Here is a 57075-nt window from a genome sequence, read left to right on the forward strand (position 1 = left end):
GCCCCTTTGCCAACCTGACTTCCGCTCACCTGACAGATAGGGGCAACGAGCCAGATCGTGCCCCCTGGGTCTGCGCACGGCCCCTTCGCGGCTTCTCGCCAGGCCCTGGTGAATAATCCGGGCTAGGAGCGCGAGGGCCGCACGGCGGCTCCCAGGGACACCGGCTCGGCGGCCTTCGCCTCCTCCAGGTCCCGGCTCGCCTCCTCCAGCTCGCCATTCAGGCGGCGCATCAGGCTCAGCAGCCAGGCACTGGTCCCCGCCGCCACGGTGAGCATGATGGCCAGCGCCTGGCCGCGCTGCCACACGTGGGCCCGCTCCAGCACCGCCCGGCGCCTGGCGAACGTCTCGAGCTGCTGGGTGGCCAGGGAGTCGTTGAAACTCTGGGCGAACTCGCTCGCCTGCGCCTTGCTTCGCTCCAGCAGCCAGTCCGCCTCCGAGCGCAGCTGCTCCGCGCGGTACCAGCACCCCGCCGCGCAAGCCGCCGTCAGCAGGGAGACGCACACCGCCGTCGTCACGCTGAACAGTCGCATGGCCCCTCCGGTCCGCCGTTTCACGGGTCCACGACACCCGTCACTGCTCCGGCTTCCCGAAGACAGTAGCCGATGGTAGGGAGCCCATCCGCCATGGGCAAGCCCTACCGTCCGAAAGACCACTATTTCAAGAAAGCCAAGCAAGAAGGGTTGAGGGCCCGTTCCGCCTTCAAGGTGGATGAGATCCTCAAGCGCTACCCCTTCCTGAAGAAGGGCGCCACGGTGTTGGACCTGGGAGCCGCGCCGGGCGGCTTCCTGCAGATATTGGCGGACGCGGTGGGCCCCAACGGCCGGGTCATCGGGGTGGACATCGTCGCCATCCGTCCCTTCTCGCAGCAGTACGTGAAGACGGCGGTGCTGGACGTGCTGGCCGAGGACTTCGACGCGAAGCTGAGCGCGCTCTACGACGGGCCCTTCGACGCGGTCATCTCGGACATGGCGCCCAAGACGAGCGGCATCCGCACCACGGACGAGGCCCGGAGCCTGCGGCTGGCGCGCAAGGCGCTGGAGCTGGCGCTCACCCGGGGCCGTCCGGGCTCGGCCTTCGTGGCCAAGCTCTTCATGGGCGGCGAGTTCGAGGAGTTCCGCGACGAGGTGCGCGCCGGCTTCGAGGAGGTGAAGCTGGTGCGTCCCGAGGCCACCCGTGGCGCCAGCATGGAGGTGTACGTGGTGGGCCTGCGCCGGAAGGCGCCGCCCGCCCCGGCCCCCGTGGCGCCGTGACGGGGCTCGTCCTACACTGGCGCGCGGTGCACCCCTAGGAGCCAGGCCCATGTCCGACCAGAAGCCCACACGCGGAAATGCCTCGCGCAAGGCGCTCAACGCGCTCGGCGGCGACGACGAGTTCAGTGTCTTCTCCGTGGAGCCGGAGGCGCACAAGCCCCCGGTGGCGCTGGAGGAGGACACCCGGGGCCGGCCGAATGACACGGCCGTGTCGTTCTCGGTGGTGCGCTTCTTCCGGAAGATCTTCGGCGACTAGCGGGCGTCAGACGAGGAGCGTGGACTGGCTGGCCACGCGCTCGATACAGGCGGCCACGTCGTTCGCCGGTGAGTTCACCACGCGCGCCACCTCCCAGGCCTCGAGGGGCTCGTCCTCGTTGGGGACGAGCAGGGGCTGGAGCGCCGAGGCCTCCTGGGGCTCCGGACGCAACCACAGCGCCTGGGCCTCGGGCGAGAGGATGACGGGCATGCGGTCATGGATGGGGGCCATGAGGTGGTTGGGGCCGGTGGTGATGACGGTGCAGGTGCGGAGGAGCTCGCCGGTGTCGGGGGCGGTCCATTCTTCCCAGAGGCCGGCGAAGGCGATGGGGCGGCCGTCCTCGCGGCGGAAGAGGAAGGGCGTCTTGGGTTGGGTGCTCTGCTTCCACTCGAACCAGCCGTCCACGAGCACGAGGCAGCGGCGGCGCTTGAGGGCGGAGCGGAAGCTGGGCTTCTCGGCGACGGTCTCGCCGCGGGCGTTGATGAGCTTGTTGCCGATGGAGGCTTCCTTGGCCCAGGAGGGGATGAGGCCCCAGCGGTAGGCGTCGAGCATGCGCTCGCCGTCGTTGATGACGACGGGCATGAGCTGGGTGGGGGCGAGGTTGTAGCGGGGGCGCTCGAGGGCGGTGCGGATGCCGGTGAGGGAGAACTCACGGGCGATCGCCAGGGCGGGGGTCTGGATGGTGACGCGGCCACACATGGGCCGCAGTATGCCCCGGGAGGGCGGGGGCGGCGAGCCTCAGTCCAGGAAGCGGCGCTCCCACCGTTGGAGGGCGCCCTGGGAGAAGCGGTCCAGGTGGATCCAGGGCTCCAGAACGTGCGCCAGCTCACGGTAGGCCGGCAGGGTGTGGCCCTGCTCCATGTCTCCGGCCTCCGGCCATTCCCCCAGCGTCACCACGGCCCGCTCTTCGTCGAGTGCTTGCACGGTGGTTCCAGGAGAACGCAGGCGCGCGGACAGGCTTGCCGCGCCCCCCAGTTCCCCAAGTACGGGCGGGCCCAGGAAGTTGAGCCAGTGCACCCCGTCTACCCGCGTGCCGATCTCCAGTGAGGTGAAGTGCACTCCCGGAATGTCCAGGCCGGGGTAGCGGAAGGAGAGGTCCCGGATGGCGTCGAGGACGCCGAGAAAGCTCTCCGGGAAATTGAAGCAGAGCCCGGCATGACCGGAGTTGAAGGGCAACTCCTTCGCCAATTCCAGCGCCAACGCGCGTACCCGGTCCGGTCCATGCTCCTCCAGGTATTCCGTGGGGAGCATGAAGGACACCGTGCTTGCCGCGTCTGTTTCGCACACCTCGAGCAGATGGCTTTGATAGAGGAATTCATACCCCGTGGTGGCATTGGGCAGCTCTCGAAGCCAGATGGAGGTGGCGGGTTGTTCGAGCATCTCGCGTTGGATGTATGCCCAACCCTTGTCACCGAGCTCATCCCAATCGCCGCTATACGGGTCGGCGTACCAGCCGAGAGCTTGGGGTCCTACCGCACGGCGGTAGACCTGCAGGGCGCGCATGACGTCCCGCACGATCTCTTGATGGGAGCGCTTCATGTAGAAGGTGATGCTCACACTCTCCCGGATGAGCAGAGAGCTTTTCTTTTTGTAGCTTGCATCGATCCGGATGCGTGGGTAGTGAGTACCCATCATTTGATTCCCTTGGGAGTGGAGAAGGATACATCCTTTTTCTCCAGGCGAAGTGCATCCCGGTACATCTGTTCCTGGGTTTTCGGATGGTGGGGTTGTCCGGGAGCGTATCTTCCCCAAGAAGGATCGTTTTCAGGAGGGCAGGGAAACTTGAGATCGTAGAGGCGTTGGGCCTGATTTGGATTTCCCGGTGCATGAACGACGACATCGGGAACCAGCGCTCCCCACAGTTTGCTCTTCAGCCCGAGCTGCAGCCATTCCTCTACCTGCTTGGGATCGATCCACCGCCACTGTCCCGTATGGGGATCCTTTTGGTAGGTTGGCTCCACGCTGATGTGTTTCGCCAGGCGTTCCGTGACTGCTGCCCGTATACAATCGAGTGCCAGTTCGTGCTTCCTGGTGCCGAGCTCCATGGCTCGTGTTACCTCTCGATTTGCTTCACGGCGGACTACTTTCTTGCACTGCTCCCGGGTGGGCTCCTGTCCTTGAAGCTCATCATCTTCCTTGTTGACCTTCTCATCTGCTTGCCGGGCGCACCGGGTCAGAAGGCCCTCGATGATTTTGACATCCGCGTCTTCGAGCATCATCGACACGGTGGAGGCGGTGCGGGCCGCGCTCGCGGTGTGATTCAGCCATGGGATGATGGCTTCTTCTCCTGGCGGGGGCTTGTAGCAGGCGGGATTGCGCAGGCAGCCATTCGTCGCGGAGTCCATGGTCTGCGCATATTGGCTCGGTGTGGCGCGGCGAGCCGTGCCGATGGAGCCCAGCCCCTGGCCCAGTGCGCCCAGCGGGAAGCCTCCTGCCAGGAGCACGAGAACGAACAGCCCCGGCAGGCCTGGCCCGGGTGATGGTTGCCTCTGCTCTTGGCCCGGCGGGCCTGAAGGACGGGTGGACATGGTGGCGACAGCTTCCCGAAGAAGCTCGACAACATCCAGGGCGCCACCCACCCAGGCCACCCAGGTCCCCACTCACGAACCCACCCCGCTCCCCTCGGGAGAGGGACGGGGTGAGGGTATCGGGGTTCCCGGGTTGTGCCCCGGTCGTTGCGGGGGGCGGTGTCACTCGCCGCAGGTGGGCCGTTCGTCGGTGGGGTAGAGCGTGGCGATGCCGTAGGTGCCATTGCGTGTTCCGCACCAGATGCGCCACGGCTTGCCACCGAGGTCCGGTGCCGAGTACACGCCGCCCTCCTTCTTGGCTCCATCGCGAGCGCAGCAGCGGGCGAAGGCGCGGGTGCCGATGGCCACCATGGCCACCGGGTCCTCCGCCTGCGCGAAGCCGCCGAGCTTCTTCTCGGCGCAGGACCAGGGGGCCACGCCGCGGAAGCGGATGAGGTACTGCGAGCCCTGGAGCGCCTTGCCTCCGCGGGCCGGGCCGTCGAAGCACAGCTTCCCCTCGGACTCGAGCTGGGCGTAGCGCGGCAGGTAGTGCAGCCCGCCGATGTTCTTCTCCAGCCACTCATCGCCGCAGAAGACGTGGGTGAAGGCGTTGCGCGGCCCGGTGCTGACCCACAGGCCCGTGAGCCACTCGATGTTCGCCTGGCGCGAGCCCGTGCGGCCCGCGGCGGACAGGGCCCGCTGGATGCGCGGATCATCGAGGTGCGCGGACATGAAGCGCTGCACGTCGCCGCGGCTCACCGAGGCGTCCGGCCGCGCCGGGCACATGCCGAGCACCTCGCGGTCCACCGGCTTGAGCGCGGGGAGTTGGCGGAACAGGGGCGGGTTGTTGCAGCGGGTGGCGCAGCCCGTGGCCTGGGGGATGTTGGCCGGCATGGGCGCGGCTTCCGGGGCGCGGTCCTTCGAGGCCAGGAACTCACCGCTCATCCGCGGCTGCTCCGGCAGCTCCGCCGTGCCGTCGCACTTCACCCAGCCCTCGGCCGTGGCGCCCTTCAGCTTGCACCACGCGCGTTCGGGGCCTCCCTTCTTGAGGACGGGATAGGCCTTGCCCGGCTCGACGGTGAAGACGACCTGGGTGGATCCGGGTTCCGTCACCGCCTCCAGCCGGGTGCTGGAGACGAAGGCGCCCGAGGCGTGGGCTCGGAAGGGGAGGGTACAGAGGGCAATCAGCAGCAGGGTGAGGGTCCGCATGGGTCCGCGGAGGATACCCTCACCCCGGCCCTCTCCCAGAGGGCGAGGGGGCTCACGCCAGCTTGAGGCGCGCGGACTTGTGCTTGCCTACCTGCACCAGGTACTCGCCCGCGTCCAGCTCGTGCTTCGGGTCCGTGGCCTTCTCCCCGTTCACGCGCACGCCGCCCTGGCCCATCAGCTTGCGCGCCTCCGTGACGGACGCCACCAGCTTCGCCTCGGCCAGCGCCTTGGCCAGCGGCAGCTTCGGCGCACCACCCATCGCCACCTCCACCAGCGGCTGGTCCTCGGCGACGATCTTCTTCTGCGAGTAGCGCTCCTCCCAGGCCTGCATCGCCTTCTGCGCCGACTCCGCGTCGTGGAAGCGCGCCGCCATCTCCTGCGCGAAGCCCGACTTGGCCGCCTTCGGGTGCAGCTCCCCGCTCGTCACCTTCTGCTTCAGCTCGCCCAGCTCCTTGAGCGTCCGCGACGACAGCAGCTCGTAGTACCGCCACATCAGGTCGTCCGTGATGCTCATCAGCTTGCCGTAGATCTGATCCGGCGCCTCGCTGATGCCCACGTAGTTGTCCAGGCTCTTGGACATCTTCTCGCCGACGATCTTCCCGTCGACCATCTTCGCGTCCAGGCCCTCGAGGATGGGCCCGGTCATGATGACCTGGGGCTCCATGCCCTCTTCCTTCATGAGCTGCCGGCCCACCAGCAGGTTGAAGAGCTGATCCGTCGCGCCCAGCTCCACGTCCGCCTTCAGCGCCACGGAGTCGTAGCCCTGCAGCAGCGGGTAGAGGAACTCGTGGATGGCGATGGAGCGGTTCTCCCGGAATCGCTTCTTGAAGTCGTCGCGCTCCAGCATGCGCTGCACCGAGTAGCGCGCCGCCAGGCGGATCATCCCCTCGGTGCCCAGCTTGTCCAACCACTCGGAGTTGAAGCGCACCTGCGTCTTGGCCTGATCCAGCACCTTGAAGACCTGGTCCTGGTACGTCTTCGCGTTGACCTTCACCTCCTCGCGGGTGAGGGCGGGGCGCGTGGCGTTCTTGCCCGTGGGATCTCCAATGAGCGCGGTGAAGTCACCGATGAGGAACACCACCTGGTGGCCGAAGTCCTGGAAGCGCCGCATGCGCGTGAGCAGCAGCGAGTGGCCCAGGTGCAGGTCCGGCCGGCTCGGATCGAAGCCCGCCTTGATGATGAGCGGCTTGCCCGTCTCGTACGAGCGCTCGAGCTTCTTCTTGAGCTCCTCGGGCACCTGGATGTCCACGGTGCCGCGGGTCACTTCCTCGAACTGCTCCTGGGGGGTCGCCTTGCGCAGCGGATTTTCGGACATGACGCGGCGCAACCTACCCGAAAACGCGGGCAGGTGGACAAAGGACGTCACGCCCGCGCTCAGGTTCCCGGCAGGTGCTCGCGCACGCGCTCGATGCCGCGCGCCTTGCCCGTCTTGTCGTCCATGTCGATGATCACGCCCTGCAGGTAGACCAGGTTCTTGGCCAGCTCGTAGGGGACGTGGCGCAGGGTGATGAAGCGCTCGATGGAGGACTCCTTCTTCATCCCGATGACGGAGTCCAGCGGGCCACACATGCCCACGTCGGTGATGTAGGCCGTGCCGCCGGGGAGGATGCGCTCGTCGGCCGTCTGCACGTGGGTGTGGGTGCCCACCACGGCGGACACCTTGCCGTCCAGGTGGGCCCCCATGGCGTTCTTCTCGCTGGTGGCCTCGCAGTGCATGTCCACCAGGATGCAGGGCGTCTGCTTGCGCAGCTCCGCCACCAGGTCCGGCGCCACCGTGAACGGGTTGTCCAGGGGCTTCATGTTGACGCGGCCCTCGAGGTTGAGCACCCCGAGCTTGCGCCCATCCGGCGTCTGGATGACGGTGTGCCCCCGGCCCGGCGCCCCCTTGGGGTAGTTGGCCGGGCGCAGGAGCAGGTGCGGATTCTCCTCCACCCAGGGGAGGATCTGCTTCTTGGTCCAGAAATGGTTGCCGCTCGTCAGGAGGTTGACCTCACTGGCGAGCAGCGCTTCCGCGGACTCCGGAGAGATCCCGGCGCCGCCCTCGCTGTTCTCAGCGTTGGCGACGACCAGGTCCAGGGAGTGCCGCGCGATCAGCTTGGGGAGAAGGGTGCGCACAGCCGTCACGCCCGGCTTGCCCACCACATCGCCCATGAAGAGTACTTTCACGTGTCCAGGAAGTCCCAGTCGCGGTAGAGCCCGCGCAGTGTCTCCGACTCGGTGACGACGAGGTCCATGTCCACGTCGTCATTCGTTGTCGGCATGGTGTCGACGACCTGGTCGCCGAAGGCCAGGCCCACGCGGCGGCTGCGCGCGGAGGCCGCCTTCAGGGTGGCGTCGTAATAGCCGCCGCCCCGGCCCAGCCGCTTGCCGTCCCGTGTGAAGCCCAGCCCGGGCACCACGAACAGGTCGATCTGGTCCACCGGGATGAGCTCGGCGGAGTTGGTGGGCTCGCGTACTCCGAGCCTGCCCGGCTCCAGCTCCGCCTCGGACTTGATGGCCCGGAAGGACAGGATGCGTCCATGGACGTGGGACAGCGGGTAGCAGACGATCTTCTCGTCCTGCAGTGCCGCGATGAGGATGTCCCGTGTGGGCACTTCACCCCGAATGGGGGCGTAGAGCGCCACCGTCCTCGCCTTTTGGTAATAGGGCGTCGCCAGGAATCTGGCCTGCACCTTCAGCCCGCGCTCGTCGATGATGTCCGGCGTCATCGCCTTGCGCCGCGCCGTGAGCTCCTCGCGCAGCGACACCTTCCGAGCCGCTCCCTCTTGTGCCACCGTCTCGCTCGCCACCTGCCCCGCTCCCGCCAAGAGTGAAGAAAAAAGTCCCCCGCCGAATGGCCGTGTGCCTAGCGTCCATTGAACCCTAAAAAGCCAGGTGGGGTTCGAAGTCGTGGCTCCGTAGGCTTCCCTCATCCCGCGAGGGGAGGGCTTGCTCATGGAGCTCGAAACGGACCCCGTGATGGACGTATCGGTTCGAATTTCTGCTGGGCATCACGCGCCCCGCAGGGGACAGCCCTTCTACCAAACCTTTCCTGACTGCAAATGCTCGAAACTCCTGGGGAAACCCAGGAATGCCTGAAGGAATGATAAGAACGCGGGGCGGATGGGTCAAGCCATTGCCGCGCGTTTACAAGGCAGGCGGCCACCTCCTATGATGGAGGGGCTCCCACTTCACTCATGGCGTCCGTTTCCAGAACAATCGGCCTCGCGGCCCTCATCGCCGCAGCCCCCGGAGCCGCCGCCAGGGCACAAGCCGTGCCCCAGGGAAGCTACCAGGCGGACGTGCTGGGCCGGGTGGAGTGGGGCATCGAGCACGAGCGCCTGGTCGCCCATGCCGTCGACGGGGGCCCCTGCCGCTTCAAGCCCCAGAGCCCGGTGTTGGAGGGGCAACTGCTGGGGAACGTGTTGGTGGGGCAGCTCACCCTGTGCCTGGAGGGCGCGTCCTGTCCCGCCGTGGGCACCCTGCCCATCCTCGCCGTCTACAGCACCGAGGACAGGACCCTGACGGCCTATGTCCGGCCACAGGCGGGCTGCCAGGCGCCGGGGCTGGGCAAGAATGGACTGCTGGTGCTGCAGCCGGCGCAGGCGGTGCCCGTGCAGGCGCCGGGGCGGAGTGGTCCGCCCGCCATGGCGCGTCTGCGCACGGAGAAGCGCAACCCCGAGGCCGCCAAGGAGGCGCTGGAGCGGGGCAACCGGCTCCTGGGCGCGAAGGATTGGAGCGGCTCGGCGGCCGAGTTCGAGCGGAGCATCACCCATGATGACCGCAACTGGGTGGCCTTCTTCGGCCTGGGCACGGCCTGGTTGATGCGGGGCCAGGCCCACGACGCCATCGACGCCCTGAACCGGGCGCGGACGCTCAACCCGCGTGAGTCGAGCATCCATTACAACCTGGCCTGCGCCTACAGCCGGCTGGGGGACAAGAAGCAGGCGCTGGCCAGCCTGGGGCAGGCGGTGAAGCTCGGTTTCGCCATCCCCGAGGGCACCCAGGACGCGGAGCTGGATCGGCTCCTGGGCACGGACGCGGCCTTCTTCAACAGATACCTGGGGCTGATCCAGCAGGCAGTCGCGAACAACAAGGCCTCTGCCGGAAGGCGGCAACAGACGGGACCCTGAGCGCGTGAGCACCTCTCCCACGCCGCGGATCCCCCGGATCCTCGGCAACTACGAAATCCAGTCGCAGCTCGGCAAGGGAGGCATGGCCGAGGTCTTCCGCGCCCGCGTGCGCTCCGGCCCGCGCCAGGGCTGGACGGTGGCCCTCAAGCGGCTGTTGCCCGCCCTCACCAAGGATCCGGCCTCCGTCGCGCTCTTCGCCTCCGAGGCCCGTCTCACCAAGCAGCTGGACCATCCCAACATCGTCCAGGTGCTCGACGTGGGCGTGGCCGAGGGCCAGTACTTCATCGTCATGGACCTGGTGGACGGCCGGGACCTGGGACAGATTCTGCGCCGCTGCAAGCACCGCGGCATCCACCTGCCCCTGGACTTCTCCGTCTATCTGGCGCGCACGCTGCTCGAGGCCCTGGGCTACGCCCACTCCGCCACCGGCCCCCAGGGCGAGCCCCTGGGCATCGTCCACTGCGACATCTCGCCCTCCAACCTGTTCATCTCGCGGTTGGGGGACATCAAGCTCGGCGACTTCGGTGTGGCCCGGCTGCGCGTGGACGGCGTGCTCCAGGGCGGCGAGGTGCTCGGCAAGCCCTACTACCTGTCGCCCGAGGCGCTGCAGGGCGCGATCGCGCCCTCGGTGGACCTGTGGGCCGCCACCGTCGTGCTGTACGAGTTGCTGACGCTCCAGCGCCCCTTCACCGGCAGCACCCCGGAAGAGGTCTTCACGAAGATCGTCTACCGGGACTACCTGCCGCCGAGCCTCATCCGCCCGGAGATCCCCGAGGCGCTGGATGAGATCATCCATCGGGGCTTCGCGGTGAACCCCGAGGACCGGTTCGTCACGGCCGAGGCCTTCGCCGAGGCGCTGGCGCCGCACTACGACGAGCGCGTGGGCACGCCGCTGGCCATCGCCGCCGTGGTGCGAGGGCTGTTCGGAATCACCGACGCGAAGTAGCTCCCCGTGCATCCCCTCCCTCGCCCTCCGGGAGAGGGTCGGGGTGAGGGTATCGGGCGCCCCGGGTTGGATCCGTGTGTGCTCCCTCTCCCTCTGGGAGAGGGCTGGGGTGAGGGTCTCCGCTCCCCTGTCCGCCTGGTCCCTGGATGCCAGTCCTCTGTCCGATGCCGATCTTCCCCTGCACGAAGTCAGCGCCAGCGCGCGAGGGAGGATTCGAGATGGCGACCCAGAAGGAGCAGAAGCCGCAGGAGACCCGCGAGGCGGACACGGAGCGCAAGGTCGAGCGCAAGCCGGACAAGATCCAGGAGTCCCACGAGGGCTCTCCGGGTTACGGCCAGCCCCCCGAGGACGTTCGCGAGAAGCAGTTGCCCGACCAGAAGTGGTAGCCGGGGGCACGGTAGGGGAGGGGAAGACCCTCACCCCAGCCCTCTCCCAGAGGGAGAGGGAGCATGACACGGGCTCAACCTGGGACCCGTGGCACCCTCACCCCGTCCCTCTCCCGGAGGGCGAGGGGATATTGGGCTCGGTGGGGATTGGAGCGGTTACTCCAGGTTCAGCGCCCGGGCCCTCGGGACGTGCGTGGTCAGGGCCTCCACCACCCGGGCCACTTCCTCTTCCGTCGCCTTCGGGCCCAGTGAGAAGCGCAGCGCTCCGTGGGCCTGCGCCGGCGTGAGTCCCATCGCCAGCAGCACGTGCGAGGGCGTCAGCGTTCCCGAGGCGCACGCCGCTCCCGACGAGACGCAGATGCCCTCCAGGTCCAGCGCGATCAGCAGCGCTTCACCGTCCGCGCCGTGGAAGCACAGGTTGCTCGTGTTCGGCACCCGCGGTGCTCCCTCTCCGTTCACCGTCACGTCCGGGATGCGCGAGCGCACCTCCCGCTCGAACGTGTCCCGGAGCGTCCGCACCCGTTCCGCGTGCACCGGCTGTTCCTCGTGCGCCAGCTCCAGCGCCAGGGCGAGCGCCTCCGCGTAGGGCACGTTCTGCGTCCCTCCGCGCAGTCCCGCCTCCTGGTGGCCCGGCGTCAGCGCCTGCAGCTCCACGCCCTTGCGCACCACCAGCACTCCGGCTCCCGCGGGCCCTCCGAACTTGTGCGCCGAGAGCGCCAGCAGATCCGCGTCCACCTCGTGCAGGTGCGCCGGCAGCTTTCCCACCGCCTGCACCGCGTCCGTGTGGAACAGGATGCCCCGCTGACGGCACGCCCGCGACAGCTCCGCCGCCGGCTGCACCACGCCCGTCTCGTTGTTCGCCCACATCAACGAGCACAGCACCGTCTCCGGCGTCAGCGCCTCCAGCATCGCCTCCAGGGGCACCTGGCCGTCCCGTCCCGGACGCACCCGCACCACCTCCGCGCCCAGCGCCTCCAGCTGCTTCAACGCCGCCAGCACCGCCGGGTGCTCGATCGCCGAGCTCACCACGCGCCGCCGCCGCGTCTCCTTCCGCGCGAGCCACACGCCCTTCAACGCCAGCGCGTCCGCCTCCGAGCCCGAGCCGGTGAAGCACACCTCCTTCGGCTCACAGCCCAGCACGCGTGCCACCCGGGCCCGCGCCGCGTCCAACCGGCCCCGCGCCTCACGCCCGCTCCGGTGCACGCTGGAGGCGTTGCCCCAACCTCCCTCGGCGAAGGCCTTCGTCAGCAGCGCCGCCACCTCCGGCCTCACCGGCGCCGCCGCGTTGTGGTCCCAGTAGATCACGGCGAGGGCGCGGACAGCAGCCCCACCGGACGCTCATCCGCGACTCCAAAGGCCTCGAGGAACTTGCGCACCAGCTCGCGCTTCACCGCCTTGCGCTGCGTCGCCCTCCCCGACAGCGGAATCCTCGCGCCCGCCATGCTGCCGTGGCCTCCCGACGAGCCGCCGTAGTCCTCGCAGATCTCCCGGATCAACCGCCCCGCGTTCATCCGCCGATCCTTCACCCGCAGCGACAGGAAGAGCTGGTTGCGGTACGTCGCGTACGCCAGCGACCACTTCATCCCCTCGAGGAACATCAGCCGCTCGGCCACCTCGGCCACCATGTCCGGCGAGTAGACCTCCTCCAGGTCCGTCACGATCGCCGTGTCCCCGTACACCTTCGCCCGCTCGAAGGCCGTGTGGTACAGCTGGAAGTAGCGCGCCGGCAGCTCCGGGTGCTCGATCTGCCCCAGCAGGTGCTTCTGCATCCGCGGGAACAGCCACAGGTACGTGTCGATGTCCGTCTGGGTCGTCTCGCGTCCCAGGTCGCGCGTGTCCGCCTTCAGCCCATAGAAGAGCGCGGTGGCCACCTCGGTGGACGGCTCCATCCCCGCGGCGCGCAGGTACTCCACCAGCATCGTCGACGTCGAGCCGAAGTCTCCTCCCACGTCCGCGAAGGGCGACTCGAGGCTCTCGTTGCGCAGCGGGTGGTGGTCGATGACGATGTCCACCTCCCCGCGCAGGCGCGGCGGAATGGCGTGGTTGCCCGTGGGCGGCTGCGTGTCCACGAGCGCCAGCAGGTCATACTCGTCCAGGTCCAGCTGAGCGATGGGCACCACGGGCAGCCGGAGCACCTTCACGAAGGCGATGTTCTCCGCCCGGCCGATGATGCCGCCGTAGCCCACCCGGGCCTCCTCCACGCCCGCATGCTTCTCGAGCAGCTGGGCGAGGGCCACCGCCGCGGCGATGGAGTCGGGATCCGGATTGTCATGGGTGAGCACGAGGGCCTTCTTGTGACCCTTGGCCACCCGGAGCAGCCGCTCCAGCTTGGCGCGTGCCGGCAGGTTCGCGAGCCGTGGCGGCGCGGGCTCCGAGCCCTCTCCGCTTCCGGGCGTCCTGCGGCTGTTGGCTGTCGGTGTAGCAGGCATGGGTGCTGTGTTTACTTCCTCCGGCCCAGCGATTCGAGACGCTTGATGGCTTCTGCGTAACGCTCGGGGTACGGGGTCTCCAGGATTCCAATGGTGTTGACGAAGCGCGCGTCCTTCATCAGGCAGCGGAAGGGCGTGAGCCCGAGCGCTCCCTTGCCCACTTCTTCATGCCGATCCACCCGGCACCCCAACGGTTTCTTGCTGTCGACTCCTCCATCACCCCATGGTAACCGGCCTCCGTCGAGAGATCGTACCCCGCGGCGAACAGATGGCAGGTGTCCAGACAGATGCCCAGGCGCCCCGCGTCCTTCGTCTGGGACAGCACCTCCGCCAGGTGCTCGAAGCGCCAGCCCAGGCAGTGGCCCTGGCCCGCCGTCACCTCCAGGCAGATGCGTGACTGGAAGCGCGGCGTGCGCGCGTGCACCTCGTCCAGCGCCCGCGAAATCAGCGCCAGCCCACGCCGCTCGTCCGGGTGTCCGCCGGGGTGGAGGATGAGGAAGGGGATGCCGAGCCGCTCACACCGGGTGAGCTCCTCGACGACGCAGTCCAGCGACTTCTCGCGCTGCGCCGGCTCCTCGGTGCCGAGGTTCACCAGGTAGCTGCCGTGCGCCACCACCGGCAGCCCCGTGCGCCGCACCTCCTCGCGGAAGGCGCGGCACTCCTCCTCGGTGAGGGGCGGGGCCTTCCAGCCCCGGGCGTTCTTCGTGAAGACCTGCAGGCTGCGCGCGCCATGTTCCTCGGCCCGCGCGAGCGCCCGGCTCACGCCTCCCGCGATGGACTCGTGAGCCCCGACACGCACGGCCTAGTTGATGGCCTTGTACCGCCGGCTCATGTCCTTGAAGTACTTCACGCCGTTGTCCAGCGAGTTCTCGATGGCGTCCATCAGCAGCGCCCGGAACACGCCCTCGGCCCCGCGCAGCGACTCGTAGTACCGCTGCCGATCGATCGAGTGGATGATCGCCGGCATGTACCCGTTGCGCAGCAGCACCAGGTTGGTGAGCATCCGCCCCACCTTCCCGCTGTTCTCCGTGAACGGGAAGATCTGCATGAACTTGTGCTGCACCACCGCCGCCTGCTTGATGGGGTGGAACTCGCGGTACTCGGCGCTGCCCGTGTAGTCCACCAGCTTCTCCAGCGCCGGCTGGATCTTCGCCGGCTGGGCGATCTCGTGGAAGTACGTGCGGTGCAGGGGCATGTCCTTGCGGTAGCCGCTGCGCTCCCGCTCCTTGGCCAGCTCCTTCTCCGTGCGCTCGCGCCGCTCGATGTTGGCGCGCGCCTGCTGCGCCTCCGGCGTGTTGCCGCACAGCAGATCATGGATCCGCTTGATGGTGGTCAGCGTGATCTGCGTCTGCTTCTTGCCCGTGGTGGCCGCTTCCTCGCGCAGGAAGTCGCACGCCGCCTTGTGGTTGCGCACCTCCAGCACCACGGGGATCATCGCCGGATCCATGCTGGCCCGCTCCGGGAAGAGCGCGGACACCAGCTCCTGCTGGGTGTACACCGTCCCCTCGAGCGCCGCGTCGTGGTAGATCCACGACATCTCGAACTTCTCCAGGAAGTCGCGGCTCTTGTCCTTGAAAATGCCAAGGTAGTCGCGCAGCGTTTCGTTCTTCTCGTCGATCTCTTGGTAGCGTTCCTTCACGGACGTGACGCTCCTTCACACCGGCTGCCAGCGGGACCGGCGGGTCGGGACGGTAAACCCGGCCAGCGGGAACAACGGTTTCCTGATTGTAGAAATTCCAGCAGCTTAGGACAATTAAAACGCTACTTGTCTCATAGACTGACCAGGAAGACCTCGCACGCCTGGTCGAGCAGATCCTTGGAGAGCGCCGGGGGAATCTGCCGGTAGCGGGCCGCGTCCTTGATGAGCTGGACCAGGTCGCGCGGGTGGCAGGCGCGCAGCTGCATGTTGTTCGGCTTGTAGTAGTGCTCGAAGAGGTAGGTGACGGCCTGGTCCACGTAGGGGATGCCGGCGGCCTCGCACACCCGGGCGAAGATCTCCCGGTAGATCTCCTCGTCGGGGTTGTTGACCTCGATCTTGTACTTGATGCGCCGCAGGAAGGCCTCGTCCACCAGCTCCTTGGGGTCCAGGTTGGTGGAGAAGACGAGCAGCTGATCGAAGGGGATCTCGAACTTCTTGCCCGTGTGCAGGGTGAGGAAGTCCACCCGCTTCTCCAGGGGGACGATCCACCGGTTGAGGAGATCCGTGGGGTGGACCTTCTGGCGGCCGAAGTCGTCGATGAGGAGCATCCCGCCGTTGGCCTTCACCTGGAAGGGCGCCTCGTAGAAGCGCGCGGTGGGCGAGTAGATGAGATCCAACGTCTCGAGCGTCAGCTCGCCGCCCACGACGACGGCGGGGCGCCGGCACAGCTGCCAGCGGTGATCCATCTCGAAGGTCGCGCGCCGGCCCTGGGCATCGCGCTCGGACTCGAGCGTGATGGGGATGTGGTTGAGGGCGTCGAAGACCTTGATGATCTGGTTGTCGATCTCCAGGCAGTGGGGGATGAAGACCTCGCCGCCGAACATGCGGCTGATGGCCTCGGCGAGGCTCGTCTTGCCGTTGCCCGGGGGTCCGTAGAGGAAGAGCGAGCGGCCCGAGTTCACCGCCGGCCCCAGCTTGTCCATCAGGTCCGCGTTGACGGTGAGGTGGGCGAGGCCCTGCACCAGATCCTCACGGCTGATGACGGGGCTCTCCTCCGTCTGGGCGGTGATGAGGGCGTTGTACTGCTCGATGGGGATGGGGGCGGGGCCCACGTAGGTGCTGCGCTCGATGGCGCCGCGGGTGTACTCGCGGCCCTTCTCGGTGAGGATGAAGTCCACCGAGGCGCGGCCGAAGCCCTTGCCGCCCCGGAGATCCACCAGCTTCTCGGCGGTGAGGAAGTCCACCACGCGCTCGATGACGCCGGGCCAGGGCAGGCGCAGCTCCTGGGCGATGTCCATGCCCGTGGCGGTGCCCTGGTAGTACAGGTAGCGCAGCGCGATGTCCGAGAGCAGGCCGATCTTCAGGCCCGTCTCCTCCAACGACTTGGGCTCCGGCGGAGCGATGTCGAGGATGGACGGGTTCTCGAGATTGAACGGATTGGGGGGGGCGTTGTACTCGGGGCGCATCGGCCCGTACTTCTAGCCCATCCGCCCCCCTTCCGGCACGTCCAGAGTCCCCTGGCCGCTGGGGAGCCCGTCAGACGTAGGTGAGCCACTCGGCGTAACGCGGCTCCTGGCCCCGGACGGTGCGGAAGTAGGTCTCCTGCACATACTGGGTGATGAGCCCGGGCTTGCCGGAGCCCACGGTGCGGTTGTCCACCTCGCGCACGGGGGTGATCTCCGCGGCGGTGCCGGTGAAGAAGACCTCGTTGGCGATGTAGAGGGCGTCGCGGGTGACGGTGACCTCCTCCACCGTGCGGCCCGAGTCGCGGAGAATCTTGAGCACCGTGTCGCGGGTGATGCCGTCGAGGATGGGGGAGGAGAGGGGCGGGGTCTTGATGACGCCCTTCTTGTTGACGAGGAAGATGTTCTCCCCGGAGGCCTCGGCGACGAAGCCGCTGATGTCCAGGAGGATGGCCTCGTCATAGCCGGCGAGCACGGCCTCGCGCTTGGCGAGGATGGAGTTGACGTACTGGCCGGAGATCTTCCCGCGCACCATGTTCACGTTGACGTGCATGCGGGTGTAGGAGCTCACCTTGGCGCGGATGCCGTCGCGGATGCCCTTGTCGCCGAGGTAGGCGCCCCAGTCCCAGGCGGTGACGGCCACGCGGGTGGGGTTGATGGCGCCCAGGCCCATGGCGCCGTCGCCCATGAAGGCGATGGGACGCAGGTAGGCCCCGTTGGCGAACTGGTCCTTCTGCTTGCGCAGCAGCTCCAGGCACGCCTCCATGAGCTGCTCCACCGTGTAGGGCAGCTTCATCATGCAGATGTGGGCCGAGTCGAACAGCCGCTCGATGTGCTCGCGCAGGCGGAACACCGCGAGCCGGCCATCGTGGGTGCGATAGGCCCGGATGCCCTCGAAGACCCCCAGCCCGTAGTGCAGGGCGTGGGTCATCACGGGCACCTGGCCCTCGTCCCATTTGACCAGCCTGCCATCGAGCCAGATCTGGTCGGAGCGCACGACGTTGCCGGAGGTCGAGCTCATGAAAGGGTCCTCTTCAAGTGGGGAAGGAGTGAGGACCCCATTCTTCCAGGAGTTCGTTTGAATTCAAAGCAACTCGTCACCCCAGGTGGGGAAGAGGCGACAACATGCGGGAGAGGAAGGGCATGTCCGCGCCGAGCTGCTTGCGGCCGTAGTGCATGGCCTTGGTCGCCAACTGGACGGAAGGCACCAGCTCGAGGGGGGAGAGGGTGGTGCCGAAGCGTTTGACGAGGTGGGCGTAGGGGAGGTTGGGCGCCACCGTCATGGCCGCGAGCCGTTGCAGGGGCAGCCAGAAGGGGGTGGTGAGCTTGGGGGCGAAGCCGTCGAGCGCGAGGAAGAAGGCGTTGCGCGTGCCGATGTTGCCGTGGTGCACCGCCTTCCAGGCCGCCTTCACGGGGAGGTTGTCCACCAGCCCGCCGTCCAGCAGCCGGAAGATGCCCTTGTCCTCCATCATCCCGTCCAGCAGGCCGCGCATGTGCACGTCATCGCGCAGCATGTCGTAGTGGATGACGCCGGGCAGCGAGGAGGAGAAGCCCGCCGCGTCGATGGCGTCGAAGCCCGCCGTCGTCTCGTCCGCGCCGAGGTGGAGCTTCACCATGATCTCCGGCCGGGTGAAGAACTCGGCCAGGGTGCCCATCACCGCCTGGATGCGGCGCGCCACGCCCGTGGGGCTGAGCAGGCTCACCGGGCTCGTACCCAGCAGGCGCTCGTAGTACTCGAGGGGCCGGGGCAGCATGCCGCGCCGGATGCCGCCCACCGCGACGATCATGGGCACGGGCAGGTCCTTCAGCCGGATGCCCGACTCGGGCATCCCCGGCCCCGTGTTGAAGTAGCGGCCCAGGCCCGAGCGCAGGAACAGCCGCAGCGCCGCCGGCAGCCCGTAGCGGTTCTCCGTGGAGATGAAGCGGAAGAGCTTCCGCCAGGAGAGGCTGCGGATGATGCTCACCAGCTCGCCCTGGTCGAAGCGCGCCATGCGCGAGCGCATCAGCATCAGGATGGCGCCCATGGAGGTGCCCGCGAGCAGTGACGGCTTGAGGCCGTGCTCGTCCAGCAGGCTCATGACGCCCAGGTACACGTAGGCCACGCCGCCGCCGCCGCCGGCCACCACCACCAGCGACTTGTGCCGCAGCTCGCGGTGGAGCACGTCCTCGGGGACACGCCCGTGCAGGTGGTGGACGAGCTCGTCGCGCAGCTTGAGCACCGGAGCGCGCAGGTCGCGCACGTGGGGCACCAGTTGGTCCCGGGTGATGCGGCGCCCGCCGAGCAGCACCGGGCCGAGCCTCCGCGTCACGTCCTCGCGCAGGGGCGCGGTCCACGTTTCCACGGAGTGGTCATGGCCCTCGTGGCGCAGCTTGTAGAGGCGCGCCAGGGACAGGGCGGTACGCAGCACGGCCTCCTCGCGCGAGTCCAACAGCGAGGGCGAGTCCACCGCCGCGCGGACCAGGGCCACTTCCATCTCTTCGAGGGGCCGGAGGATTTGAAAGCGTTGCTTCAGCAGCACGGGCAGTGACTCAGACGGAGCGCGGGGCGCGAAGGACGCGAGCATACACGTCCCGCACGCGGGCGGCGCTGGCTCTGTATTGGGCGAGGAACGTTTCTCCCGGCTCGGTGCCGAGGACGCCCAGCCGGCGCGCGAGCTGCGCCAGGGGCCGGCCACCGGTGGGCATGTGGGCCAGGGAGCTGGCGTGCACGAGCCGCAGCCGGTTCTCCACCCGGCGCAGGAAGAGGTAGCCCTGGCGCAGCGCCTCGGCGTCCTCGGGGGGCAGGAGGCCCTCGGCCTGGAGTCCCTCCAGCGCCGCCAGCGTGTTGGTGCTTCGCACCCTCGGGTGCTCCCGGCCGTGCACCAGTTGCAGGTACTGGACGGTGAACTCCACGTCCACCAGCCCGCCCTGGCCCAGCTTCGGGTTGAGCTGTTGGGCGTTCTCGTGGGCCAGCTCGCGCTCCATGCGCGTGCGCAGCCGGTCGATCTCCGCCGCCGCGTCCGGGGGCAGGGGACGCTCGTAGACGAGCGGGGCGAGCACCTCGTCCTGCAAGGGGCGGAAGCGCGCCGCGTCTCCCGCGGCCGGCCGGGCCTTGATGAGCGCCTGGCGCTCCCAGAGCTGGGCCCGCTTCTGGTGGTGCTCGCGCAGGGCGTCCTGGCTCACCACCAGCGCGCCCTGGTTCCCCGAGGGCCTCAGCCGTGCGTCGATCTTGTAGAGGTGCCCCTCGCGCAGCTGCACCTGGAGCAGCGTCAGGAGCCGCTGCACGGCCTTGGCGAAGTACTCGTGGTGGGTGATGGCGCCGCGGCTGCCTCCGCTCGTGTCCGCCTGGCCGTTGCCGCTGTAGACGAAGATGAGGTCCAGGTCCGAGTGGTAGCCCAGCTCGTACCCGCCCAGCTTGCCCATGGCGATGACCACCAGCCCCTCGCGCTTCCCGCTCGCGTCGAGCGGCATGCCGTAGCGCTCGCGCTGTTCCTCCAGCGCCAGGAAGAGGCACTCGTCGAGGATGGCGTCCGCCACCGCCGTGAGCTGCCGCGCCACCTCCGGCACCGTGAGGTCTCCCCCGATGTCGTTGAGGCCGATGCGCAGCAGTTCCTCGTTCTTGAAGCGCGGCATCGCTCCGTGCTTCGCCTCCGCGTCCGGGTGCCGCGCCAGCCGCGCGCCCAGCTCCTGGCGGATGCGCTCGGTGGACTTGTGCGCCTCGTCCAGCTGCGCCTGCACCAGGGCATCCAGCAGCTCCGGGTGCCGCAGGAAGATGCGCGAGAGGTAGTCGCTCTGCCCGAAGAGGTTGAAGAGGCGGCGGCTCGCCCGAGGCATGCCCGTGAGCAGCCGCAGGTAGCCCTCGGGCTGGTGCAGCCGAGCGAGGAAGTCCGAGAAGTGCAGCAGCGCCTGGTCCGGGTCCGGCGTCTGCGCCAGCTCCGACAGCAGCCGCACCGCCTTCACCCCCGAGCCCCCATCCGTGAAGGGTGAGTGGGGCACCCGCGTCAGCCGCTCCAGCTCGGCCAGCGCCCGCTCGGGGTCCTCGAAGCCCCGTTGCGCCAGCGCCGCCTGGCGTTGCTCCGGCGGCAGGTCCGCGTCCAGCGCGAGCGTTAGGAGGGGCTCGTCGGGGAGTTCGTCTCGCGCCGTCTGTCCCAGCAGTGTGTTGAAGGCCTCCAGCACGAAGCGCCGGTGCCGCTCCAGCTCGGCCCGGAAGGTCTCCCAGTCCGCGTGGCCCAGCGACGTGGCCAGCCGGCGCCGCTCCCGCTCGCCCGTGGGCAACGCCTGCGTCTGCCGCTCCTCCAGCATCTGCAGCCGGTTCTCCACCCGCCGCAGGAAGACGTACGCCTCCTCCAGTGCATCCGCGTCCGGCCCCGAGACGAAGCCCGCTCGCTCCAGCTTGCGCAGCGCCCTCATCGTCCTCGGCTCGCGCAGGTTCGGATCCTTGCCTCCCTGCAACAGTTGCAGCGCGTTGACGAAGAACTCCACCTCGCGGATTCCCCCAGGGCCCAGCTTCACGTCATCCGCGCTCGCCTTGCCGCGCATGTCGATCTGCGCCTTCAGATCTCTCAGCCCGTCCACCGCCGACAGGTCCAGGCTCCTCCGCCAGATGAACGGCCCCAGCTCGCCCAGCAGTTCCTCCGCGAGCGTCGCGTCTCCCGCTACCGCTCGCGCCTTCGTGAGTGCCGCGCGCTCCCACATGCGCCCGAACGTCTCGTAGTACGCCAGCGACGCCGGCAGCGAGATGACCATCGCCCCCGCTCGTCCCTGCGGGCGCAGGTTCAGATCCACCCGGTAGCAGAAGCCCTCCGCCGTCACCTTCGTCAGCGCCTGCGTCACCGCCTCGCCCAGCCGCGTGTAGTACTGCACCGTGGGCAGTGCGCCCGCTGTGCCCCCCGTCGTGTGCCCGTCCGCCCGGTACAGGTAGATGAGGTCCACGTCCGAGCTGAAGTTGAGATCCTCTCCTCCCAGCTTCCCCATCCCCAGGATGCAGAAGCCCGGTGTGTCCGGTGTACCGTACTTCGCCTGGAGGGCTCGCTCCGCCCACGACAGCGCCGCTCCGATGAGCGCCTCGGACAGGGACGTCTGCTCCCGGCCCAGTTCCGACATCGGCGCTCGCAGGGCCGCGTCGCGCACCATGAGGCGCAGCAGTTCGCGGTACTTGTAGCGGCGCAGGCGGCGGTACAGCCCCTCCGCGTCCGCCGGGGCGATGCGGCGCGTGGCCGACTGCGCCTCGCAGCGGTAGTGCTCCCGGGGTTTTTCTCGCGCCAGTGTTCGCGAGCCCGCCAGCCAACGCAGCAGCCCGGGTCTCGTGGTCAGCAGTCGCGGCGCGAAGGTGCTCGCGTGGAAGACCGCGGGCAGCCAGTCCAACAGGCGCGTGAGGGTGACTTCTGGGAGGCCTCGCAGGCCCTCGCGGATCCGGTCGAACGCCGCGATGATCTCGTCCGGCTCCGAGGTTCGCTTCGCGGCCTCGTGGATTCGTTCCGCTGCTTCGGGTCCGAGCTCCGCCGAGAGGACCGAGAGTTCCTTGGCTGCCCGCTTCGCGTTCTCGAAGCCCTCTTCCCTCAGTGGTTCCTCGGTCCAGGTCATCTCGACCCTCACCCCAACCCTCTCCCAGAGGGAGAGGGGGCATACACGGGTTCAACCTGGGATCCTGGCACCCTCACCCCGTCCCTCTCCCGGGGGGAGAGGGGTGTTTGTTGGGCGTTGGGTGTTTGGTGTGCGTGGGGGTCTGGCTCAGGCCTGGGCGATCTGCGCCAGGTTGCTCTTCGCCTTCTGGATGTCTCCCTCGTGCTTCAGCACCAGGTTCAACGTCGCCGCCACCATGTCCGCCGTCAGCGACTCCGCGTTCAGCAGCGCCAGGCTCTGCACCCAGTCCAGCGTCTCGCTGATCGACGGCGCCTTCTTCAGGTCCAGCTTCCGGATCGCCGCCACCGCCTCCACCACCTGCTCCGCCAGTGTCCTCGACACCTCTGGCAGCCGCTTGCGGATGATCCTCAGCTCCCGCTCCCGATCCGGGAAGTCGATGTGAAGGTGCAGGCACCGTCTCTTCAGCGCGTCCGACAGCTCCCGCGCGTTGTTCGACGTCAGCACCACCCGCGGCACGTGCTTCGCCTTGAACGTCCCCAGCTCCGGAATCGTCACCGCGTTGTCCGACAGCACCTCCAGCAGGAAGGCCTCGAACTCCGGATCCGCCTTGTCGATCTCATCCACCAGCAGCAGCGCCGGCGTGTCCGACAGCAGGGCCTTCAGCACCGGTCTCGGCAGCAGGAAGCGCTCGGAGAAGAACACCGCGTCGCTCGACGCCAGCCGGTCCGCCGCCTCGCTCAGCGTCCCCGTGCCCTGCACCATCTCCCCGATCTTGTCCTTCAGGAGCTGGGTGTAGAGCAGCTGCTTGGCGTACTCCCACTCGTAGAGCGCCTTCGCCTCGTCCAGGCCCTCGTAGCACTGCAGGCGGATGAACTCGCGCCCCAGCGCCTGTCCCAGCGCCCGGGCCAGCTCCGTCTTGCCCACTCCCGCCGGACCCTCCACCAGGATGGGCTTCTGCAGCCGATCCGCCAGGAAGCTCGCGGTCGCGATCTCCGCAGAGGCCAGATATCCCACCTGCTCGAGGCGCGTCTCCGCGTCCTCCACGCTGCTCAGGAGGTGTGCTTGGGTCGAAGGGGAGGGGGTGTTCACGCCCCTCAACTTAACCGAAGGGTTTTCAGGCCACTGCGGCAAAAATGCCAGACCTCCGGCCTTCTCCACGCCCCCGTGCCGGTTGCTCGCTGTGCAAGTGGCCGGAACGACTTGGGAAATGAATTCCCCACAATGGGCACGCGACGTGCAATAGAGCCGCGCATTCGTAGCGGGGAGGCGGCGGTCATGTCCTGGTTGTTGCGCATGGTGCTCGTGGTGGCGGTGGCCCTGATTCCGGGAGCCTTCGTGCTGCTGCTGGCCTACGTCGCCACCCGGACCATGCGGGCTCGCTGGCAGCAGGCCCGTCTGCAGGCCCCCCAGGGCACCCGCGTGTCCTTCCGCGAGGTGGTCGCCACCGTCGAGCTCAAGGAGCTCGTGCGCCAGGCGCGCGCCGCGCTCTGAGTCACCCGGCGTAGGCACTTCCGAGACACCTCCCGGCCGCGTTCGTCCCCAACTGGTCCGACAATCGGACCAGTTGCTCGAGCTCGGCCCCGGAAGGGTCCTCCTGCGATCGAACTTCGGCCGCGCGCGGCAGGGGAGCCACGCGCGGCCGGTGAACCACACTACTTGTCCAGCTCGTCCACGAGCGAGGTCCAGTCGGCCTCGTCCGAGGCGCCCGGGCCCGTGGGGATCTGCATGACCACGGTGCGGTCAGTAGGTCCCTGCTCGTCCTCCTCGACGGGGGGAGGCGCCGCGGCGGCGGGCTTCCTGGCCACGGTGTTCTTGGCGGCGGGACGAGCGGCCTTGACCGGAGCGGCGGGGACGATGGTGTTCATCTGCGTGGTGAGCACGCTGTCGTCCTCGTCCGCCACGGGCCTGGCCGCGGCGGTGGACTTCGCGGCCGGAGTGCCCGGCGACTTCGTCTTGAAGCGGGCCAGCTCCAGCTCGGCGACCTTGAGGGCCTTGCTCTTCTCCTGCACCGACTGCTGCAGGCGGGCGATCTCCTGGGCCTTCAGGGCGTCGCGGCGCTCCAACTCGGCCTTCTGCCGGTTGGCCAGCTCCTCGAGCTCCTTGGCCTGACGGGCCTCCAGCTCCTTGCGCTCCTTGGCGGCGGCGGCGAGCTTCGTGGCGGCGTCGGCGACCTTGGCGTCGGCGGCGGCCACCTTCGCGTTGAGGTCCTTCTCCACGCGGGCCTTGGCGCCGGCCGCGTTCTCCACGGCGAGCTCCAGCTCCTGGATCTTCTTCGCCCGGGCGGTGAGCTGCGTCTGGGCCTCCTTGACCTTGGCATCGGCCTCGGCGGCGCGGGTCTGCACCTCCTGGGTGAGCTGGGTGGCGCGGGCCTCGGCGCGGGACAGCTTCGCGGCCAGCTCGTCCGAGGCGCGCTTGGCCTCGGTGCGCTCCTGGGCCTGGGCCTGCTGGAGCGCCTGGAGCTGCGCCTGGGCCTCGGCGAGCTGGTGGGCCAGCCCGTCGCGATCCGACAGCAGCTTCGTCTGGTTGTTGCCCGCGACCTTGAGCTGCTCCTCACGCGCGGCGAGCTGCTTGCGCGTGTTCTCCAGCTCGGTGTTGAGGGCGGTGGCCTGCCGGGTGAGCTCGTCGGTGTTGCGCTTCGCCTGCTCCGCGTCCTGCTGGCGGCGGGCGTCGAGCTGCTTGAGCTGCTCGGTCTTGGCGGCCACCTCGCGGCTGAGGGCCTCGCGCTGACGCTCCTTCTCCTGCGTCACGCCGGTGAGCTTCTGGAGCGTGTCCGACAGCTCCTGGCCCTTGGCGGCGACGTCCTTCTCCAGGAAGTCGATGCGGCGCTGGGACTCGGCGGTGAGCGCGTTGAGGCGCTCCTCGACGCGGTGGCGCTCGTCCTCGGACTCGGCGAGCTGCGAGCCGAGCTGGGTGACCTCGGCGACGCGGCTGCCCAGCTCCTGCTTGGTGAGGAAGAGTTGCTCCTCCAGCTCCTGGTTCTGGTCTCGCGTCTGGGCGAGCGTGGCCTCCAGCTCCGCCTGGGTGGCGGCGGCCTGCTGCTGGCTCTGGGCGTGGGCGGCCTGCTCGCCCGCGAGCGCCTCGCGGGTGGCGGCGAGGGCGCCCTGCGTCTCGGCCAGCTCGTTGCGCACCTGGCCGAGCTGCTCGGACAGCTCCTCCTCCATGGCCTGCTTGAGGGCCTCGGTCTCCTGGAGGACGCCGCTGACGCGGGTGATCTCCGAGTTGGCGGCCTGCAGCTCCGTCTCGCGGTCCGTGCGCTCCTGCACGGTGCGGGCGAGCTCGTCGCGGGTCTGCTCCAGCTGGCCCTGCGTGTCGGTCAGCGTGGCCTGGGTGTCGGCGAGCGACTGGGCGGTGGCCTCCAGCTCGCCGCGCGTGGTGGCCAGCGTCTCCTCGGTGGCGGAGAGGCGGCCCTGGGTGTCAGCCAGCGTGGCCTGCGTGTCGGCGAGCGACTGCGCGGTGGCGTCCAGCTCACCGCGGGTGGAGGACAGGGCCTCCTCGGTGGCGGAGAGGCGGCCCTGCGTGTCGGCCAGGGTGGCCTGCGTCTCGGTGAGCGTCTGGGAGGTGGCCTCCAGCTCGCCCTGCGTGGTGGACAGGGTCTCTTCCGTCGCGGAGAGACGGCCCTGCGTATCGGACAGGGTGGCCTGCGTCTCGGCGAGCGTCTGGGCGGTGGCGTCCAGCTCGCCGCGGGTGCTGGCGAGGGTCTCCTCGGTGGCGGAGAGACGGCCCTGCGTGTCGGAGAGGGTGGCCTGCGTCTCGGCGAGCGTGTTCTGCGTCTCGGCGAGCGACTGGGCGGTGGCCTCCAGCTCGCCGCGCGTGGTGGCCAGCGTCTCCTCGGTCTGGGAGAGCGTGGCCTGCGTCTGCGCGAGCGTCTGCGAGGTGGCGTCCAGCTCGCCCTGCGTGGTGGAGAGCTGCGTGTCGCGGTCGGCGACGGTCTCCTGGAGCGCCTGGATCTGCCCGTTGAGCTCGGCCTCCAGGGCGTTCTTGGACGCCTCCAGCTCGTTGCGGGCCTGGGTGAGGGCCTCCAGCTCGGCGGTGAGCTCGGCCTCGCGGTCGGCCAGGTGGGCCTTGACGGCCTCGACCTCGCCCTCCAGCTCGCCGATGCGCTCCATCTGCTGCTGGATGTTGGCGTTGAGCTCCGCCTCGTGGTGCTCGTTGCGGGCGATGGTCTCCTGCAGCTCGCGCTCGAGCGTGGCGACCTTCGCGTCGCGCTCCTCCAGCCGCTGCGTGAGATCGCTCTCCAGCGCGTCCTTGTCCTGCTGGAGCTGGTCGCGCTCGCCCGTCATGCGCGACAGGTCCGACTCCAGGGCGGCGATCTGCTCGTTGAGCCGCGCCTCGAGCGCGTTGCGCTCCTCGGCGAGCCGCTGGATCTCCGCGTCCGCCCGGGCGCCGTGGTCCTCGGCCGCGAGGGCACGCGACTCCAGGGTGCGCACGGTGGTGTCGCGCTCCTGCTCCGTCTGGGCCAGCCGCTCCTGCAGCGCCTGGATCTCCCCGCTCAGCTCGGCCTGGCGCTGGTCGCGCTCGCTGACGGTGCGGGCCAGCTCGCCCTCCACGGAGTCGATGCGCTGCTGGCGGCGGGCCAGCTCGGCCTCGTGGGCCTGCACCGTCTCGGTGAGCTTCTGCTCCTTGACCTCGAACTCGAGGGTGACGATGCCCAGGTGCTTCTCGAGCTTGTCGTACTCCTCGCGGGCGGTCTCCAGCTCGCCGGCGCGGCGCGACAGCTCGTCATCGCGGCTGGACACCTCGCGGCGAAGGACGTTGATGTCCTTCTCCTTGGAGGCCACCACCTCGATGAGATCCTTCTCGGCGGAGAACTTCTGCAGGAGCAGGTCGTCGACGGTGGCGCCGTGCTCGCGCTCCTTCTGGAGCATGCCCTGCTGCGCCTCGTTGAAGCGCCGCAGCAGGTCATCCACCTGCATCTTCAGGCCCTGCAACTCCACGTCCTTCTCGTGGAGGCGGTCCTCCACGGAGAGCAGCTCGCGCTCGCGGACGTTCCAGATCTCCGAGATGCGGGCGATCTGCGCCTCGCGCACCTTGAGCTCGTCGCGCAGCAGCTGGACCTTGCCCTCGGGCGTGCCCATCAGGTCGCGCCGCGGGGGCGGACGCTTGAGCTGGCGGGACTCGGCGAGCAGCTCGGCCTTGCGGTCCGCGATGGACTGGAAGGAGCGCTCGAGGAAGCCGCGATCCTCCTCGGTGATGGCGCTGCGGCGCTCACGCTTGGGCAGCCGGGGCGGACCTCCCGCGGGGGAGGGTGCGCCCTTGAGCGGCGGCGGCATGGGCGGAGGACCGTCACCCGAGTGGCCCGCGGGGGCCTGCTCCTCCTCGGGAGGCACGATGCCCACGCTCATGGAGGCGAGCTCTCCCATCTCGAAGGGGATGATGAGGTAGCCGTCCGCGGCCCCCGGCGTCTGGCGGTGCTGGTTCAGCCCCTCCACGCCGGTGTCCGAGGACAGCAGCAGCACGCGGAGGTTCTGCCCCCACTTGCCCTTCTTGATCTGCCCGCACAGGGTGAAGCCGGACTGATCCGGCAGCTCGGCCCGGACCACGACGAGGTCCGGCCGGCGCTTCTCCATCTCACGCTGTGCGTCGGCGGCGGTTGCCGCCATGGCCGTTTGATAGCCCGCGCTCTTGAGCACGGTGGCCATGCTGAGGGCGAAGTCGTTCTGGCTTTCGACGATGAGGACGCGGCGCTCCATGCAGCCCTTTTACCCACGAAAAGTGCAATGAAAACCGGCACATCCTAGCCACGCGCGAAAGGGCTTGGAAAGTTTCCGTGTCGGGCTCGGTCGGTTGCCTCCCCTGGAGGACACGGCTCTCGGATTATGAGGGTTTGCCACGTGACACTCCCTGCGCCTTCGGCGCGGGAGGTGGGGCGGGGTCCTCGTCCCGGCCGGGCATGGTCGTGGGCGGGGTGTGCCGGGCGAACTGCGTCCCCTCGGGCGGGCAGTAGCCGTGCGCCAGCTGGGCGAACCACGGGTTCAACCGCGACTCGGGCGGCTCCCGGGGCGGCGTCTCCGGCGTCTCCGCCTCGTGGATCTCCGCGCTGCTGATCTCCTCCGGCTCCTCCAACGGCTGGGCGTCGGTAGGTGTCGGAGCGCTGTCTACCTCTTGAATCTCCTCGGCCTCGGCTTCGGGTACCTCCTCGGGCTCCTCGGTCCTGGCGGGGATGCGCGCCTGGACGGCGGGGGGGGGCGGGAGCTGCTGCGGGGCGAGCACCGGGGGAGCGGCGGGACGAGAGCCACTGGGGGGCTGGGCCCTGGGCGGCAGCGGAGGGATGGAGATGGAGGGGCGTGACTTCTCCGGCAGGCCGGGCGCCTGGCGCAGGACGGGAGGCTCCGCGGGGCGGGGCGCGGGACGCTCCTCGCGGCGGGGCGGCAGCGCGGGAGGCCGGGCCTGGGCGGGCTCGGGAGCCGCAGCGGGTGCCGGGGCTGGGGCCGGAGCCTGGGCCGGGCGGTTGTCGGTGGAGACCGTCCGGGTGACGAGGCTCGGGCGGGGCGGAATGGGCGGGGGAGACGCGGGCGGAGCGGGGGGTTCGCGCAAGGGCAGCCCCATGATGACGGGAGGTCCGCCGGGCCGAACGTCCTGCTCGGTCAGCGCGTTGTCCCGGTCCTTGAAGGAGGGCTCGCGCAGGGGCAGCCCCATGATGACGGGAGGACCATCGGGCCGAGCGGCCTCTGGCTCCGTCTTGATGAGGCGCGTGTCGAGGCCCTCTTCGTAGAGGATGTGGCCGGTGACGAGCGGCAGCTCCTCGCGCGCGAGGCCGCCCTCGCCCGGGTCCGTGTCCGGGATGGGCTCGCTCTCGGAGGCCCCCTCGCCGGGGGGCGGAGACGCGGCTTCCGGCCGGCTCGCGCTCACCGTCCCCGCGAGCGCGAGGACGCGGTTGGTGGGCGTGCCCGTCATCGTCGGGCTGATCTTCGACTCGTCGGCGGGCGCCATCGGCACCGGGGACTTGCCGAGCAGGCCGTCGTAGATGTCCAGCAGCTGACCGCGGATGAGGCCCGCGTCGAGCCACTGCTCGGCGTACGCCCGGGCCTGCTTGCCGAGCGAGACGCGCCGGGGCACGTCGCGCGCCAGCGCGATGAGGTGGTCCGCGAGCGCCTGGGCGTCACCGGGCGGATAGAAGACACCGGCCGAGGAGGGGATGAGCTCCCGGCTGACGGGGAGATCCGTGGCGAGCACCGGACGGCCCGCGGCGAGGTACTCGGAGACCTTGGCGAGGGCGCCGCCCTGCACGCGGTTGCGGTCCACGTCGTCCAGCGGCAGCACGCCCACGTCCGCGAGCGCGAGCACCTTGGCCACGTCGTCATGGGCCACGGGCGGCTGGAACTCGACGTGCTGCTTGAGGCCGAGCTCGGAGACGAGGTCCTCCAGGTGGGGCTGCCAGTCCGGGTGGCGTGCGCCCACGAGTGTGAGCCGCACATCCACTTCCCTCACGGCGAGTGCGAGCCCCCGCAGCAGTCCGGCCAGTCCCTGCCAGGCGACCTGGCTGCCCAGGTACATCAGCCGCATGGGGGCGCCGTCCGGCGAGCCGAGCGCCTCGGGCACGTAGGGCCCCAGGTCCACCGGGGCGCGCACCACCTGCACGGACTCCTGGCCCACGCCCAGCGAGTGGATGAAGGAGCGCGTGGTGGGCGAGCCGGTGATGACCCGGTCCGCGTTCATCAGGCAGAAGAGCTCCTGGCGGCGGACCTTGGAGAGGAACTTCCGGTCACCCTCCAGCTGCGGGTGCGTGTAGCGCAGCTCCTGCGAGGGGAAGCCCTGGGCCTCGTAGACGAGCCGGTAGCCGTAGTCGCCCTTGAGCTCGCACAGGGCGTAGCCGCCGAAGGGGTCGGTGAAGTGGACGAGCGCGTACTCCTCGCTCTCCAGCTGGCGGCGCACGGCGCGCTCGAAGGACTGGATGCGCGAGGCGAGATCTCCCGCGCCCACGGGCACGCGCAGCAGGCGGGCGCCCTGGTACTTCTCGATGTGCGAGTGGTCCGGCGTCTTGACCGAGAGCACCACCACGGAGAAGCGATCGGGCAATGCCTTCAAATACTCCGTCAGCCGCCGCGACGAGCCAGAAGGGCCGGGGAGGACATCGAAGCTGCACAGCAGGAGTCTGGGCAGGTCGCTCAAGGCGGACGGGAGAATACAAAGTCGGCTCCCGGCTTGTCACCGCCCCCGGCGATTCCCGAGGTATGACCACGAACAGAAGTGAAATCGCTCGTTGACCCCCGGCCCCTGGCGACCTAAGCCGAGAGGTGCCTATGGCCGACCTCAAGAGCGTCACGGTGGAGTATCTGCGGGAGCTCGCGCGCAAGCATCTCGGACGCGGGCATAGCAAGCTCAAGACCAAGAAGGACTTGTTGGCCGCGCTCGTGCAGCGGGTGCCCCGGCTGGCGAAGCTGGCGGGTCTCGAGGAGCAGGGGACGGGGACCGTCAACCAGAAGACGCGCCCGGTGGACGGGACGGCGGGCTCGAAGACGGCCGGGTCCCGCAAGGCCCCGGTGGCCGTCTCGGCGGCCTCGCGCACCGAGAAGCCCGAGGACGAGCATCCCAAGCAGCCCACCGCTCCGGAGCACCCCCTGCCCGGAGACGATGACGAGAAGACCCCGGTGCACCACCCGCCGCGCCCCGCGGAGGTGGTGAACTTCCCGCCCAAGCCCAGGCCGCCGGGCCGGCTCACGGCCGAGGTCGACGAGGAGGTCACCCTGGAGGCGCCTCCGGAGCCGTCCGCGCCTCCCGAGGCCGTTCCCGTGGCGCAGCATGCCGCGGAGCCGCTGGTGGAGGGCTTCTTCGTGGCCCGCATGGCGGGGGAACAGGAGGCCTGGCGCCACCACCTCACCGAGTCGCAGAAGCGTCGGCCCCGCGAGGCGCTCGGCTCGCCGGACTACGACGAGCAGCTCGGCGACCTGCCGATGGACTACGAGGACGACACGGCGCTGCTGCTGGCGAGAGATCCGCAGACGCTCTTCGTGCTCTGGGACTTCAGCGCCGAGGCCCGGCGGCGAGCCCTGGACGGGCTGCAGTCGCCGCGCGCCGTGCTGCGCGTCTATGACGACTCCGACGTGCTGGTGCGGGTGATCGACGTCGCGCTCGAGTCGCGCAGCTACTACATCCACGGGTTGCCGCCCGGTCATCCGTACCGCGTGGAGGCCCATTTCGTGGGCGGCAACGGCCGCTCGCGCCGCATCGGCCACTCCTCGAACCGGGTGTTCCTGCCGCCGGGAGGCCCGTCCGAGGACACCTCGGTGCGCTACCTGCGCATGCCGCCGGTCGCCGTCCGGGGCGCCAACATGGAGTCGGTGGCCGCCACCGCGCCCACCCGGACGCCGCCCTTCGAGGAGCGCGAGTACATCATCTGGCGCCGCGTGGCCCTGCCGGGCAGCGGTGGTTTCGAGGACATCCCCGAGGTGCGGCGCGAGCGCACCAGCCCCGGTGCTCCGGACGAGGGGGCTCCCGGCCAGGACTACCTGCACGCCCACCGTGCCGAGGGCTCCTCGGAGCAGCCGTGGATGGGCTCCTGGGGTCCCGCGGGCTCCTCGGAGCAGCAGCAGTGGATGCGGTCGCAGGGTCCGGGCGGCTCCTCCGAGCAGTCCGTGGCCTCGCGGACCCAGGCCGGGCCCGCCGAGTCGTGGTGGATGCGGTCGCAGGGCCCGGGCGGCTCCTCCGACGAGTGGATGCGTTCACAGGGGCCGGGTGGGTCCTCCGAGCAATGGGTCTGGGCGTGGATGCGCCCTTCCTCCTCGGGTCTGGGCCGCTAGGGAGATGACATGAGCATCGGCTCGCTCGCTCTCGTCCTGCACGCCCACCTGCCGTTCGTCCGCCACCCCGAATACGAGGACTTCCTCGAGGAGGACTGGCTCTACGAGGCCATCTCGGAGACGTACCTCCCGCTGCTGCTCGTCTTCGATCGGCTGGCGGACGAGGGCGTGCCCTTCCGGGTGACGATGACGCTCACGCCCACGCTCGTCACCATGCTGCGCGACGAGCTGCTCATGGGCCGTTACGCGCGCAAGCTGGATCAGCTCTGTGAGCTGGGCGCGCGCGAGGTGCACCGCACCCAGAACGATCCCGTCTTCAACCGGCTGGCCCACTTCTACCGGGACCACTTCGAGACGCTGCGCGGCGCCTTCCGCAAGCGCTACAAGCGCGACCTGGTGAGCGCCTTCCGCCGGCTGCAGGACGCGGGGCACGTGGAGATCATCACCTGCAACGCCACGCACGGTTTCCTGCCGCTGATGCAGCAGACGCCCGAGGCGGTGCGCGCGCAGATCACCGTGGCGGCCAACCACTACCGGCAGACCTTCGGCCGGGACGCGCCGGGCATCTGGCTGGCCGAGTGCGGTTACTTCCCCGGGGTGGAGAAGTATCTGGCGGCCGAGCGCATCCGGTACTTCTTCGTGGACACGCACGGCCTGACGGACGCCACGCCGCGGCCGCTGCATGGCCCCTTCGCGCCCATCTACACGGAAGCGGGCGTGGCCGCGTACGCGCGGGATCCCGAGAGCAGCCAGCAGGTGTGGAGCTCGCAGCACGGCTACCCGGGCGACCCCGTCTACCGCGAGTTCTACCGGGACATCGGCTGGGACCTGGACCTGGACTACATCCGGCCCTTCATCCAGCCCACGGGGGATCGCAAGAACACGGGCTTCAAGTACTACCGGATCACCGGCAAGACGCAGGACAAGCAGCCCTATGATCCGGACGCCGCGCGCGAGCGGGCCGCCACCCACGCGGGCAACTTCCTCTTCAACCGCGAGAAGCAGTTCGAGTGGCTCGCCGGGAAGATGGGAGGCCGCAAGCCGGTGGTGGTGGCCCCCTACGACGCCGAGCTCTACGGCCACTGGTGGTTCGAGGGCCCGTGGTTCCTCGAGGCGCTCATCCGCAAGGTGGCCCAGGAGCAGAAGACGTTCCAGCTGGTGGCGCCCTCGGACGATCTGGCCGAGCACCCGGAGAACCAGGTGGCCACGCCGCCCCTGTCTTCCTGGGGCGCGGGCGGCTACGCCAACATGTGGCTGGATGGCTCCAACGATTGGATCTACCGGCACCTCCACCATTGCTCGCGGCAGATGGTGGCCCTGGCGAAGGAATACCCCGACGCCCCGACGCTCGTGCGCCGGGCGCTCAATCAGGCCGCGCGCGAGCTCCTGTTGGCACAGGCCTCGGACTGGGCCTTCATCATGAAGACCGGGACCATGGTGGACTACGCCGTGCGCCGCACGAAGGAGCACATCCTCCGCTTCCAGCGCCTGCACGAGCAGATCCGCTACGGGAACATCGACGAGGGTTGGCTGGCCCACATCGAGGGCAAGAACAACCTCTTCCCGGAGATCGACTACCGGGTGTACCGCCCGGGGTGAGGAGGCCGGGGCGCTCGCCGGGCGGTTGAGGGTGTAGCGCCTACATGGCTGGCTCTCATTCTCGGGAAGAGAAGGGGGGCTTCAGTGTTTCCCAGTCGCGCGGGCAGGGCCCATCCTCCTTGCCTTGACGTCTTTCCGTCTTATTTCGGGAGAGACCATGATCAAGCGACTGAATGCATCGCGGCGTGCTCTCACGGGCGCCCTCATCGTAGCGCTGCCGGTGCTGACGCAGGCTCAGACGGCGGCTCCTTCCGTTCCTCCTCCAGCCCAGCCGGCCACCCGGGAAGCGCAGGCCCTGCCCTCGCTCGCCCCGCTGGTCGAGTCCGTGAAGGGGGCGGTCGTCAACGTGGACGTGCAGTCCAAGGCCTCCGGCTTCGGCCAGGGGGAGAATCCCTTCATGGACCGCTTCTTCGGAGGCGGAGAGGGAGGCCGGGGCCAGCGGCGCGAGCAGATCCGGCAGGGCTCGGGCTCGGGCTTCATCATCGATCCCAAGGGCCTGGTGTTGACCAACAACCACGTCGTCGAGGGCGCGGTGGCCATCCGCGTGCGCCTGGACGATGGGCGCAGCTTCGACGCGGAGGTCGTCGGGACGGATCCGCTCACGGACGTGGCGCTCATCCGGCTCAAGGGCAAGGTGGAGAACCTGCTCACGGTGAAGCTGGGAGACTCGGACGCGCTGCGCGTGGGTGACTGGGTGGTGGCCATCGGCAACCCGTTCGGCCTGGCCTCGAGCGTGAGCAGCGGCATCCTGTCGGCGCGAGCGCGCGACATCCACTCGGGCCCGTACGACGACTTCCTGCAGACGGACGCGGCCATCAACCCGGGCAACTCGGGTGGCCCGCTCTTCAACCTGAAGGGCGAGGTGGTGGGCATCAACACGGCCATCGTGGGTGGAGGCACGGGCATCGGCTTCGCGGTGCCGAGCAACCTGGTGAAGGCGCTCATGCCGCAGTTGGAGAAGGACGGCGCGGTGACGCGTGCGTGGCTGGGCATCGGCATCCAGGATCTGACGCAGGACCTGGCCAAGGCGATGCAGTTGCCGGTCAACGAGGGCGCCATCGTGTCGCAGGTGAACGAGGGCTCTCCGGCGGGCAAGGCGGGCATGAGGGCGGACGACGTCATCGTGGCCATCGACGGGCAGAAGGTGGGCTCGGGAGGCCAGCTGACGCGCACGGTGGCGCTGAAGAAGCCGGGCACGACCTCCACGCTGGACGTCTTCCGGGACGGGAAGAAGCAGGCGCTGAAGGTGCAGCTCGGGACGCGCCCGGACCGGGAGGGCGTGAGCGCGCGTCCGCGGCGTGGCGGCGACGAGACGGAGCAGTCGTCGAAGGCGCGGGTGGGCGTGTCGTTGAGCAACGTGGACCCGCGGATCGTCGAGCGGACGGGGTTGCGCTCGGAGCAGGGGGCGCTGGTGACGGACGTGCTGCCGGGCTCGCCGGCGGAGCGCGCGGATCTGGCGCCGGGGATGGTGGTGGTGGAGGTGGATCGCAAGCCGGTGCGGAGCGCGGAGGAGCTGGCGAAGATCATCCGCAAGGCGCCCGCGGGCAGCACGTTGCTGTTGCGCGTGGAGGTGCCGGGCAGCGGCCGTTTCCTGCGAGCCCTGCAGGTCCCGTAGCCCCCTCGAGAACCCACCCCAGCATCCACCCCTCTCCCCTCGGGAGAGGGACGGGGTGAGGGTATCGAGGATCCCAGGCTCAGGCCCGTGTCACCGCCGTGGTGACGCGGGCCTTTCTACTGCGGGCCCAGAACTCACGCCTTGGCGATGGTGGTGGGGGCGGAGGGATCGTTGGGGCGGGCCAGTCCGCGCTCGCGGCCGGGGTGCAGTTCCATGCCGGGCGCGTAGGAGGTGACGCTGTTGCGTCCGGCGCGCTTGCTGGCGTAGAGGGCGGCGTCGGCGCAATCCACCAGGGAGTCCTGGGTGGTGGAGTCGGTGGGCATGGTGGCCACGCCGATGGAGACGGTGATGTGGCCGCCGGGCTGGGTGGGGGCGGCGAGCTGGGGGGCCTCCATGATGGAGCGGCGCAGCTTCTCGGCCACGTCGAAGGCGTCGTTCTTGGAGACGTTGGAGAGGACGAGCATGAACTCCTCGCCGCCGTAGCGCGCGAGGGTGTCCACCTTGCGCAGGCGGGCGCGGAGCACATCGCAGACCTTGCGCAGCGTCTCGTCACCGGCGCGGTGGCCCGCGGCGTCGTTGAGCTTCTTGAAGTGGTCGATGTCCACCATGAGGATGGACACGGGCGTGCCGAAGCGCTGGGCACGAGCCACCTCCAGCTCCAGGCGCGCGAAGAGGTGACGGCGGTTGGGCACCCCGGTGAGGGGGTCCGTCATGGTGAGCTTCACCGCCTCGGCGTGGAGCATGGCGTTCTTCACCGCCGTGGCGGCCTGATCGGCCACCGCGGTGAGCAGCTCCAGCTCCTCGGGGGCGAAGCTGGCCACCTCGGGGCGCCGGAAGTTGAGCACGCCGAGCACCGAGTCCATGTGCACCATGGGGATGCACAGCACCGCTCCCGTGTCGTGCCCAGGCATCAGCCCGTTCCGGGCGAAGGCGCTCGAGGGATCCGTGACGTCCGGCACGTACACCACGCGCTGCAGCTCCGCGGCGCGCCCGCTGGCCCCGTCGCCGGGTTGCACCGTCATGCCCTCCAGCTCCGGGTGCTCCGGGAAGGTGCTCTTGACCTCCAGCAGCCCCTCCGCGTTGACGAGCATGATGGAGAAGTCGGGGATGTGGAGCCGCTCGGGCACCAGCTGGGTGATGCGCGAGAGCAGCTCGGACAGCTCGATGGTGGAGTTGACCGAGCGCGCCACGTCGAAGAGCAGGGCCAGCTCGGCGATGCGCTCCTCCAGCTCCTCCTTGAGGGAGAGCTTCCACTTCGTCACCTGGAGATCGCGGTGGGTGTCGATCTCCTCGGCCTTCATGGAGGTGATGCGCGCCAGCATGGCGTTGAAGGCGGCGCCGAGCCGGGAGATCTCATCCGACGAGCCGCGCACCTCGGCGCGCACCAGGAAGTCGCCCTCCTCGGCGCGCCGCATGGCGGCCGTCAGCCGGCGCAGGGGACGGGTGAGGAAGAAGTGCAGGGAGGTGCCGGTGGCGACGATGAGCATGGCGCCCAGCACCAGCACCGCCACCAGCGCGGCGCCGAGGGCATGGGTGAGCTCGCGGTGCACCACGGGCTCGGCCACGCGCAGGTGCACCATGCCCACCCGCGTGTCCTGGGCTCCGGCATGGCAGCCCTCGCACGCCTTCTCCCCGAGCGAGCGGAGCACCTCCGTCTCGTGGGCATCCGAGCGCGCCCACTGGGGCCCGGGAGCCGCGAGGCGCTCGGCGTCCGGGTGCCGCGTGCCCACCTCCCGCGGGCTCACGGACCAGCGGATGTGGCCATCCGGGGACAGGATGTTCAGCTCCGCCGTGGAGCGCAGCAGCCGGGTGTCCGACTGCATCAGCTCGGAGACGGGGAAGTGGGGGGGGAGGCCCTCGGGCGTGGGCAACCGGAAGGTGGTGGCCACGAACTCCGCGAGCACCATCGCCTCGTCGTGCGTGGCGTCCCGGGCGGCGATCTGCGCCTCACGCCAGAAGTAGCCCAGACCCAGCAAGGCCGCGAGCAGACCGGGCAGGCCGACGCTCCAGAGGAGCTTCCTGCCAACGGTGTCGAGACCCAAAGCCATAATGCCCCTGTAAGTTTCTCGGATTGTCAGATCGGGTAACGCACACTGTCAAACGGTCACCGTCGGAAATCATTCGATGGTGTGATTGCCTCACGAGCCCTCCAAGAAAGCCGCCCATGTCCGCGCACCCTCCGTCATTGGTGACATCCTCGCTGCTGCCCGTGCCCCATGGATTCACCACCCGAGCGGGAGGCGTGTCCGAGGGACCTCATGCCTCGCTCAACCTGGGCTTCTCGGTGGGTGACCTCCGAGAGCGGGTGGAGGAGAACCATCGGCGCCTGGCGGTGATGGCGGGCGCGGCGCTCGAGGCCCTGCACAGGGTGAGTCAGGTGCATGGAGACCGGGTGGTGGAGGTGGGAGCGGGGGAGGGGACGGGCGCGCTGCGGCCAACGGAGGGCGAGGCGGACGCGCTGTGGACGGAGCGGCCGGAGCACTGGGTGGCGGTGGGGACGGCGGACTGTGTGCCGATCCTGCTGGTGGACCCGGAGGGACGGCGGGTGGCGGCGGTGCACTCGGGGTGGCGGGGGACGGAGGCGCGCATCGTGGCGCGGGCGGTGGAGACGCTGGTGGCCCGGGGCTCGCGGCCCGAGCGGCTGCTCGCGGCGGTGGGCCCGTCCATCCAGCGCTGCTGCTACGTCGTCTCAGAGGACCTGGGCCAGCGCTTCACCGAGGGCTTCGGTCCGGAGGTGGTGGTGCGCGAGGGAGCGGACGTGCGGTTGGATCTCGCACGGGCCGTGCGGGACACGTTGCTGGGAGCGGGGCTGAAGGCGGCGCACGTCGATGTGCTCCCTCACTGCACCGCGTGTGATGCGGAGCGATTCTTCTCGCACCGGCGTGACGCGGGGCGCACCGGCCGTCACCTCGATTTCGTGGTACACCGGTTCTGAGGGGTGTCCTCCAGGCCGATTTCTTGACGGTCTCCGACACCGCTTCCTATCCTCCCGGACGGATCCCCCGAAGCCTCGTGCTGGAGCACCGCATCATTCGCCGACTCTTCGCCATCGCGCCCTTGTGTGCGCTGACCGCCTGCGCCACCACCAGTCCCGCCCAGTCGGAGCTGGCGGAGCTGAAGGCCGAGGTACGCGCCATGCGCGAGACCCAGGCGCGCCTGGAGAAGCGGCTGGAGCGTGTGGAGCTGCACGCCAGCGTGAGCCAGTCTCGCGCCGCCGCTCCGGCAGCGGCCGCGGCAAAAGAGGCCTCCGCCCCCGCGTCTCCCGCCGCCCCGGCCTCGTCCGGCTACAGCACGCCGGAGCTCGCGGTGGTGAAGCTCAAGCCTCGCAATGAGCCCGCGCCTCCGCTGCCCACCCGGGTGGCCGTCGTCGAGCCCGCGCCCGACGACATGGAGATGTTCATCAGCCCCTCGCCCGAGGAGGACGCCGCCCCCGCCATGGCCGCGGTGTCCGATCCCAAGGAGGATGAGGCGGCCACGGCCGTGCTGGACGCCGAGTTCGAGCAGGCGGTGGCGGCGCTGCGCACCGGCAACGTGGAGGGCGGGGTGACGCGCCTGCGGGCCTTCGCCGAGCAGAATCCCCGCCACCCGCGCGCGGACAACGCGCTCTACTTCAGCGGGCTCGGGCAGATGGGGCTCAAGGATCACGCCGCCGCGGCGCAGTCCTTCGAGCGGCTCATCGCCAGCTATCCGGCCGGTGATGCCGTGCTGGACGGCATGCTGCGGCTGGCCGAGTGCCGGCTGCGGCTCAACCAGAAAGACGACGCGCGGGCGCTCTACACCCGCATCCTCACCCAGTTCCCGGGAACGGCCGCCGCCACGCAGGCGGAGCAGCGGCTCGCCTCCCTCTCGCACTAGCTGTCCGAAAGGAAGTCCTCCGATGCGCTCGCGGATCTTCTCCTCGCTCCTTCTCGCCGCCGTTCTCGCGCCGCCCGCCGTGTGGGCGCAGGACGCGGAGGACCCGCAGGAGCCCGAGGCCGGCGAAGAGACCGAGGGGGCCGACGTGGCCGACGAGCAGCCCGCCCAGCCCCGGCCCGGTCAGATCGCCATTCCCCCGGGCCAGGGGGGCCGCGAGTCGGCTCCCGGCGAGGTCCACACCGTGGAGAAGGGCGACACGCTCTGGGACCTGTCCCAGAAGTACCTGGGCAGCCCCTGGTACTGGCCCAAGGTCTGGTCCTACAACCCGGAGATCGCCAACCCGCACTGGATCTACCCCGGCAACAACGTGCGCTTCTTCCCCGCGGGCGAGGAGGTTCCCTCGCGCGTGGAGGCGGGCGTGGGCCCGGCGCCCATGGAGATGGTGGCCGAGACCGGGGAGATCGCCGAGTCCACCGAGATGGGCCCGGCCAATGGCGCGGATCTGGTCTCGGTGACGGGGAAGATCGGCTTCGAGCCCAAGGCGTCGCGCACGGTGATGACGCAGGGCTTCGTCACCTCGCGCGAGCTGGACGAGGCGGGCCGCATCGAGGGCGCCGCCACCGGGGCGGAGATGCTGTCCTTCCCGGACGTGGCCTACGTGCGCTTCAAGCGCAAGGCGGACGCGAAGATCGGGGACCGGTACGTCATCTTCCACACCGCCGAGTCCGTGAAGCACCCGGTGACGGGCAAGCCCATCGGCTACCTCACCGAGTTCGTCGGCACCCTGAAGGTGGTGGCGCTGGGCGACAACTTCGTCAAGGCGCAGGTCATGGACACGTGGGACGCCGTGATGCGCGGCGACCTGGTGGGCCCCTATGGTGAGCGGCTGGTGGAGTCGGTGGCCCAGCGGCGCAACGAGAAGGAGGTCCAGGGCTACATCGTCACCGCGCTCGTGCCGTACCTGACACTCACCGCCGAGCACCACTTCCTGGTGATCGACAAGGGCAGCGCGGATGGCGTGCAGGTGGGCAACACCTTCACCATCCTCCGGGAGGGGGACACCACCAAGAAGCGCGTGCTGGAGCTGGATCTGCCCAACCAGAAGAAGAAGAAGGGGCCGGAGCTGCCCATGGAGAACGTCGCCCTGTGCCTCGTCACCGAGGTGAAGGAGCGCACCTCCAACTGCGTGCTCACGTACTCCATCCAGGAAGTGGCGCCCGGGGATCGCGCGGTGATGCGCATCAACAACGGGCAGCCCTCCGCCCAGCGCTGAGGCACCCCGGGGTGGCACCGCGTGCCCCCCTGGACGGGGCACGGAACCCCTTGGATCGGCTCGGCCGACCCCTACCGCGGGGGACGTGCCGCTTGACCATCGCCAGCCCGGTGTTTATGTGTCCCGCCCCCTTCCCGTCGGACCCATCTTCTATATAGGTGGGCTCCAGGAGGGGGTCGGGTATGGTGGACATCACGACGGACAGGCACATGGCGGAGCGGCGTGCGCTCCTGGCACTCTGGGCAGTCCCCGGGCTCGGCCCGAGGGCACTGGAGCGTCTGCGCGCCTATGCCCGGGGTGAGCTCGCCCGTCTGGCCGCCTGCCCGGTGAGGGAGTGGGTGGGAGGCGCACCCCTGCCCGTGCCCGTGCGTCGCCGGTTGCTGGAGGTGCCCGAGCTGGGCCCGCTGGCGGACCGCGTGCTGGAGCGCTGCGCGGCCGTGGGCATGGGCGTGGCCTTCCAGGGGGACGCGGCCTACCCCGCGCGCCTGGCCGGAACCGAGGACGCGCCCCCGCTGCTCTTCTACCGGGGCGAGGTGGGCCCTCCGCGCCGCCGGGTGGCCATGGTGGGCAGCCGGCACCCGGATCAGGGATTCCTTCCCTTCGCGCGCACCTTCGCCCGGCAGGTGGCGGAGGGTGGGGTGGGCATCGTCTCGGGGGCCGCCGCCGGGGTGGACCGGGCCTGCCACTGGGGCGCCATGGACGCGGGGGGCGAGACGTGGGCCTTCCTGGGCTCGGCGCTGGACGAGTTGGATCCCGCCCAGGCGAAGCTGCTGCCGCACTTCCTGGCCCGGGGTGGGGTGTTCTTCAGCGAGCTGCCGCCCGGTGTCCGGGCGAGCACGACGACGTTTCCCCGGCGCAACCGGCTCATCTCCGGGGCATCGGACGCGGTATTGGTCCTTCGGGCGGGGCCCACTTCGGGCAGCCTCTACACGGCGGAGGCGGGCCGTGCGCAGGGGCGGCCGGTGCTGGCCCTGCCCGGCGATGTGATGAACGAGGGGGCGGCTGGCTGCAACGCGCTCATCCGGGACGGTCATGCCCGGGCATGCCTCTCCGTTCAGGAAGTCTGGCGGGCCGTGGGGTTCCATCCCCTGCGGGTGGTCCCGCCAACGGAGGGCTCGTCGTGGCAGGAAGAGCTCTCGGCGGAAGCGAGGGGGGCCTACCAGGTGTTGGACAGGGTTCCCAGGTCATTTGATGAGGTGCTGGCCGGTAGCCGGCTCTCCCCCGGAGCGCTCACCAGCGCGCTGGTGGAGCTCGAGCTGTCGGGGCTCGTCATCCAGCACCCTGGAAGGTTGTACGAGAAGGTTTGAGGAGAATCATGGCGACGCGCACGAAGAAGACGGCAACGGCGGGCGAGATGGAGGTCGAGGAGACGACGGCCGCCAAGAAGACGGCCGCCAAGAAGAAGCCGGCGGCGCGCAAGAAGACGGCCGCCAAGAAGAAGACGGCGGCCAAGAAGACCGCCGCCAAGAAGGCCTCCGCGCGGCGCAAGGGCGCTGACGAGGAGTTGCCCACCGTCGAGGTCGACGCCGAGGACGGCGAGGCCACGGAGTCCCCCAAGCGGGGCAAGGGACCGCACTACCTCGTGGTGGTCGAGTCGCCCGCCAAGGCGAAGACGATCAAGAAGTACCTGGGCTCCGGCTACACGGTGAAGGCCTCCGTGGGCCACATCCTCGACCTGCCCAAGAGCAAGATGGGCGTGGACATCGAGCACGACTTCGAGCCCCAGTACGAGGTGATCAAGGGCAAGGAGAAGGTCCTCAACGAGCTGAAGAAGGCCGCCCAGGGTGTGGACAAGGTCTTCCTCGCCACGGACCCCGACCGCGAGGGCGAGGCCATTGCCTGGCACATCCACCAGCAACTCGGCCACGACAACGCCTACCGGGTGATGTTCAACGAGATCACCAAGCCGGCCATCCAGGAGGCCATCGCGCATCCGCGCCAGCTCAGCCAGGAGAACTACGACTCCCAGCAGACGCGCCGGATTCTCGACCGCCTGGTGGGCTATCAGATCTCCCCGCTGCTCTGGAAGAAGGTGCGCCGGGGTCTGTCCGCCGGCCGCGTGCAGTCCGTGGCCGTGCGCCTCATCTGCGAGCGCGAGGACGCCATCAAGGCCTTCGTCCCGCAGGAGTACTGGACGCTGGACGCGCTCCTCCAGGGGCCCTCGGGACCGCCGACCTTCAAGGCCAAGCTGTCCAGGGTGGACGGCAAGAAGGTGGAGCTGAAGGACAAGGCCACCACCGACGGCCTGGTGGCGGACGTCCAGGGCGCCTCCTTCGTGGTGTCCAAGGTGGACAAGCGCGAGCGGCGCCGCAACGCGCCCGCTCCGTTCATCACCTCCAAGCTGCAGCAGGAGGCGGCCAACCGGCTGCACTTCACCGCCAAGAAGACCATGGCGCTCGCCCAGCGGCTCTATGAGGGCGTGATGCTCGGCGAGGAGGGCCAGACGGCGCTCATCACGTACATGCGTACGGACTCCACCCGTCTGTCGGATCAGGCGGTGGCGGGCGTGCGCGACTTCATCGGTGCCACCTGGGGCAAGGACTACCTGCCCGAGGCGCCGGTGGTGTACCGCACCAAGAAGGGTGCCCAGGACGCGCACGAGGCCATCCGTCCCACGTCGCTCGAGTACCCGCCCTCGAAGGTGAAGGCGCAGTTCGACGCGATGAACGACGACATGGCCGCGGACATGTTCCGCCTCTACGAGCTCATCTGGAACCGCTTCGTGGCGTGCCAGATGATGCCGGCCGTGTACGATCAGACGAGCGCGGACATCACCGCGGGCCGGGCCACCTTCCGGGCCTCGGGCTCCACGCTGAAGTTCCCGGGCTACCTGGCCGTCTACGGCGCCAGCCTCACCCCCGAGGAGGAGGCCGCCCAGGAGAAGGCGCGCGCCGCTGGCGAGGAGTCCGACGACGACGCCGTGGGCGAGCTGCCCGTGCTCGACGAGGGCCTCACCCTCAACCTGCAGAAGCTGCTCAACGAGCAGCACTTCACCCAGCCGCCCCCGCGCTTCTCCGAGGCCACCCTCGTCAAGGAGCTCGAGGAGCAGGGCATCGGCCGGCCGTCCACGTACGCCGCCATCCTCTCCACCATCCAGGACAAGAAGTACGTGGAGAAGCTCGAGGGGCGCTTCCGTCCCACGGACCTGGGCGTCATCTGCAACGAGCTGCTCGTCAAGCACTTCCCCCACGAGCTGGACGTCGCCTTCACCGCCAGCATGGAGGAGAAGCTGGATCAGATCTCCGAGGGCGGGGCCAACTGGAAGGCCGTGCTGCAGGACTTCTACGCGCCCTTCAAGGAGACGCTCGAGAAGGCCGAAGCGGAGATGCGCGACGTCAAGCGCGAGGAGATCAAGACCGACGTGGCGTGCGAGAAGTGCGGCAACGTCATGGTGATCAAGTGGGGGAAGATGGGCCACTTCCTCGCGTGCTCGAACTACCCCGAGTGCAAGAACACCAAGGACTTCAAGCGCGACGCCGAGGGGAAGATCGTCATCGTCGAGGAAGAGACGACGGACGAGATGTGCGAGAACTGCGGCAAGAACATGGTGGTGAAGCGCGGACGCTTCGGGAAGTTCCTCGCGTGCTCGGGCTACCCCGAGTGCAAGACGTCCAAGCCCATCTCCATCGGGGTGAACTGCCCGGACTGCAAGCAGGGCTACCTCACCGAGCGCCGCAGCCGCTTCGGCAAGGTCTTCTTCGGCTGCAACCGCTACCCGGACTGCAAGTTCGCCGCGTGGGACAGGCCGCTGCCGGAGGCGTGCCCCAGCTGCCAGGCGCCCTACCTGGTGCAGAAGTACTCCAAGCGGGACGGCCCCTTCATCGCCTGCCCCAACAAGGAGTGCGACTACCGCCGGCAGATCGTCGAGCCGGAGGCCGCCGCCGCAGCCGCCGCGGCCACCGCGGCCACGCCCGCCCCGGCGGGTCCGGATGCCTCCTCGGCCGCTTGAAGAGGCTGAAAGTTCAAGGATTTCAGGGGCATGGCCTGCCCCTGGCTTGACACCCCGGAGGGGGGTCCTCTAGAAGTTTGGTGGAAAGGACCCCCTTCCCGATGATTCCCATGTTGAGCGAGCTGCTGGACGTGGTCCTCACCCAGGCCCCGGCGGCGGCGGAGGCCGTGAAGGCGGCGCCGGCCAGGCTCGGCGTCGTGGACTCCACCATCAAGTTCTTCAAGGACGGTGGCCCCTTCATGTTCGTCAATCTGTTCTGGCTGGCCGCCGCGCTCGCGGTGGCCCTGGAGCGGATTGTGACGCTGATGTTCCGCTACAACCTCAACGCGCCGCCCTTCATGGAGCAGGTGACGAAGCTGGTGATGACCGGCAACGTGGACCGCGCCGTGAAGCTGTGCGCCGCCGCTCCCCACTCGCCCCTGGCCAAGATCATCCGCGCCGGCCTCACCCGCGCCAACCGCGGCGAGATCGAGGTCGCCAAGGCCGTGGAGGAGGCGCTGGTGGAGAACAGCCCCCACGTGGGCGCTCGCATCCCCTGGCTGTGGTCCCTGGCCAACATCGCCACGCTGGTGGGACTCGTCGGCACCATCTTCGGTCTGATCGGCACCTTCCAGGCGCTCGGCAACGTGCCCGCCGAGCAGAAGCAGGCCCTGCTGTCCGACGGTATCTCCAAGGCGATGAACAACACGGCCTTCGCGCTCTCCATCGCGGTGCTGTGCATCATCTTCCACCTGTTCCTCACCTCGTACGCCAAGAGCATGGTGGAGACGATGGAGCTCAACGCGCTCAAGCTGGAGAACCTGCTGGCGCGCAAGGCCGCCGGCGAGACGCAGATCGACGAGGCCCGAGCCGCCTGAGGCGCCCATGGCGTTCTACTACTCCAGGCGGAAGCTCAAGCCGCGCGAGGAAGAGGAGATGGGCGAGCTCAACATCGTCCCGTACCTCGACATCCTCATGAACCTCATCCTGTTCATGCTGCTGTCCATCAACGGGCTGGCGGCGTTCGGCATCGTCAACGTGAGTGCGCCGAGCTACGGCGGCCCCAGCACCTCGGTGGCCCCGCAGGAGAACCCGGACCAGCCTCGCCTGGTGCTCAGCGTGCTCATCAGCAAGAAGGGGCACTTCATCAACAGTGAGAACGCCATCCTCGGCCAGGACGGCGCTCCCACCGTGCCGCTCGGGGCGGATGGCTCGTACGACTACGCGTCCCTCAACGCGCAGATGGTGAAGATCAAGAGCGCCTTCCCCACCGAGACCAAGGTCATCGTCGCCGCGGATCCGGAGATTCCGTACGACACGCTCATCCAGACCATGGACGCCATCCGCGAGACGCGCGAGAGGCCGCACCGCGAGCTCTTCCCGGACGTCACCCTGGGAGCCCTCTAGATGGCGGCCACGGGCGAGACGACCCAGCAGGTGCCCGCGGACGACGAGCGGCTGCAGCGGCTGCGCTACCGCAAGGCCCTGGCGCGCAAGAAGCGCAAGGAGCGCGAGGCCGCCGGGGAGATCAAGGAGCTGAACATCACCGCGATGATGGACATGATGACCATCCTCCTGGTGTTCCTCCTGAAGTCCTTCGCCTCGTCCTCGGCGGCGATGACGGCCAGCGAGGACGTGCGCCCGCCGGTGTCCTCCACGCGCGCCACGCCCAAGGACACCGTCGTGGTCACCGTCACCCCCAAGAACATCCTCGTGGGGGAGAAGGAAGTGCTGCGGCTGGTGAAGGGGCAGATTCCTCCCGAGGCGCTCCAGGGCCGGGTGGTGACGGCGTTGGATGCCCAGCTCAAGAAGGAAGTGGAGAAGCTGAAGTACATCGCCGAGCGCAACCCGGCGGCTCCCTTCAGCCGGGAGCTGTCCATCATCGCGGACAAGGCCATCCCCTACGACATGCTGCTCACGGTGCTCTACACCGCCGGGCAGAACGAGCTGGAGAACTACCGCTTCGTCGTGCTCCAGGACGAGGGCAAGCCGCAGTAGAGCCCCCGGTCTCCCGGAGGCCCCCGCGGCCCGTGCACTCGCGTGCACCTCCCGTGCTCTTGTGGAGCGCTAGATGGTCGGCGTGGCCTGGGGGCCGCCGCGCACCTCCAGCTCGTGCCGGGTGGCGTCTTCCTCGCAGCGGATGGCGAAGGGCAGCGCCTCCAGCCGCTCGATGGGGATGTCGTAGCCGCAGTCCACGCAGGTGCCGAACACACCGGTGTCCATGCGACGCAGCGCGGCATCGATGAGCATCACCTCGCGCCGCTGCGCCTCCATCAGGCTGGAGAGGGTGTAGTCCGCCAGCTCCGCCTGGGCGTTCTCCTCGTACTCGGGATCGCGCTCCTGGTCCTTCAGCGACGAGAGCTCGCGCTGCGCTCCCTGGGTGGCCATCAGGATGTCCCGGCGGCGCCGTTGGAGTAGCTCGCGGATCTTCAAGAGGTCGTTGGTTCGGTTCATGGCCTGCCGCTCCGTCAATGGTGCACTGCGTCGCCCGGCCTGATTCCCCGCGCGATGAACGGGGAAAACCTAGGAGCCATGGGCAGGTAGGGAAACTGTTTCTGAATGTCCTACTTGTCGGATGGCCGAGGAGCGGGCAGGCGGGCAGGAGCCCGGCATGTGGGGGGTGGACATGCAGGAACGGAAGGGTGGGACAGGGGGTGGGGCTCCTGCTAACAGTTGGCGGACGGGCGGGTGTCGGCCCGTGGAGAGAGGGAGCCGAGACGTGAAGCTTCAGCGGGTGACGGTGATTGGCGGCGGACTGGCGGGCAGCGAGTGCGCCTGGCAGTTGGCGCGGCGCGGGGTGCCGGTGACGCTGCGGGAGATGAAGCCGCAGCGGCGTTCACCGGCGCACAAGTCGGACCAGTTCGCGGAGCTGGTGTGCTCCAACTCGTTGCGCTCGGACAACCCGGAGAGCGCCATCGGCCTGCTGCACGCGGAGCTGCGGACGCTGTCGTCGGTGATTCTGGGGTGCGCGGACACGCACCGGGTGCCGGCGGGCGACGCGCTGGCGGTGGAGCGCGAGGCGTTCTCGGCGGCGGTGACGCGCTCGGTGAGCGAGGCTCCCGGCGTGGAGGTGGTGCCGGGCGAGGTGGACACGTTGCCCGAGGGGATCGTCGTGGTGGCCACCGGGCCGCTCACCTCGGATGCGCTGACGAAGGACCTCGAGCGGTACGTGGGGGAGAAGCTCTACTTCTACGACTCCATCGCCCCCATCGTGGCGGGGGACTCCATCGACATGAACATCGCCTTCCGCGCCAGCCGCTACGGCAAGGGCGGCGGGGACGACTACATCAACCTGCCGATGAACAAGGAGGAGTACTACCGGTTCATCGCCGAGGTGAAGGCGGGCCAGAAGCTGCAGCCGCACAGTTTCGAGGAACCCAGATACTTCGAAGGCTGTCTGCCGATCGAAGTGATGGCCGATCGAGGCGACGACACGCTGGCCTACGGGCCGATGAAGCCGGTGGGGCTGACGGATCCGCGCACGGGCGAGGAGCCGTACGCGGTGGTGCAGCTGCGCATGGAGGACAAGGCGGGCACGTCGTGGAACATGGTGGGCTTCCAGACGCGCCTGACGTGGGGCGAGCAGAAGCGCATCTTCACCACGTGCGTGCCGGGGCTGGCCAACGCCGAGTTCCTGCGGATGGGGCAGATCCACCGCAACACCTTCATCGACTCGCCGCGGCTGCTGGGGAGGGACCTGTCGTTGAAGGCGGAGCCGCGGCTGTTCTTCGCGGGGCAGATCACGGGCGTGGAGGGGTACGTGGAGTCGGCGGCGTGCGGGTACCTGACGGCGCTGGCGGTGTACGCTCGGCTGACGGGGCGCGAGTTCGTCCCGCCGCCGGCCACGACGGCGATGGGCTCGCTCTACCGTCACGTGACGGGCGAGGCGCACCCGCCGGACTATGACTACCAGCCCTCGAACGTCATCTTCGGGCTGTTCCCGCCGCTGCCGGGGCGGGTGAAGAAGGCGGACAAGCGGGCGCGTTACGCGGAGCGGGCACGGGCGGACATGGCCACGTGGCTGCCGAGCGTGCCGCCGGCACAGGAGCACCAGGGGACCGCATGAACCGACGAAGCGTGATGGCGGGAGCGCTGCTGGCGCTCGCGCTGGTGGGGTGCAAGCGGGGCGAGGACAAGGGCGGCGGAGGAGGGCAGGGGAAGGCCCGCTCTGGCGCGGCCGTGGGGGGACTGGGCGTGATGCTGGCCGAGGGCCCGGCGGAGGACCTGCGTGTCACGGAGGATGGGCAGTTCGCCATGTTCCTGACGAAGACGCGCAAGCCGGCGGTGGAGGGGATTCCTCCGCAGATGCGGCTGGGCACGCTGAACGTGGTGCCGGTGACGGGCGGCTCGCCGCGCCAGCTGGGGGACGGGGTGACCAACGTGCCCGGGGGGATGCTGTTCACTCCCGACTCGAAGCACGTGCTGTACCTCACCGGGTACAACCTGGCGAACCAGTCCGGCGCGCTGCACGTGCTGGCCCTGAGCGACCCGAGCGCCGAGCCCCAGAAGCTGGGGGACTCGGTGGGGTACTTCCTGCCGAGCCCGGACGGGACGAAGCTGGCCTTCGTGGACGGCGGAGTGCTGAAGCTGGGGCCCCTGCCCAAGGGGCCCTTCCGCCAGGTGGGCGGCGAGGTGTCCACGGCGGAGTTCTCCCCGGACGGCAAGACGCTGTTCTTCAAGCGGCGGCTGGCGGCGGCCGGTGGGCTGCTGGCGGTGCCGGTGGAGGAGCCCGCGGGCAAGCCGGCCGAGCCGCGCAAGCTGGCGGACCAGGTGGGCGACTACGTGCTGTCGCCGGACTCCAAGCACGTGGCGTACCAGGTGCGCAACCCCGCGCTCGCGGGGATGTATGACCTGTACGTGGCGGACGTGCCGGAGCTGACGGGCCGGAAGGTGGCCACGGGGACGACGGCGTTCGCCTTCTCACCGGACTCGAAGTGGCTGGCGCGCAACGACGGGGGCAAGCCGGAGGTACCGGGGGACCTGTACGTGGGCCCGGCCTCGGGCGAGCCGGGGCGGAAGGTGGGCGAGCGCGTGAAGGAGCTGGCCTTCTCGCCGGACTCGCAGGCGCTGGGCTTCCTGGCGAAGTACGACCTGCCGGCGGGGGCGGGGCTGATGGGCGTGGTGGCGCTGCCGGACGGTGAGCCGAAGCTGGTGGGCAGCCGCGTGCCCAACTTCACGTGGGGCAAGGACGGCAAGTACGTGGCCTTCCTCTCGCGCTTCCTCAAGCCCATCTACTCGGTGGACCTGATGCTGTACCAGGTGGGCGCGGAGAAGGCGGAGAAGGCCCACCCGGGTGTGTTCGGCTACGGCTTCGCTCCGGGGGCGCTGGTGTTCCGCGCCGGCTGCATCCGCGAGGGCCGTGCCTGCGACTTCAAGGCACTGCCGCTGCCGAAGGACGCGCAGGCGCAGCCCCAGACGTGGCTGCAGGGCATCTACAGCTACAAGCTGTCCGACGACGGCAACCGGATTCTCGCCACGTCGGCGCGGATGGACTCGGACACGTTCGACGTGGCCGTGTACGACGTGAAGACGCAGGTGCGGAAGACGCTGGACCAGGGGGCGCAGCTGCCGGCGTACTTCGCGGGGCAGAACGACTCGCTGGCGGTGTACGTGCTGAAGGGCGCGAACGCCGGGGTGTACGTGGCGCCGGCCCAGCCGTGAGAAGCTTGCGGGCGGCCCGGTTGGGTCTACGCTGAGGCCGCCCATGAGCACCACCGAGCTGTCGCCGCTGCTGGAGAAGTTCCGTGTCCACCTCGAGGACGAGAAGGGCGCGAGTCCGCACACCGTGCGCAACTACATGATCGACCTGGTGGACTTCGAGCGCTACCTGGTCGAGCGGATGAAGCTGTCACTGCTGGCGGCCTCGCACGCGGCCATCCGTGGCTACATGGGCACGCTGACGGTGGACCATGCGGCGACGAGCCGCGCGAGGCGCCTGGCGAGCATCAAGAGCTTCTACAAGTACCTGGTACGGCAGAAGCTGCTGCCGGGCAGCCCGGCGAAGCTGGTGAAGAGCCCGAAGCTGCCCAAGAGCCTGCCCAAGGTGCTGCCGGTGGACGAGCTGTTCGCGATCCTCGACATGCCGTCGCAGAAGACGGTGCTGGGGCTGCGGGACCGGGCGATTCTCGAGATTCTCTATGGCGGAGGCCTGCGCATCAGCGAGCTGTGCGGGCTGAACCTGCTGGACGTGGACCGGAGCGGGCGGATCATCCGGGTGATGGGCAAGGGCAGCAAGGAGCGGCTGTGCCCGGTGAACGCGCAGGCCATCCGGGCGCTGGAGGCGTACCTGGCGCGCCGGGACGAGCTGCTCGCGGTGGAGCGCGAGGGGCAGGACGCGGAGGCGGTGTTCCTCAACTACCGGGGAGGCCGGCTGACGCCGCGGAGCATCGGGAGGCACCTGGACACGTACGTGGTGCAGTGCGCGCTGCAGCGCAAGGTGAGCCCGCACGCGCTGCGCCACTCGTTCGCGACGCACCTGCTCGGGGGCGGGGCGGACATCCGCAGCATCCAGGAGCTGCTGGGCCACGCGAGCCTGTCCACCACGCAGCGGTATACGCACGTGAGCTGGGAGCAGCTCCAGCAGGTCTACGACGCCGCGCACCCCAGAGCCTGATATCCCCGCGCGCCAGATATCCTCGCGCGCCAGATTTCCCCTCTCCCCCCGGGAGAGGGACGGGGTGAGGGTGCCACGTCTCCCGGGTTCAGCCCGCCTGATTCACCTGCACGTCGGCGCTACTGCCGGGCAGGGTGAAGGGGCGAACAACCGCTCGGGGAATCGTGGAAACGCCCGCGTCCCCTTGTTAAACCCCCAGGCATGTTCCATGGCACCACCATCCTCTGCGTGCGCCGAGAGTCGAAGGTCGTCATCGCGGGTGACGGTCAGGTCAGTCTCGACAAGACCATCATGAAGAACACGGCGAAGAAGGTCCGCCGGATCGGCGATGGCTCCGTCCTCGCCGGCTTCGCGGGCAGCACCGCCGATGCCTTCACCCTCTTCGAGCGCTTCGAGGCCCGCCTCAAGGAGCACCAGAAGAACCTCGCCCGGGCCTGTGTCGAGCTCGGGAAGGACTGGCGCACCGATCGCTTCCTCCGCCGCCTGGAGGCCCTGCTCATCGTGGCCGACCGCGAGAAGACCTTCATCCTCTCCGGCGCGGGCGACGTCATCGAGCCCGACCACGGCATCGCCGCCGTGGGCAGTGGGGGCTCCTACGCGCTCGCCGCCGCCCGCGCGCTCATGACGCACACGCAACTGCCCGCGCGCGAGGTGGCCACCCACGCCATGCAGATCGCCGCGGACATCTGCGTCTACACCAACTCCAACATCACCATCGAAGAGCTCTGAGGGGGCATCACCGTGAGCAACGCACGCAAGATCCCCGCCTTCACCCCTCGCGAGGTGGTCGGCGAGCTGGACCGCTACATCGTCGGACAGAACGCCGCCAAGCGCGCGGTGGCCATCGCGCTGCGCAACCGCTGGCGCCGCCAGCAGGTCCCCGAGGAGCTGCGCGATGAGATCCACCCCAAGAACATCATCATGATCGGCCCCACCGGCGTGGGGAAGACGGAGATCGCCCGCCGGCTGGCGAAGCTCGCCCAGGCCCCCTTCGTCAAGGTGGAGGCCTCCAAGTTCACCGAGGTCGGCTACGTGGGCCGCGACGTCGAGTCCATGGTGCGCGACCTCGTCGAGGCCGCCATCGCGCTCGTGCGCGACGAGGAGGTGGAGAAGGTGCGCGCGCGCGCCGTCGAGATCGCCGAGGACCGCCTGGCCCAGCTGCTCTCCGGCAACGCGCCCTCGCGTCCGTCCGGCGGCATCGGCTTCATGGCGCCTCCGCCCACGCCCGCCGCGCCCCGGCTCGGGGATGTGGAGCGCGAGAAGCTCCGCGCCCAGCTGCGCGCCGGCACGCTCGATGACCAGGAGGTCGAGGTGGAGCTCTCCGACACCGGCTCGCCCACCTTCCTGCGCAACTTCTCCGGCCAGGGCATGGAGGAGATCGGCGTCAACCTGCAGGATCTCTTCAAGAACATGCCCGGCATGAGCCGCTCGCGCCGCCGCAAGGTGCGTGCCCCCGAGGCCCTCCGGCTCATGGAGCAGGAGGAGGCCGCCCGGCTGGTGGACACGGATCGCGTCAACCGCGAGGCGCTGGTGCGCGCCGAGACCAGCGGCATCATCTTCATCGACGAGATCGACAAGATCGCCAGCCGCGAGGGGGCGGGGAAGGGCTCCGGCCCGGACGTGTCCCGCGAGGGCGTCCAGCGCGACATCCTCCCCATCGTCGAGGGCTCCACCGTCAACACCAAGTACGGCCAGGTGAAGACGGACCACATGCTCTTCATCGCCGCGGGCGCCTTCCACGTCTCCAAGCCCAGCGATCTCATCCCCGAGCTCCAGGGCCGCTTCCCCATCCGCGTCGAGCTGGATCCGCTCAGCGGCGAGGACCTCGTCCGCATCCTCCGCGAGCCGCGCAACTCCCTCATCCGCCAGTACACCGCCCTGCTGGCCACCGAAGGTGTGCGTCTGGATTTTTCCGATGACGCCATCCTGGAGCTCGCCCGCATTGCGCAGGCCGTCAATGAGCGCACCGAGAACATCGGGGCACGGCGGCTGCATACGGTTCTGGAGCGGCTGCTCGACGATGTATCCTTCCATGCAAGCGAGCAGGGACCGAAGGATCTGCAGATAGACGCCGCCTACGTGCGCGAGCGCCTCGCCTCCGTGGTCCAGGACGAGGACTTGTCGCGCTACATCCTCTAGTCACACCCAGGAGCCCACGTGCCGCTCACCACGCCAACCCGAACCGCCAAGATCGACTCCGCCGCCCCGCAGACCGCCGCTCCCGGGAAGAACGAGGAGTGGATGGACAAGGCGAAGGCCCACCTGCTGCAGAACTACAAGCAGCAGCCCATCGTTCTGGAGCGCGGGTTGGGCTCGCGCGTCTGGGACGCGGATGGGCGTGAGTACCTGGACCTGCTCGGCGGCATCGCCACGTGCGGGCTCGGCCACTGCCACCCGGAGGTGGTGGTCGCCGTGAAGGCCCAGCTCGAGAAGCTCTGGCACGTCTCCAACGTCTTCTACTCGGAGCCGCAGATCGAGCTGGCCGCCCGGCTCACCACCGCCTCGGGCCTGCAGCGCGCCTTCTTCTGCAACTCGGGCGCGGAGGCCAACGAGGCCCTCATCAAGCTGGCCCGCAAGGTCCAGAAGGATCGGGGCAACGCGGACCGCTACGAGGTCATCACCTTCGAGAACTCCTTCCACGGCCGCACGCTGGCCACCGTCACGGCCACCGGCCAGCCGAAGTACCAGAAGGGCTTCGAGCCGCTGCCCGCCGGCTTCACCCACGTGCCCTACGGGGACCTGGAGGCCGTGCGCAAGGCCGTGGGCCCGCACACCGCCGCCATCCTCGTGGAGCCCATCCAGGGCGAGGGCGGCGTGCGCCAGGCGCCTCCGGGCTTCCTCAAGGCCCTGCGCGCCCTGTGCGACGAGAAGGGCCTGCTGCTGCTCGTGGATGAGATCCAGACCGGCATGGGCCGCACCGGCAAGGTCTTCGCCTACCAGCACGAGGGCATCCTCCCGGACGGCATCAGCCTGGCCAAGTCGCTCGGCAACGGCCTGCCCATTGGCGCCATGCTGTGCACCGAGGAGGCCGGCAAGAGCCTGGTGCCGGGCACCCACGGCTCCACCTTCGGTGGCAACCTGATCGCCGCCGTGGCCGCCAACGTCGTCGTGCGCAAGGTGACCGAGCCGCAGATGCTCCGCGACGTGGCCCAGAAGGGCGAGTACTTCCTCTCGCGCCTGCGCGAGCTCCAGGGCCGCCTGCCCACCGTCATCAAGGAGGCGCGCGGCATGGGCCTGCTGGTGGGCGTGGAGCTCTTCCAGGACGCCGCGCCCTTCATCACGAAGTGCCGCGAGCTGGGCATGCTCGTCAACGCCGCCGGCGAGAAGACCATCCGCTTCGCCCCGGCCTACACCGTCGCCAACGACGACCTGGACCACGGCGTGCGCATCCTCGAGCGCGCCCTCAAGTCCTGAAAAACAGCCGCTCAATCACTCGCCAGAACCGTGTGAGCAGGAGCCAGGGAGATGTGCGGGCTGGTGGCATGTCTCCCGGTCCGTGACTCGTGGAGTGGGTATTTCCCAGGCCCCCGCTGGCACGAGCGGGGCCTTTGGGGCCCAACGGCTTGCCGCTTCGTCAGCAGGGGTCGGAACCCACTTGGTGGGTGTTGCCTGCTGGCGGATGCCCGGGCGTTTGGAGATGAATCGTGTTTGTCATTGATCGAAACCAGATGCAGATCCTGGACGCCCTGGCGGAGCGCGACTTCCACCGTGCGTTGATGGCCTTTGTCCGGAGGGAGCTGCCAGATCATACGGCTCATATGGAGGATGCGGAACTTCGCACGTTCATCCGTGAGTCACAGGCGCACGCGGAGCGGCATGGCATCGAGAGCGATCGAGGTGTTGCTCAGTATGTCTGCCTGGCGCTGGAGACGACCCCCGCGTTCGCGGATGATCCAAACATCTCCAAATTCTTGCATCTTCCTGGCATGTCTCCTGAGGTCCTCCTGGAGGAACTCGTTGATCTGCTCAACGAGATGCCGGAACACTGAACAGGTTCACCCATGCCCGCGCCACTGGCAATACCAGCCGTCATCGGAGGAGCTGCATGGTTGTACAGATCCTACAAGGCGTACAAAGCCTACAAGAAGCTCAAGCAGCTCAAGCAGCTCAAGGATGCTGCCGACGCGGCTCGTAAGCTCAAGCCGCTGCCGAAGCCTCCTCCAGTCAAACCGCCCGCGCCCAAGAGCCCCCCGGCTGCCGCGAAGAATGCACGCCGCTTTGGAGACCGCAAGAAGTGCAAGCAGAAATGCCCTTCCAAGGACAAGTGCAAGTACTGTGGGCGAAAGAAGCACGACACCTTCTACGAACGTGACATGGCGGAGCGCCGGAAAGCGCTACTGAGAGATGCAAGTGATCCCTCGAGCGAACTGGATCCCGTTGCGCGACAGTTCATCAAAGACACAGGCGGGAAGTCGGTCCCCGAGAACTACGAGGTTTCGCACGAGAAGCCTCTCTACACCAAGCCCTACTCCGAACGCTGCAAATTAGACAAAGCCTGGAACATGAAGACTCAACCCAAGCCTGTACACCGGGCGCGGCACAAGAAGTGTGGTGACCAGTACCACGATTTTGGCCCTCCTCCCCGGAGCAAGGGCAAGTAGAGAGCCAACCTGCTCGAGTCGAAGGAGCCACCATGGATATCAAGCAGTTGGAGCGAGCATTCAAATCCGCCAGCCTGCCCACCGCCGAGGATGAGGAGCAGCATTCGCTCGTGCAGCAGCTTCTCAGTTCGAACGATACCGAGATCCTCCGATACCATTACGATCTGCTGCGCCAGCAGGAAAATTGGAGCCTGTTCTGCTGGCTGCGCAATGGATTCGCCAAGCGGGGGCCACAGGGGGAGGACTTTCTCCTCCAGGCTTTCGAAAAGGAAGAAGACCCGGAGATGAGAGGGACGATTGTCCACATCCTGGGACGTATGCGGAGCAAAGGTGCTCGGCCGCTCGCGCTCCGCCTGATCGCCAGCGACTCCGCGTCTCTGCATCACACCGCCGCTTATGTGTTGGGCTGGGTGGGGACCGCCGAGGATGTGCGGCTGCTGGAGGATTTGCTCTTGAGGGATTCCGAGTCCGAGGTGCGGGCCGACGCCGCCACGGCCCACTTCCAACTCGTCAACCGCATCCCGGAGGCGAAGGAGCGAGCCCTCCAGAGCCTCAAGCGCGGACTCATGCAGGAAAAGGAGGAGGAGGTCCTGGCCAGTATCATCATCAGCCTTCAGGACATCCTGAAGAAGCGTTTCGGGATGCGAGAGGACATCGACGAGCGGAAGATCACGGGCGATGTTGCCAAGGCCAAGGTCAAGGCGCTCGCGGCTCTGGCAAGCATTGGTACGACGTGAGCCTTCCCCAGGAGCGCTCGCCGCTCCTTCTCGGGGAGTGCACCCTGGTTCGCCATGGGTGTGCTCCCCGTCGTTTTTCGAGGGGGTTGTCGGATGAGGAGCTACATTTTCCCTGCAAAAATCCGCCGATAGTGTTTGACGCGATGCGGGTGGATGCCTAGGATTTCCGGAGGTTGTTCCGGTTTCCTGAGTTCCCCCGAAGGAGCTCCGTTCTGGAGGTTCCCGATGATCGCGCCTCAAGCCTCTCCTGGTATCGATCCGGGCCACGATGTCCTCCGGGCCAACCAGCTCATCGAAGCGGGGCTCTGGCTGCATCTGGGTGGGGACGCCGCGGGCGCGCGGAGCCTGTTCGTGCGCGCCCTGCAGCATGATCCGGACAACCGCCGGGCGCGGGAGTGGCTCACGAAGGGGGAGGGCGCGCGGGCCGTGGGACTGGTTACGGCGGCGCCGCCACCGTCCGTGAGGCCCATGTCCCTGACGTCCGTGCCTCCCCTGGTCTCGCAGTCCCGGCCCGCGCTGGAGGTGAGCGTGGTGGTGCTGGACGAGGAGGAAGTGGCTCCCGAGGCCGGGGGCCGCCACATCACCGCCGACGTGCTGGCCTTCCTCTCCGAGCCCGAGCCTCTCAAGCTGGCCGCGCCCGTGGCCGCCCGGCCCGTCGCGCCCGTGGCCGCGAAGGCTGTCGCGCCCGCTCCTGCTGCCGCTCGGCCCGTTGCTCCCGCGCCTGCTGCCGCCCGGCCCGTTGCGCCCGCGCCCGTAGCCGCCCGGCCCGCCGCGCCCGCTCCCGCGCCTGTTGCTGCCCGGCCCGTCGCGCCCGCACCTGCTGCCGCCCGGCCCGTTGCGCCCGCGCCCGTGGCCGCGAAGGCCGCGACTCCCGCGCCCGTGGCGCAGGCGGCCCCCCGCCAGGAGCTGCCCACGCTGCTGCAGGGGGTGGAGGATCTGCTCGCGCTCGGCGACGTGACGAGCGCCATGGAGCTGCTGCGCAAGGCGGAGCAGCTGGCGCCGGGTGATGCGCGGCTGGCGTCGGCGCGCGAGCGCTGCGTGCGTCAGCTGCAGGCCTCGCTGGAGGCGAAGCTGGGAGACCTGAAGCGGGTGCCCACGCTCAAGCTGCGCATGGCGGAGCTGATGAAGCTCAGCCTGGATCCCCGCGCGGGCTTCCTGCTGTCGCGCATCGACGGGAGCCTCAGCTTCGAGGCCCTCTTCTCCGTCTCCGGCATGTCCCGGCTGGACACGCTGCGCGTCCTGGCCCACCTGCTGGACCGGGACATCATCGCCATCCGCTAGCTAGTTGAAGCGGAACACGCGGAAGCCGTAGTTCCCCGTCACGCCCCCGTCCGAGTACATGACGAGGTAGAGCGTGG

General features: G+C 69.0%; 49 protein-coding genes and 1 other RNA gene (1 of these 50 only partly in view). 27 read left to right on the forward strand and 23 right to left on the reverse strand.

Annotation, left to right across the window (positions count from 1 at the left end):
- Nucleotides 1–122: 122 nt before the first annotated feature.
- Nucleotides 123–530 (reverse strand): hypothetical protein, encoded by a 408-nt coding sequence (locus AC16DP_RS14810; protein ID WP_329732777.1) that lies wholly within the window; start codon nt 528–530, stop codon nt 123–125.
- A 72-nt stretch (nt 531–602) separates the two neighbouring features.
- Here AC16DP_RS14810 and AC16DP_RS14815 point away from each other — a divergent pair, with 72 nt between their 5' ends.
- The gene (locus AC16DP_RS14815; protein WP_329732776.1) at nt 603–1250 is read left to right on the forward strand and encodes an RlmE family RNA methyltransferase; all 648 of its coding nucleotides are present in this window, start codon (nt 603–605) and stop codon (nt 1248–1250) included.
- 49 nt (nt 1251–1299) lie between these two features.
- Complete coding sequence (locus AC16DP_RS14820; RefSeq protein ID WP_329732775.1) at nt 1300–1506, forward strand: hypothetical protein; 207 nt, start codon at nt 1300–1302, stop codon at nt 1504–1506.
- 6 nt (nt 1507–1512) lie between these two features.
- On the opposite strand, the gene AC16DP_RS14825 is transcribed toward AC16DP_RS14820, so the two are convergent.
- The 8 genes from AC16DP_RS14825 to ssrS all read right to left on the reverse strand — a co-directional run bounded on the left by AC16DP_RS14825 (nt 1513) and on the right by ssrS (nt 8233).
- Entirely contained in the window at nt 1513–2205 is a 693-nt protein-coding gene (locus tag AC16DP_RS14825; protein WP_329732774.1) for an SOS response-associated peptidase, read from the reverse strand.
- 39 nt (nt 2206–2244) lie between these two features.
- A complete protein-coding gene (locus AC16DP_RS14830) occupies nt 2245–3063 on the reverse strand; it encodes a DUF3396 domain-containing protein (RefSeq protein WP_329732773.1) in 819 nt (272 codons plus the stop codon).
- A 74-nt stretch (nt 3064–3137) separates the two neighbouring features.
- Nucleotides 3138–4034 (reverse strand): hypothetical protein, encoded by an 897-nt coding sequence (locus AC16DP_RS14835; RefSeq protein ID WP_329732772.1) that lies wholly within the window; start codon nt 4032–4034, stop codon nt 3138–3140.
- 162 nt (nt 4035–4196) lie between these two features.
- Complete coding sequence (locus tag AC16DP_RS14840) at nt 4197–5222, reverse strand: hypothetical protein (protein ID WP_329732771.1); 1026 nt, start codon at nt 5220–5222, stop codon at nt 4197–4199.
- Between the two features lie 52 nt (nt 5223–5274).
- Nucleotides 5275–6537 (reverse strand): tyrosine--tRNA ligase, encoded by a 1263-nt coding sequence (gene tyrS / locus AC16DP_RS14845; RefSeq protein WP_329732770.1) that lies wholly within the window; start codon nt 6535–6537, stop codon nt 5275–5277.
- Between the two features lie 59 nt (nt 6538–6596).
- Nucleotides 6597–7388: a TIGR00282 family metallophosphoesterase gene (locus AC16DP_RS14850; protein ID WP_329732769.1), complete on the reverse strand. Its 792-nt coding sequence runs from the start codon at nt 7386–7388 to the stop codon at nt 6597–6599.
- The gene (locus AC16DP_RS14855; protein WP_143195821.1) at nt 7385–8011 is read right to left on the reverse strand and encodes a 5-formyltetrahydrofolate cyclo-ligase; all 627 of its coding nucleotides are present in this window, start codon (nt 8009–8011) and stop codon (nt 7385–7387) included. The genes AC16DP_RS14850 and AC16DP_RS14855 overlap by 4 nt, the downstream gene beginning before the upstream one ends.
- A 30-nt stretch (nt 8012–8041) precedes the next feature.
- Nucleotides 8042–8233, reverse strand: a non-coding RNA gene (gene ssrS / locus AC16DP_RS14860) — 6S RNA.
- 165 nt (nt 8234–8398) lie between these two features.
- Between ssrS and AC16DP_RS14865 the strand changes: the two genes are divergently transcribed.
- From AC16DP_RS14865 to AC16DP_RS14875, 3 genes are all read left to right on the forward strand, one after another.
- A complete protein-coding gene (locus AC16DP_RS14865; RefSeq protein ID WP_483956730.1) occupies nt 8399–9334 on the forward strand; it encodes a tetratricopeptide repeat protein in 936 nt (311 codons plus the stop codon).
- Between the two features lie 4 nt (nt 9335–9338).
- Nucleotides 9339–10280 (forward strand): serine/threonine-protein kinase, encoded by a 942-nt coding sequence (locus AC16DP_RS14870; RefSeq protein ID WP_329732767.1) that lies wholly within the window; start codon nt 9339–9341, stop codon nt 10278–10280.
- Nucleotides 10281–10498: 218 nt separating this feature from the next.
- A complete protein-coding gene (locus tag AC16DP_RS14875) occupies nt 10499–10666 on the forward strand; it encodes a hypothetical protein (RefSeq protein ID WP_329732766.1) in 168 nt (55 codons plus the stop codon).
- Nucleotides 10667–10822: 156 nt separating this feature from the next.
- On the opposite strand, the gene AC16DP_RS14880 is transcribed toward AC16DP_RS14875, so the two are convergent.
- The 9 genes from AC16DP_RS14880 to AC16DP_RS14920 form a co-directional block, all read right to left on the reverse strand.
- Nucleotides 10823–11971, reverse strand: coding sequence for a cysteine desulfurase family protein (locus tag AC16DP_RS14880; protein ID WP_329732765.1), 1149 nt, complete (start codon nt 11969–11971; stop codon nt 10823–10825).
- Nucleotides 11968–13095 carry a DHH family phosphoesterase gene (locus AC16DP_RS14885; protein WP_329732764.1) on the reverse strand — a complete coding sequence of 376 codons (1128 nt, stop codon included), beginning with the start codon at nt 13093–13095 and terminating at the stop codon, nt 11968–11970. Before AC16DP_RS14885 ends, AC16DP_RS14880 begins: the two co-directional genes overlap by 4 nt.
- A gap of 118 nt (nt 13096–13213) precedes the next feature.
- On the reverse strand, nt 13214–13894 hold the full coding sequence (locus AC16DP_RS14890; protein WP_329732763.1) for a deoxyribonuclease IV: 681 nt from the start codon (nt 13892–13894) through the stop codon (nt 13214–13216).
- A 3-nt stretch (nt 13895–13897) separates the two neighbouring features.
- A complete protein-coding gene (locus AC16DP_RS14895; protein WP_329732762.1) occupies nt 13898–14734 on the reverse strand; it encodes a Fic family protein in 837 nt (278 codons plus the stop codon).
- A gap of 131 nt (nt 14735–14865) precedes the next feature.
- The gene (locus AC16DP_RS14900) at nt 14866–16200 is read right to left on the reverse strand and encodes an AAA family ATPase (protein WP_329732761.1); all 1335 of its coding nucleotides are present in this window, start codon (nt 16198–16200) and stop codon (nt 14866–14868) included.
- 70 nt (nt 16201–16270) lie between these two features.
- Complete coding sequence (locus AC16DP_RS14905; protein WP_329732760.1) at nt 16271–17218, reverse strand: branched-chain amino acid transaminase; 948 nt, start codon at nt 17216–17218, stop codon at nt 16271–16273.
- A 76-nt stretch (nt 17219–17294) separates the two neighbouring features.
- Nucleotides 17295–18716 carry a patatin-like phospholipase family protein gene (locus tag AC16DP_RS14910; protein ID WP_329732759.1) on the reverse strand — a complete coding sequence of 474 codons (1422 nt, stop codon included), beginning with the start codon at nt 18714–18716 and terminating at the stop codon, nt 17295–17297.
- Between the two features lie 10 nt (nt 18717–18726).
- The gene (gene glnE, locus AC16DP_RS14915; RefSeq protein WP_329732758.1) at nt 18727–21771 is read right to left on the reverse strand and encodes a bifunctional [glutamate--ammonia ligase]-adenylyl-L-tyrosine phosphorylase/[glutamate--ammonia-ligase] adenylyltransferase; all 3045 of its coding nucleotides are present in this window, start codon (nt 21769–21771) and stop codon (nt 18727–18729) included.
- 135 nt (nt 21772–21906) lie between these two features.
- Nucleotides 21907–22848, reverse strand: coding sequence for an AAA family ATPase (locus AC16DP_RS14920; protein WP_329732757.1), 942 nt, complete (start codon nt 22846–22848; stop codon nt 21907–21909).
- Between the two features lie 186 nt (nt 22849–23034).
- Between AC16DP_RS14920 and AC16DP_RS14925 the strand changes: the two genes are divergently transcribed.
- Nucleotides 23035–23250 (forward strand): hypothetical protein, encoded by a 216-nt coding sequence (locus AC16DP_RS14925; protein ID WP_329732756.1) that lies wholly within the window; start codon nt 23035–23037, stop codon nt 23248–23250.
- A gap of 161 nt (nt 23251–23411) precedes the next feature.
- Here the strand turns inward: AC16DP_RS14925 and AC16DP_RS14930 are convergent, their stop codons facing one another.
- Nucleotides 23412–27449, reverse strand: a complete 4038-nt coding sequence (locus AC16DP_RS14930) for a response regulator (RefSeq protein WP_329732755.1) — start codon at nt 27447–27449, stop codon at nt 23412–23414.
- A 124-nt stretch (nt 27450–27573) separates the two neighbouring features.
- Nucleotides 27574–29775 carry a glycosyltransferase gene (locus AC16DP_RS14935; protein WP_483956731.1) on the reverse strand — a complete coding sequence of 734 codons (2202 nt, stop codon included), beginning with the start codon at nt 29773–29775 and terminating at the stop codon, nt 27574–27576.
- Between the two features lie 224 nt (nt 29776–29999).
- Here AC16DP_RS14935 and AC16DP_RS14940 point away from each other — a divergent pair, with 224 nt between their 5' ends.
- The 3 genes from AC16DP_RS14940 to AC16DP_RS14950 all read left to right on the forward strand — a co-directional run bounded on the left by AC16DP_RS14940 (nt 30000) and on the right by AC16DP_RS14950 (nt 34710).
- Nucleotides 30000–31496 carry a DUF4912 domain-containing protein gene (locus tag AC16DP_RS14940; protein ID WP_329732753.1) on the forward strand — a complete coding sequence of 499 codons (1497 nt, stop codon included), beginning with the start codon at nt 30000–30002 and terminating at the stop codon, nt 31494–31496.
- A gap of 9 nt (nt 31497–31505) precedes the next feature.
- Nucleotides 31506–33095: a glycoside hydrolase family 57 protein gene (locus AC16DP_RS14945; RefSeq protein WP_329732752.1), complete on the forward strand. Its 1590-nt coding sequence runs from the start codon at nt 31506–31508 to the stop codon at nt 33093–33095.
- 157 nt (nt 33096–33252) lie between these two features.
- Complete coding sequence (locus tag AC16DP_RS14950; protein ID WP_329732751.1) at nt 33253–34710, forward strand: trypsin-like peptidase domain-containing protein; 1458 nt, start codon at nt 33253–33255, stop codon at nt 34708–34710.
- A 134-nt stretch (nt 34711–34844) separates the two neighbouring features.
- On the opposite strand, the gene AC16DP_RS14955 is transcribed toward AC16DP_RS14950, so the two are convergent.
- Nucleotides 34845–36758 (reverse strand): GGDEF domain-containing protein, encoded by a 1914-nt coding sequence (locus AC16DP_RS14955; protein WP_329732750.1) that lies wholly within the window; start codon nt 36756–36758, stop codon nt 34845–34847.
- A gap of 116 nt (nt 36759–36874) precedes the next feature.
- Between AC16DP_RS14955 and pgeF the strand changes: the two genes are divergently transcribed.
- The 8 genes from pgeF to AC16DP_RS14995 all read left to right on the forward strand — a co-directional run bounded on the left by pgeF (nt 36875) and on the right by AC16DP_RS14995 (nt 45764).
- Nucleotides 36875–37645: a peptidoglycan editing factor PgeF gene (pgeF, locus tag AC16DP_RS14960; RefSeq protein ID WP_329732749.1), complete on the forward strand. Its 771-nt coding sequence runs from the start codon at nt 36875–36877 to the stop codon at nt 37643–37645.
- A gap of 23 nt (nt 37646–37668) precedes the next feature.
- Complete coding sequence (locus AC16DP_RS14965) at nt 37669–38565, forward strand: tetratricopeptide repeat protein (protein ID WP_329732748.1); 897 nt, start codon at nt 37669–37671, stop codon at nt 38563–38565.
- A 22-nt stretch (nt 38566–38587) separates the two neighbouring features.
- Complete coding sequence (locus tag AC16DP_RS14970) at nt 38588–39838, forward strand: LysM peptidoglycan-binding domain-containing protein (protein ID WP_329732747.1); 1251 nt, start codon at nt 38588–38590, stop codon at nt 39836–39838.
- Nucleotides 39839–40020: 182 nt separating this feature from the next.
- The gene (locus AC16DP_RS14975; RefSeq protein ID WP_329732746.1) at nt 40021–41145 is read left to right on the forward strand and encodes a DNA-processing protein DprA; all 1125 of its coding nucleotides are present in this window, start codon (nt 40021–40023) and stop codon (nt 41143–41145) included.
- Between the two features lie 8 nt (nt 41146–41153).
- Nucleotides 41154–43787, forward strand: a complete 2634-nt coding sequence (topA, locus tag AC16DP_RS14980; RefSeq protein ID WP_349257911.1) for a type I DNA topoisomerase — start codon at nt 41154–41156, stop codon at nt 43785–43787.
- A 101-nt stretch (nt 43788–43888) separates the two neighbouring features.
- A complete protein-coding gene (locus tag AC16DP_RS14985) occupies nt 43889–44644 on the forward strand; it encodes a MotA/TolQ/ExbB proton channel family protein (RefSeq protein WP_329732745.1) in 756 nt (251 codons plus the stop codon).
- A gap of 7 nt (nt 44645–44651) precedes the next feature.
- Nucleotides 44652–45173: an ExbD/TolR family protein gene (locus tag AC16DP_RS14990; RefSeq protein ID WP_329732744.1), complete on the forward strand. Its 522-nt coding sequence runs from the start codon at nt 44652–44654 to the stop codon at nt 45171–45173.
- Complete coding sequence (locus tag AC16DP_RS14995) at nt 45174–45764, forward strand: ExbD/TolR family protein (RefSeq protein ID WP_329732743.1); 591 nt, start codon at nt 45174–45176, stop codon at nt 45762–45764.
- A gap of 69 nt (nt 45765–45833) precedes the next feature.
- Here AC16DP_RS14995 and AC16DP_RS15000 read toward each other — a convergent pair whose 3' ends face one another.
- Nucleotides 45834–46220 (reverse strand): TraR/DksA family transcriptional regulator, encoded by a 387-nt coding sequence (locus tag AC16DP_RS15000; RefSeq protein ID WP_329732742.1) that lies wholly within the window; start codon nt 46218–46220, stop codon nt 45834–45836.
- A gap of 265 nt (nt 46221–46485) precedes the next feature.
- On the opposite strand from AC16DP_RS15000, the gene trmFO reads away from it, so the two are divergent.
- From trmFO to AC16DP_RS15050, 10 genes are all read left to right on the forward strand, one after another.
- Nucleotides 46486–47832: a methylenetetrahydrofolate--tRNA-(uracil(54)-C(5))-methyltransferase (FADH(2)-oxidizing) TrmFO gene (gene trmFO / locus AC16DP_RS15005; RefSeq protein WP_329732741.1), complete on the forward strand. Its 1347-nt coding sequence runs from the start codon at nt 46486–46488 to the stop codon at nt 47830–47832.
- Nucleotides 47829–49427, forward strand: coding sequence for a gliding motility protein (locus AC16DP_RS15010; RefSeq protein WP_329732740.1), 1599 nt, complete (start codon nt 47829–47831; stop codon nt 49425–49427). The genes trmFO and AC16DP_RS15010 overlap by 4 nt, the downstream gene beginning before the upstream one ends.
- A gap of 43 nt (nt 49428–49470) precedes the next feature.
- Nucleotides 49471–50379 (forward strand): tyrosine recombinase XerC, encoded by a 909-nt coding sequence (locus tag AC16DP_RS15015; RefSeq protein WP_329732739.1) that lies wholly within the window; start codon nt 49471–49473, stop codon nt 50377–50379.
- A gap of 201 nt (nt 50380–50580) precedes the next feature.
- Nucleotides 50581–51108: an ATP-dependent protease subunit HslV gene (gene hslV / locus AC16DP_RS15020; protein WP_329732738.1), complete on the forward strand. Its 528-nt coding sequence runs from the start codon at nt 50581–50583 to the stop codon at nt 51106–51108.
- A 12-nt stretch (nt 51109–51120) separates the two neighbouring features.
- Nucleotides 51121–52518: an ATP-dependent protease ATPase subunit HslU gene (hslU, locus tag AC16DP_RS15025; protein WP_329732737.1), complete on the forward strand. Its 1398-nt coding sequence runs from the start codon at nt 51121–51123 to the stop codon at nt 52516–52518.
- A 102-nt stretch (nt 52519–52620) separates the two neighbouring features.
- Nucleotides 52621–53793, forward strand: coding sequence for an aspartate aminotransferase family protein (locus AC16DP_RS15030; RefSeq protein WP_329732779.1), 1173 nt, complete (start codon nt 52621–52623; stop codon nt 53791–53793).
- A gap of 230 nt (nt 53794–54023) precedes the next feature.
- On the forward strand, nt 54024–54368 hold the full coding sequence (locus AC16DP_RS15035) for a hypothetical protein (protein WP_329732736.1): 345 nt from the start codon (nt 54024–54026) through the stop codon (nt 54366–54368).
- Nucleotides 54369–54380: 12 nt separating this feature from the next.
- A complete protein-coding gene (locus tag AC16DP_RS15040; protein WP_329732735.1) occupies nt 54381–54980 on the forward strand; it encodes a hypothetical protein in 600 nt (199 codons plus the stop codon).
- Nucleotides 54981–55012: 32 nt separating this feature from the next.
- The gene (locus tag AC16DP_RS15045; RefSeq protein ID WP_329732734.1) at nt 55013–55717 is read left to right on the forward strand and encodes a HEAT repeat domain-containing protein; all 705 of its coding nucleotides are present in this window, start codon (nt 55013–55015) and stop codon (nt 55715–55717) included.
- A gap of 225 nt (nt 55718–55942) precedes the next feature.
- Nucleotides 55943–56998 carry a hypothetical protein gene (locus tag AC16DP_RS15050; RefSeq protein ID WP_329732733.1) on the forward strand — a complete coding sequence of 352 codons (1056 nt, stop codon included), beginning with the start codon at nt 55943–55945 and terminating at the stop codon, nt 56996–56998.
- Here the strand turns inward: AC16DP_RS15050 and AC16DP_RS15055 are convergent, their stop codons facing one another.
- Nucleotides 56999–57075, reverse strand: partial view of a hypothetical protein gene (locus AC16DP_RS15055; RefSeq protein WP_329732732.1) — the end only. Its footprint extends 877 nt past the window's final position; only the last 77 of its 954 coding nucleotides appear in the window; the start codon falls outside the window, past its right edge; the stop codon is at nt 56999–57001. It abuts the gene before it with no gap.

The sequence above is a fragment of the Archangium sp. genome (genome assembly GCF_057119385.1).

Bases quoted from the DNA above. Each gene is read 5' to 3' on its own strand.
- AC16DP_RS14810 (WP_329732777.1), bottom strand. From the start codon at position 530: ATGCGACTGTTCAGCGTGACGACGGCGGTGTGCGTCTCCCTGCTGACG.
- AC16DP_RS14815 (WP_329732776.1), top strand. From the start codon at position 603: ATGGTAGGGAGCCCATCCGCCATGGGCAAGCCCTACCGTCCGAAAGAC.
- AC16DP_RS14820 (WP_329732775.1), top strand. From the start codon at position 1,300: ATGTCCGACCAGAAGCCCACACGCGGAAATGCCTCGCGCAAGGCGCTC.
- AC16DP_RS14825 (WP_329732774.1), bottom strand. From the start codon at position 2,205: ATGTGTGGCCGCGTCACCATCCAGACCCCCGCCCTGGCGATCGCCCGT.
- AC16DP_RS14835 (WP_329732772.1), bottom strand. From the start codon at position 4,034: ATGTCCACCCGTCCTTCAGGCCCGCCGGGCCAAGAGCAGAGGCAACCA.
- AC16DP_RS14840 (WP_329732771.1), bottom strand. From the start codon at position 5,222: ATGCGGACCCTCACCCTGCTGCTGATTGCCCTCTGTACCCTCCCCTTC.
- tyrS (WP_329732770.1), bottom strand. From the start codon at position 6,537: ATGTCCGAAAATCCGCTGCGCAAGGCGACCCCCCAGGAGCAGTTCGAG.
- AC16DP_RS14865 (WP_483956730.1), top strand. From the start codon at position 8,399: ATGGCGTCCGTTTCCAGAACAATCGGCCTCGCGGCCCTCATCGCCGCA.
- AC16DP_RS14875 (WP_329732766.1), top strand. From the start codon at position 10,499: ATGGCGACCCAGAAGGAGCAGAAGCCGCAGGAGACCCGCGAGGCGGAC.
- AC16DP_RS14885 (WP_329732764.1), bottom strand. From the start codon at position 13,095: ATGCCTGCTACACCGACAGCCAACAGCCGCAGGACGCCCGGAAGCGGA.
- AC16DP_RS14900 (WP_329732761.1), bottom strand. From the start codon at position 16,200: ATGCGCCCCGAGTACAACGCCCCCCCCAATCCGTTCAATCTCGAGAAC.
- AC16DP_RS14905 (WP_329732760.1), bottom strand. From the start codon at position 17,218: ATGAGCTCGACCTCCGGCAACGTCGTGCGCTCCGACCAGATCTGGCTC.
- AC16DP_RS14925 (WP_329732756.1), top strand. From the start codon at position 23,035: ATGTCCTGGTTGTTGCGCATGGTGCTCGTGGTGGCGGTGGCCCTGATT.
- AC16DP_RS14930 (WP_329732755.1), bottom strand. From the start codon at position 27,449: ATGGAGCGCCGCGTCCTCATCGTCGAAAGCCAGAACGACTTCGCCCTC.
- AC16DP_RS14940 (WP_329732753.1), top strand. From the start codon at position 30,000: ATGGCCGACCTCAAGAGCGTCACGGTGGAGTATCTGCGGGAGCTCGCG.
- AC16DP_RS14945 (WP_329732752.1), top strand. From the start codon at position 31,506: ATGAGCATCGGCTCGCTCGCTCTCGTCCTGCACGCCCACCTGCCGTTC.
- AC16DP_RS14950 (WP_329732751.1), top strand. From the start codon at position 33,253: ATGATCAAGCGACTGAATGCATCGCGGCGTGCTCTCACGGGCGCCCTC.
- AC16DP_RS14955 (WP_329732750.1), bottom strand. From the start codon at position 36,758: ATGGCTTTGGGTCTCGACACCGTTGGCAGGAAGCTCCTCTGGAGCGTC.
- pgeF (WP_329732749.1), top strand. From the start codon at position 36,875: ATGTCCGCGCACCCTCCGTCATTGGTGACATCCTCGCTGCTGCCCGTG.
- AC16DP_RS14970 (WP_329732747.1), top strand. From the start codon at position 38,588: ATGCGCTCGCGGATCTTCTCCTCGCTCCTTCTCGCCGCCGTTCTCGCG.
- AC16DP_RS14975 (WP_329732746.1), top strand. From the start codon at position 40,021: ATGGTGGACATCACGACGGACAGGCACATGGCGGAGCGGCGTGCGCTC.
- topA (WP_349257911.1), top strand. From the start codon at position 41,154: ATGGCGACGCGCACGAAGAAGACGGCAACGGCGGGCGAGATGGAGGTC.
- AC16DP_RS14985 (WP_329732745.1), top strand. From the start codon at position 43,889: ATGATTCCCATGTTGAGCGAGCTGCTGGACGTGGTCCTCACCCAGGCC.
- AC16DP_RS14990 (WP_329732744.1), top strand. From the start codon at position 44,652: ATGGCGTTCTACTACTCCAGGCGGAAGCTCAAGCCGCGCGAGGAAGAG.
- AC16DP_RS14995 (WP_329732743.1), top strand. From the start codon at position 45,174: ATGGCGGCCACGGGCGAGACGACCCAGCAGGTGCCCGCGGACGACGAG.
- AC16DP_RS15000 (WP_329732742.1), bottom strand. From the start codon at position 46,220: ATGAACCGAACCAACGACCTCTTGAAGATCCGCGAGCTACTCCAACGG.
- AC16DP_RS15010 (WP_329732740.1), top strand. From the start codon at position 47,829: ATGAACCGACGAAGCGTGATGGCGGGAGCGCTGCTGGCGCTCGCGCTG.
- AC16DP_RS15015 (WP_329732739.1), top strand. From the start codon at position 49,471: ATGAGCACCACCGAGCTGTCGCCGCTGCTGGAGAAGTTCCGTGTCCAC.
- hslV (WP_329732738.1), top strand. From the start codon at position 50,581: ATGTTCCATGGCACCACCATCCTCTGCGTGCGCCGAGAGTCGAAGGTC.
- AC16DP_RS15030 (WP_329732779.1), top strand. From the start codon at position 52,621: ATGGACAAGGCGAAGGCCCACCTGCTGCAGAACTACAAGCAGCAGCCC.
- AC16DP_RS15040 (WP_329732735.1), top strand. From the start codon at position 54,381: ATGCCCGCGCCACTGGCAATACCAGCCGTCATCGGAGGAGCTGCATGG.
- AC16DP_RS15045 (WP_329732734.1), top strand. From the start codon at position 55,013: ATGGATATCAAGCAGTTGGAGCGAGCATTCAAATCCGCCAGCCTGCCC.
- AC16DP_RS15050 (WP_329732733.1), top strand. From the start codon at position 55,943: ATGATCGCGCCTCAAGCCTCTCCTGGTATCGATCCGGGCCACGATGTC.